This is a genomic window from Apilactobacillus quenuiae (assembly GCF_002994005.1).
Lineage (GTDB): Bacteria > Bacillota > Bacilli > Lactobacillales > Lactobacillaceae > Apilactobacillus > Apilactobacillus quenuiae.
Genome location: NZ_POSN01000004.1, coordinates 1 through 57671 on the forward strand (window position 1 = coordinate 1; position 57671 = coordinate 57671).

Here is a 57671-nt window from a genome sequence, read left to right on the forward strand (position 1 = left end):
ACTAGTACTAATTGGACTAGTACTAATTGGTCGAGGACTTAACCAAGTAAGGTGGTTCTCTAAAGGAATAATAATATCTAGTTTTGAAAGAACGAAGTTCTTTTAAAAGAATAGTGTGGTGGCGATAGCTAGAAGGATACACCTGTTCCCATGCCGAACACAGCAGTTAAGCTTCTAAACGCCGAGAGTAGTTAGAGGATCGCCTCTTGCAAGGGTAGGAAGTTGCCGCGCTTATTATTCCGAATTAGCTCAGTTGGTAGAGCACCTGACTGTTAATCAGGTTGTCGTCAGTTCGAGTCTGACATTCGGAGTTATATTAGAAAGTGCTAACTTTTGTTAGCACTTTTATAGTATCTAATTAGTTTGCCGGCTTAGCTCAGTTGGTAGAGCATCGGTATCGTAAACCGGCGGTCACAGGTTCAAGTCCTGCAGCCGGCATAAAAAGCCAAATTGTGTAAAAACTATTTGGCTTTTTTTATATTTTTAAAAGGAGTGATTATTACTTGAATAAAAGTAGTAATATTTCTAATAATCAACCACAAGGATTATTTTCTCTTATATCTACAGAAACTTTTGAAAGATTTACCTATTATGGTACAAGATCAACTTTATTGTTTTATATGTATTATTCCATAAGTAACGGAGGATTAAACTTAGCATCTTCTACAGCGGCTTCTATTTTTGCTATTTTTGGTTCGATGGTATATCTTGTTTCTGTATTTGGAGGATATATAAGCGATCGTTTTTTGGGTAATCAAAAAACAATATCATTAGGAGCTATCTTAATTATATTTGGACAAATACTTCTGTCTATTCCATTCTTTAATTTATTTTTATTGCTTTTTTCATTACTGTTTTTGACTTTTGGTACTGGACTATTGAAGCCTACGATATCTTCAATGATTGGTAATTTGTACGGTAAAAATGATAAAAGACAAGATTCTGGTTTTACATATCTAATGTCTGGAATTAATTTAGGAGCGTTATTTTCACCAATTGTTATCGGATTCATAGGGACACATATAAATTTTCATCTAGGCTTTCTTTTTGGGGCTTTTTCTATGATAATTGGTTTTCTAGTATATCGAAAAAGTAGCTTTAAATATATTAATGATGATAATATTTATCCATCCAATCCCATTGAGCCGTATGATATAAAAAATATATTTATTAAATTATCAATATTCTTATTTGGTATATTTTTAATTTCATTATTGATGTTTGAACTTGGCTCTTTTAATGTCAATAATTTAATTACTTTTATAAGTATTTTAGTAGTTATTATTCCATTTTTATACTTTGTGTTTATCTTTTTTAGTAGTAAAACCGATAAAAAAGAAAAACATAATTTATGGTTATATTTATTTTTATTTATATCTGCGACCATATTTTGGATTATTTCAGAACAAGGATCTACAGTTTTTGCCATAATTGCTAATATTAATACGAATAATAACTTTCATTTTAATTCTTATATATTTGAATTAATATTATTTGCATTTTTTTTATTCATTATTTTTATGTTTAGAAATGAATTGAAAATTAAAAATTTACTAATTATATTTTCCATCTTTATTTCTATTTCTCTTTGTATATTTACATTATTTAACAACATATACATACACATTCCTTCTACTTGGTTTCAAGCAATTAATCCTTTATTTATATTAATTTACACACCGTTATTTGCTATTCTTTGGAAAAAAATTCAATTTTCATCAATTATTAAGTTTTCTATGGGAACTTGTTTTGCAGGAATAGGATGCCTATTTATGTTAATTCCAATAATACTTTTTAATGGTGTTAGTAATCCTGTATGGATATTAATTACTATTGGAATTATAAGTATTGGAGAAATGTTTATATCACCAATAGGTTTATCGTTAACTAATGAATTAGCTCCTAAATATTTTAAATCACAAATGATGGGAATGTCATATTTATCGTATGCTAGTGCACAAGCAATTAATTCTCAAATAATTAAATATTACTATCTAAATCCTTCAATTTATTTTATGGTTTTAGGAATTTTGGGAATAATTATGAGTATATTGTTGCTGTCTATATATTTTTTTATAAAAAAATAAATTATTTTTTGAAAAGTATTGACTAATTAAGCTTAATTAGATATTATATTAATTGTTGGTTACGAAAGGCCAACTCAATAACTTAGTTAATTAATTTTAAAAAAGTTATTGACAACAATTAGTTATAGATGTTACAATTAATATTGTTGATTAATTTTATATCTTTCGGAGGGGTAGCGAAGTCTGGCTAAACGCGGCGGACTGTAAATCCGCTCCTTCGGGTTCGGTGGTTCGAATCCACTCCCCTCCATATTATTGGGCTATAGCCAAGCGGTAAGGCATCGGGTTTTGATCCCGTGATGCGCTGGTTCGAATCCAGCTAGCCCAATTATTTAATGACTAACCTTTGTTAAGGTTAGTCATTTTTTTGTGTTATAATTATAACATTATTAATTTCGGAGGTTATGTATTATGAAAATAGGATTTATTGGTGTTGGATCAATGGCAAGGGCAATGATTAAAGGATTTATAAATTCTAGAAATATTAATTCTAATGATATTTTGATTCATAGTAAACATTCGAATAATTACGTTAATTTTGCTAAAAAACATGAATTAACTGCTGTTAGTACTAATGAAGAATTAGTTAAAAATAGTGATTACATTATTTTGGCTGTAAATCCAAATCAAGTAGTTGATGTTTTAAAAGATACTAGGAAGTTATTATCAGTTGATAATAAAATATTAGTATCTATTGTATGGGATTATAGTTTGAATCGTCTTGAAGAACTAACCGATTATGATTTACCTATTTTTAGAACTGTTCCTAATGTAAATGTTGAGATTAATACTGGTAGTTTAGTATACACATATAATGAAAATTTTAGTGATGAAAGTTTAAATGACATTATATCTAAATTTAATTTACTAGGAGACATGATTAATTTACCTGAAAATAAATTAAACACAGCAGGAGCTCTTGTTGGTTGCACACCAGCATATGCTTATTTATTTGCTGATGCTTTTAGTAGGGTTGCTGTTAAGCATGGCTTAAGTAAAAATGAATCAAATAATATGATTGCGCAAGCTATTAAGGGTTCTATGAATATGATTATTAAAAGTAATGATAATCCTGCTGATTTAATGGACGAAGTATGTTCACCAGGAGGTAGTACTATTAAAGGATTACTTGCATTAAAAGAAAATGGCTTTGAAAATGCTATCGATAAATGTTTTGATGCAACTCAAGATAATTAGTTTTGTGGGAGGTTTAAATAAATGGTTTTACCAATTTATATCCAAATTCACAATGAAATTAGAAAGAATATTGAAAATGGTACCTGGAAATTAGGTATTAGAATTCCTTCGGAAAGAGAGTTATCTTCACAATTTAATGTTAGTAGGATGACTCTACGCCAGGCAATTCAAACCTTAGTTGATGAAGGCATTTTGGAGCAACGTGTGGGTTCTGGGACTTTTGTTGCTAATGAGAAAGTACAAGAAAAAATGTCTGGGGTTACTAGTTTTACAGATATTATGTTAGCTCAAGGGAAAACTCCTTCTAGTAAAACAATCTCTTACCATTCTTTAGAACCTTCTTTAAGTGAAATTGAGAAACTTAAAATAAATCAAAGTGATAAAGTTGTTCGAATGGAAAGAATTAGATATGGTGATGGTTTACCCATATGTTTTGAAATTGCAACTGTTCCAGAAAAAATAGTTCAAAATTTAAGTAAAAACGATGTAACTAATTCATTTTATGCTTCTTTAAAAAATAAACTTGGTTTGATTCCTAAAGTTTCTAAACAAACGGTTTCTTCCACTTTAGCTTCTGAAAAAATTGCTGATTATTTGGATATTAAAAAAGGCGATGCAATTTTATTACTACGTCAAACAACCTCTTTACAAAATGGCGAACCTTTTGAATATGTTAGGACGCAATATGTTGGAGAACGTTTTGAATTTTATTTAGATAGTAAAAAGAGTACTCTTGAATAATTTATTCATGAGTACTCTTTTTGTTTTGTTTTTTCACTAAATATATGAATTTTGGTAAAGATAACATTCTCTTGAATCTAGAAGGTTGTTTAATCAGTCTATATAACCATTCAATATTATGTTTTATCCAAAATTTTGGAGCTCTATCAGTATGTCCTGATAAAACATCAAAACTACCACCTAGTCCTATCCATAAGCTATTTAATTTGTTTTTATATTTAAATATAAAGTCTTCTTGTTTAGGAAATCCTAACGCTACAAATATCATATCTGGTTTTTGTTTAATAATGTCTTTGGCTACTTTTTCATCATCTTTAAAATATCCGTCTTGTAGTCCTTTTATTTTTAAATTTGGATATTTATCTATTAGTATATTTTTTAAGTCTTTAATGACTTCTGGTTTAGCTCCTAAAAAGTATGCTGATTTATTATTCTTATTGCCCCAAGATAGTAACTCCAAAAGAACATCATAACCAGTTATTCTTTCTGGCATATTTGCTCCTAAAATTTTAGCACCTTTTAATATTCCAACACCATCGGGAACTAAATAATCAGCTTGTTTTATCTTGTTACTATATTTAGGATGATCCAAAGCATAAGTTATTATTTCAGGATTGGCGGTTACTACAAATGTATTTTCTTTTTTATTAATTCTATATTTTATATTATTTAGGAAATCATTAAAATTAGTGTTTAAGAAATGAAAGCCTAGAATATTAATTTTGTTATTTTTCATTTTTTTCCTTTCAAAGTTAATTATATATGAATATTTCTTTAATTAATGATAAAATAAAAGACAATAAAAAGCGATAATATTAGGAGGATTTAGTGAAATATGGCAGTTAATTTTGATAATTTAACATTACACACTGATGCATATGAACTTAGCATGATGCAAACATATTTTCAACAAGGTTTACAAAATCGTCATAGTGTATTTGAAGTTTATTTTAGAAAAATGCCATTTGAAAATGGATTTGCAATTTTTGCAGGTCTAGAGCACGTTATTGATTATGTTAATAATATTAAATTTACAGACGATGACATTGAATTTTTAAGAAAAGATGGTAGTTACAGTGAAGACTTTTTATCATATTTGAAAAACTTTCATTTTACAGGAACTATTCGTTCAGCGGTTGAAGGAGACTTGGTTTTTAACAATGAGCCTATTATGCAAGTTGAAGGAAATGTTTGTGAATGCCAATTAGTTGAAACTGCAATTTTAAATATAGTGAATTATCAAACATTAATTGCTACTAAAGCAGCCAGAATTAGATTAGCTTGTGGTAATGATACACTTATGGAATTTGGTAGTCGTCGTGCCCAAGAAACATCTGCAGCACTTTGGGGAGCTCGTGCAACTTATATTGGTGGCTTTGATGCTACTTCAAATGTACTTGCCGGTAAAGAATTCAATATTCCAGTTAGTGGTACTCATGCTCACTCATTAGTAGAGTTTTTCCAAGATGATTATTTAGCATTTAAGGCATATGCTGAAAGTCATTATAACTGTGTCTTCTTGGTAGATACTTTTGATACAATTAAAAGTGGAGTGCCTAATGCTATTAAAGTGGCTAAAGAAATGGGTAACAAAATAAATTTTGCTGGAGTTAGAATTGATTCCGGTGATATGGCTTATTTATCAAAAAGAGTTCGTGAAATGCTAGATGAAGCTGGTTTCCCTAATGCTAAAATTGTTGCATCAAATGATTTAGATGAGAAAACTATTACTAGTTTGAAAATGCAAGATGCTAAAATTGATGTATGGGGAATCGGAACTAAATTAATAACTGCCTTTGATCAACCAGCATTAGGCGCTGTTTATAAAATGGTATCTGTGGAAAATGATAAAGGTAAAATGATTGATACCATTAAATTGTCTAATAATGCTGAGAAGGTTTCTACTCCTGGTAAAAAACAGGTTTGGCGAATTAATGAAAAGAAAGACGGTAAATCTGAAGGAGATTACATTACCTTTAGTGATGAAGACCCTAGAGAACAAGATAGTCTTTATATGTTCCATCCTCAATTTACTTATATTAATAAAACATTAAATGATTTTGATGCAAAACCATTATTAAAAACTATTTTTAAGGACGGAAAATTAATTTATAATCAACCTACTTTATCAGAAATAAAAGATTTTTCTGTTAAAGCATTGTCATCATTATGGCCTGAATATAAGCGTGAATTGAATCCACAAGAATATCCAGTTGATTTATCATTAAAATGTTGGAATAATAAAAGAAATATTATTCAAAATGTCCATGAAAAAATTAAGAAATAGAAAAGGTGAATTTTAATGCGTTCAATGCAAAAACAAATTATTGACGACTTAAAAGTAAAGCCATCAATTGATCCAAATCAAGAAATTAGAAACAGAATTAATTTTCTAAAAAGTTACATGAAAAAATTTTCATTTTTAAAGTCATTAGTTTTGGGAATTTCTGGTGGTCAAGACTCAACATTAACTGGTAAAATTGCTCAAATGGCTATTAGTGAATTGAGAAAAGAAACAGGCAACAGTGACTACAAGTTTATTGCTGTTAGATTGCCTTATGGTAAACAAGCTGATGAATCGGATGCTATGGATGCAATCAAATTTATGAATGCTGATAGTGTAGTTCGAGTTGATATTAAAGCAATGGCTGATGCTGCCGTTACAGCTGTTGAAGAAGATGGCCCTAAAATCTCAGATTTTAACAAGGGAAATATTAAAGCTCGTGAAAGAATGATTGCTCAATATGCAATTGCAGGTCAAGAATCTGGTGCTGTACTTGGAACAGATCATGCGGCTGAAGCAATTTCAGGATTTTATACTAAATTTGGGGATGGAGCTGCTGATATTACACCAATTTTTGGTTTAAATAAACGCCAGGGTAAAGAACTTTTAAAAGTATTAAATGCTCCTGAACATTTATATGAAAAAGTTCCAACTGCTGATTTGGAAGACAATCGTCCAGCATTACCTGATGAAGTTGCTTTAGGTGTTCGTTATGATGATATTGATGATTATTTAGAAGGTAAGACTGTTTCTGATAAAGTTGCTTCAATCATTGAAAATCGTTATAAGAATACTGCTCATAAGCGTCACTTACCTATCAGTATTTATGATGATTTTTGGAAATAGAGAGGATATATTTAATAATGAGAAAAAATAAAATGCCAATGTATGCTTCACTACTATCAGATTTAATTTCTGGTACTAATGAAACTGGAGAAAAAATGAGTAAAGATTATGAACCACTAGAAGCAGCAATTAATAAGAATGATTTAAGTAATATTGATTTAATAGCTACTAAGAATACTTTTCAAAATGGTACTGATACTTATAAGACTTATTTAGATCAATTGAATGATGCTGATGTACCTGCTAAAGCATTAGGAATGCATTCTAATCTTAAGTCTGCCTATGCTAATTATGTAGAGGGATGCCAAAACATGGTAGATAGTATCAAAGATGATTCAATCGATAATGAGGCTTTTAAAGCTGCTGGAGACTTACAACAATCAAGTATTGAAAAGGTCTTTAAGTATGCACAAAAAATAATGATGACTGCTTAATTTATAAATTCAAAGTAGTTGGTGATTTTTATTGCCGACTACTTTTTTTTACAAAAAAGTAAATGATATAATACTTATAGTGATTTTTACTAAAGGGGATTATTAATTTTGAATGCAGAAATTATAAAAACAGTTGCTAAAAATTTGAATAATTTTAACATGAAACAAATTAACGCAGTTTTGTCTATGTTAAGTTCTGGTAATACAGTTCCCTTTATTGCTAGATATCGTAAAGAACGAACTGGAAATTTAGATGAGGTACAAATTCGTTCAATTGAAGATGAACATAAAAGAATTACTAATTTGTTTAATCGTAAAGATGAAGTAATTAAAATAATTCATGAACAAAATAAATTAAATGATCAGCTATATAATGAAATAATTAATGCAGCAACTTTGCATCAGGTGGAAGATTTATATCTACCTTATAAAAAGAAACGTATGACCAAAGCTGATATTGCTAGAAATCAGGGCTTAGAACCCTTAGCTAAAAAAGTATTATCATATGATGATACTTTTGATCAACAAGCTAAGTCTTTTATTAATAGTGATAAAAAGTTAGTTAGCGTAGAAGATGTTCTATCAGGTGTACATGAAATATTAGCTGAACATTTTGGTAATGTTGCTAATTTTCGCGATTGGATTCGCAAGTATACCAATAGTACTGGTCTTTTAATTAGCAAAATAAAAAATAATGCTAAAGATAAAGATGCTGATCAAATATATAAAAATTATTATGAATTTGAAATCCCTATTAAAAAAGCTAAAAGTTATCAAATATTAGCAATTAATCGTGGTGAAAAACAAAAAATACTGACGGTTAAAATAGACGTTAACAAAGATAAAATTTTTAAATACCTATCTGGTCAAATTAATGGCAATATGCACGGCAAAGCAGCTAATTTTATCGAAAATAGTTATCAAGATGCCTATGATCGATTTATCAAAACGGCAATTGATCGAGAAATTAGGAATAAATTAACTGAAGTAGCTGATGAACATGCTATTAAAATTTTTGGTAAAAATTTATATAACTTATTAATGCAATCACCATTAAAGGGAAAGATAGTCATGGGTTTTGATCCAGCTTATAGAACCGGATGTAAATTAGCAGTTATTGATGGAAATGGTAAATTTTTGGATAAGTTGGTAATTTATCCACATGCACCAGCTAATAAAAATGAACGTGAACATGCTTTAAAACAGTTTATTGATTTTATTAAAAAGAATCATGTCGAAATGATTGCAATTGGTAATGGTACCGCTAGTCGTGAATCTGAACATTTTGTAATAAAAGCAATTAAGAAAATAAATTGGCCAGTTTATTACGTAATTGTAAATGAAGCTGGAGCTTCCGTATATTCTGCTAGTCAAAATGCTCGTGATGAATTTCCTAATTTTCATGTTGAAGAGCGCTCAGCAGTAAGTATTGGAAGAAGACTTCAAGATCCGTTAGCTGAATTAATTAAGATTGATCCTAAATCAGTAGGAATTGGTCAATATCAACATGATCTTCCAGAAAAACAACTGGATCGGGAGCTTGATCGAACTGTTGAAACTGCTGTAAATAAAGTAGGAATTAATGTCAATACTGCCAGCGTTGAACTTTTGACGCATATTTCTGGAATGAACAAAAATGTTGCAAATAAATTAGTGTCTTATCGTAATGAAAATGGTGAATTTAAGACAAGAAAATCTTTATCAAAAGTACCTAGATTAGGTAAAAAAACATATGAACAAGCGATTGGATTTTTAAGGATTATTGATGGTGAAAATCCTTTAGATAATACTGATATTCATCCAGAAAGTTATTTGATTGCTAAAAAAATAATTAATATGACGCATATGAATTTAAATATGATAGGGACAAATGAAATGATTAAAAAATTAAATTCCTTAGATATTTCTAAATTTATTAATGATAATCATTTGGGATATGAAACTGTTCATGATATTTATCAAGGTTTAATTAAACCCGGAAGAGATTTTCGGGATAGCATGCCTAAACCAATTTTAAAACAAGATATTTTAAAAATTGATGATTTATCTAATGGTTTAAAGTTAAAAGGAACCGTTCGAAATGTTGTTGATTTTGGTGCCTTTGTTGATATTGGTGTAAAACAAGATGGTTTGGTTCATATTTCTAATATGAGTGATAATTTTGTTTCAAATCCTAATGCAATTGTTTCAGTTGGTGATATTGTAACAGTTTGGATCAAGGAGATTGATGTTAATCTTAATCGAATTCAGTTAACGATGATTAATCCGACAAAAAATGGATAATTTATGACAAATAAAGAATTACAATTATTGGTAGAAAAAATTTCTTTAACTTATTTTGCTAAAAAATTTAATCATAAAGCTTATTTTAATAAAAGATTAAAAACTACTGGTGGTAGATATCATATTCAATCTCATAATATTGATATCAATCCTAAAATGTTAAATGAGCATTCATATAAAACTTTAGCAGGAATAGTTAAACATGAACTTTGCCACTATCATTTGCATTTAGCGGGTTATTCTGGTAAACATAACACAGTTGCATTTAAACAAATGTTAAATGCGGTAGGTGGATCTAAATATGCACCTTCGCCTAAGAATAAACACATGCTTAAATATATATGTAGTGATTGTGGCCAGCTATATTTAAGAAAAAGAAGAATTAACACTAATCGCTATGTATGCAGTAAATGCCATGGCAAATTAATTAAACGGGGATGATTTATTTGGATAAAAAATTAATCGTTAGAGTTCCGGCAACTTCATCTAATTTAGGTGCTGGTTTTAATTCTTTGGGAATTGCTTTTCATTTATACTATACAGTTATTGTTGAAGAAGAAATGGATGATTGGCAAGTTAATCATGCATTAGGTAAAGATATTCCACATGATGAAAATAATTTAATTGTTAAGACAATTTTGTCAATTGACCCTGATATTCATCCACATCAGTTGACAGTCATGTCAGATGTTCCAATGGAAAGAGGAATGGGTTCTAGTACAACTGCTTTGGTAGCTGGAATTAAAATTGCTAATGTTTTAGGTCACCTAAATTTATCATTAGATGAACAAATTAACATAGGGGCAAAATTAGAAGGACACCCTGAAAATGTTACTTCTGCAATCCTAGGTGATTTAACCATTTCTACTTTTGATGGTAAAAGATGTACTACTGTAAAAGCATCAATGCCTAAGAATATTTCTGTTTTAATGTTTATTAATAAACATTCAGTAGTATCTAAACAAGATTTGCCCAAAACAATTAAATTTAATGATGCTATCCAATCAAGTAGTTTTGCTAATGTTTTTGTTGCTTCAATCATGAGTGGCGAATGGAGTAAAGCAGCTGAAATGATTGAAAAAGATAAGTTTCACGAACATTATCGTGAAAAAGATGTTCCTGAGTTAGGTACCATTAGAAAATATGCACATGATATTGGAGTTCGTGGTACCTATATTAGTGGAGATGGTCCTACTATTGCTACATTTGGAACTGAAAATGAATTATATCAATTAAGGGACATTCTAAACAGTCACCATTTAGATGGTGATTTAAGAGTTCTAAAAATTGATTATGATGGTGCTACAGTTAGAGGAGAATAGGGAGTTATTAATTAACTACAAATAAATTTGTCAAACTAATAAAAATTGATTATAATGTTATTTATAGTTAATTAAGCGGCCATGGCGGAATTGGCAGACGCGCAAGATTAAGGATCTTGTCGGGAATAATCTCGGTGGAAGTTCGAATCTTCTTGGCCGCATAAATAAAAAAGGTAACCTCGAAAAATTTCGAGGTTACCTTTTTTATTTATTAATATGATGTAGCTGTCATGCTGTTATTGTTTGAACTGGTTGAATCTGCACTGTTATCACTAGTTGTATCTTGGGTATTATTTAGAACACTAGCAGTACTTAATCCTAATGTTTTTCTAATATCATTTGATACATTTAATAATTCTTGTTGTGTTGGAACTTCATAGTCAACTCCATTAACCATTGCAGATTCACCTTGGAGTGTTTGTGATTTAATATGATGAGTGGCATCACCATATCTTTCACGTAGTGCAACCATGTCATCAAATTTCATATCTGTTTTTAGTTTACCAGAGATTGAATTTAATATTTCTTTATATCTAGGGAATGAAGAAATGTTCATTCCTTTAATTACTAATTTTTGTAGAACTTGTCTTTGTCTAGTTTGTCTACCATAATCACCAGCTGGATCTTGGTGACGCATTCTTGAGTAATCAAGTGCTTGAGCACCATTAAGAGTTACAGTTTGTCCTTTAACAACGTTAGCGTTACCATATTTAAAAGTGAGAGGAGGGGTAACTGTAACACCACCAACAGCGTTAACCATTTGTTCTAATCCACCCATGTTAATAATTGCAAAGAAATCAATTGGAACGTTTAATAAGTTTTGTACGGTTTGAACTGCACTTGATGCACCACCAATTGAATAAGCAGCATTAATTTTTTCATAAGGTTGTGAATCACCTGGAACTGTTACTTTAGTATCACGAGGAATACTGGTTAAATGAATTGTTTCTGATTTCGGATTAATGGTTGCTAAGATCATGGTATCAGTTCTTCCAGTATCGTTACGCCCTAATGCACCAGTATCAGTTCCTAAAAGTAAAATTGATACTGGTTTATTTTGTGCAATAACATTAGAAACGTTTCTTGCTTTATGTGTAACACCTGGTTCATATGCTTTATTTGCTGCTGACTTCATATTTGTATAAACATTATAAACGCCAATTAATCCTAATATTAATAGGATTAAAAAGATAAAGAATGCTATCCAAGCACCGCTATGCTTTTTTTTCTTAAAATGAGGCTGATTGTTTTGTGTTCTAGAGTATGCCTTATTTTTATCGTTATTGTTTTGCATGTTTTAGTCATTACTCCTTTTATTTAAATGTAATCAAAATACTAATAGTTTATATTATAAACGCATTTTATCAAAAAAAAATAAATTTCTCGATATTTTTTAGATGTAAGTAGGTTATGATATAATTTTATCGTTTGATTGATAAACGATTTTGATAATAAATTCACTTAAGTACGTAGTTTATCAATTTTTATATAATTTGTAAATTTATAAGGAGCGATATTTGTTTTGAAAAAAACTTTTCTGTATGTTTTGATATCTACATTTATGTTTAGTTCAATGGAAATTGCACTAAAAAGTGTAGGTGGTGCTTTTAGTCCTATTCAATTAAATTTAATTCGTTTTTTTGTTGGAGGATTAGTTTTATTACCAATTGTTTTAAAAAATAAAAATAATGCTATTAACAGCAAATGGAAGAGCTTAGGAATATTTGCTTTGACTGGTTTTTTATGTGTTGTGTTTAGCATGACATTGTATCAGTTAGCAATTGTTTATGATCAAGCAGCAACAGTAGCAGTTTTATTTAGCTGTAATCCAGTTTTTGCAATCTTATTTGCTTTTATTATTTTAAGAGAGAAAATTAATCGATTAGGATTAATATCACTTGTAATATCTATTATCGGTTTATTAATTATTGTTAATCCAGCTAATTTAACAAATCCTTTAGGATTAACTTTAGCATTAGGATCAGCTTTAACTTTTGGCCTATACAGTATTGTATCTCGCTGGGGATCATTTGTGAGTGGCTATAAGGGATTAGCACTAACCTGTTATACCTTTCTAGCTGGCTCTATAGAATTATTTGTTTTAATTTTAATCACTCATATTCCATTCGTTGCTACTTTTATGAACTCAGTTTCATGGTTAAAGTCATTTGCTAATACACCTGTATTGCAAAATGTTAATTTTCATTACTTTTGGATTTTACTATTTATTTGCGTATGTGTTACTGGTGGTGGATTTGCTTTTTACTTTTTAGCAATGGACCGAGCAGGTGTTTCTATTGCCTCGTTAGTATTCTTTATTAAACCTGGTTTAGCCCCTATACTTGCAATGCTTTTAATTGGTGAAAAAATTAGTTTAAATACTTGGATAGGAATCATTGTAATTTTAATTGGTTCTGTAATAACATTTATTGGGAGTCAACTTGAACAAAAAGAATCTGACTTAAAAGAATAAATAATAAAGAGATGATGATATGTCATATTTAGTAATTATGCGACATGGTGAAAGTGAGGCCAATCGAGATAATATATTTACTGGTTGGAATGATGTTCCTTTAACTGAAAAGGGGATTGAACAAGCTCATTATGCTGGTAAACTAATTGATAAGTTAAATATTAACTTCGATGATGTTCACATGTCATTTTTAATGCGTGCAATTGATACTGCACATATCGTTTTAAAAGAGATTCATCAAGAATATATTAAAGAACATAAAACATGGCGCCTTAATGAACGCCATTATGGTGGTTTAAGAGGTAAGAAAAAAAGTTATATTAAAGAAAAATATGGAGAAAAGCAATTTAAATTATGGCGTCGTAGTTTTTCGGCAATTCCTCCATTATTGAAAAAATCAGATAAAGAATTACGCTATGAAAAAATTGGCGTGAAAGAACCGCGTGGAGAAAGTTTGAAAATGGCTTATGAAAGAATATTAAGTTATTGGATTGACAACATTGCATCTGAACTACTTGATGGACATAATCAATTGATTGTTGCTCATGGTTCTACTTTGAGGGCACTAATTAAATATTTAGATAAAATATCAGATAAAGATATTGATAAAGTTGAAGTTCCTAATGCTAAGCCTATTATTTACAAATTTGATAATCGATTAAATATAATTAGTAAAAATATGATGAAATAAAAAAGCAATGATTTAATCATTGCTTTTTTATTTCATTATTATTATTTTTCATAGAAGGCAAGAGTACCCATTGGATCCCATGGATCTAGTACAACTGGCTCTTTTGCTTGAGAATCTTTTAATTCATCTGATAAGTATTTTTTGTTAATAACAACTTGGTATGCAAATCTTCTGAACCATGATTCGCTCATTACAAAGTATCCTTTTGTACCTACCTTGTTACCCCATGAATTTTCAACTTTCCATTTTGTAGGTTGGCCATCAACAATATCAACACCAGTTAATACCATTGCATGATCCATAACACTTTCTTTGTAATCTAATTGTTCTGCTTTTGAAAGTGATAGGTCAGTATCGAATAATTCATCTTTTGAGTACAATCCATCATCCATAATTCCCATTTTTCTATCTGAGTTTTGAACAACATCACTACCAAACCAAACGCTTTCGCCATTTTGAATTTGTTTAATAGCTAATTTTTCAAAAGTATCGATATCAATATTTAAATGCTTAACTTGTCGACCACCAACTACATTACCTAACATATCAATAGTATATGTTTTGTTGTATGGTTTATCGTCAGTAGGGGAATTAATAAATGACACATAGTCTTCTAAATTCAAGTTTACATATTTATCAAAGAATTTATTTGGTGTTAGATTTTTATCAATATGATAGTTCTTATCATGATCGCGATATTCAAAATTGAATTCTTTAGTAGGTTCACCTAGTGTATAAACTAAAATACGGTAAATGTCATTTAACATTTCATCTTTAGCACTTTCGGCATCTGAACCATCTTGAACTAATTTACGTAATTGAATAGCATCTTTTCTTAATTTAAGGTTTAAAACAGAATTTAAGTCAGTAGTGTCATTACTGTTAAAGGTTTCAGGCATTGCTGATTGAGGAACAACTCCATACTTTTCAATAACAGCACATAACATATCCCATTGACCACCATCTTGTTGAGGAGTTTCAAGCAACCATGCAACTCTTCTTGAAGTTAATGGTTGATCTGCGGTTTTAATGATATTTTCTAAGAACCAATTTGATTTTTCAAATTTATCCCAGAAAGTAGTGTAAATTTGTGATAATTCAAAATCACCATTTAAATTAAAGTTTTTAGCTAAATTATGTCTCATTGTGTTTAATGCAGCAAAAATCCAGCAACGACCACTATGTTTTTGGTTTGAAACTTCACCAGTATCTAATTCTAATGAAAAGACAGGGTCCATTTTACTTACAGAACTATAATTAGAAGATGTTTTAGCAACACCGTCATGACTTATAGCACGTTGTAAGATTTTTGCCTCTTTACGGTTATCCAAATCTTGTTGGTACTTTTTAACATTGTCTAAACTAATACTTTTTCCCATTATAATTCCTCCTTATATATTCTAATATTATAGACCTTTTTTCTAATTTTATAAATAATAATTCCAATAAAAAGACTCGATTATATTTTGATAATCGAGTCTTTTTATTAAGATTAGATTAAAACTTATCTTGCATGATAAGTTTTCGAACCATTTTTGTCACCAACAATAACTGTATTTACCATATCTAAGAACAAGCCATGTTCTACGATCCCCGTTAAATTATTTAATATTTGTTCTAATTCATGTGGATGTTCTATTGAATGCATTTTTAAATCAATAATGTAATTGTCAGCATGTGTAAGAACATGTCCACCTTTAGCATTAGTCCTAAATTGTGGTTGGTATCCCATATCATTTAATCTCTTAAATAAATGAGTACTTCCATAGGGTGTAACTTCAAGTGGTAAAGGAAATGATCCCAAGTTTTTGGCCATTTTAGTTTTATCAACAATCCAAATATTCTTCTTAGAATTGATGGCAACAATTTTTTCTCTTAAGTGCGCAACACCGCCACCTTTAATTCCTTGAAAGTTTTCATCAATTTGATCAGCTCCGTCAACTGTCAAATCAATATGATCAACATCATCGATGCTTTTTACATCAATACCTAAGTCACGAGCTCTTTTGGCGGATCTATTAGAAGTAGGGACACCAATTATGCGAAGTCCTTCTTTAGCAACTCTTTTTCCTAATGCATCTAAAAGATATTTAACTGTAGAACCAGTTCCTAGTCCAACTGTCATACCATCTTTAATATACTTAACAGCTTCTTGACCGGCTACTTGTTTCATTAATTCTTTATCCATAATCTTTGCCCCTCTAAAATATTGGTAAATGAATGTGGGATAAGATAATACATTATCCAATTTAATTTTCGATTTAAGACTAATTTAACCTAATATGGTTAAACTATTAGTTACTATAATTTTCTATTTTAATGGCATGTTTGTCAAATAAAATATTATGTTTATTATACTTAATATTTGCTATAAAATAGGTACTATAATTATAATATAAATAATGGGATGTGTATTTATGAAACGTGGATTTCAAGTTGTATCAAAGTATAAAAATGACGATATTCATTTACCATATCGTGCAACTAAACAAGCTGCGGGTTATGATATTGAAAGTGCATGTGACTTTAAACTGCCCTCAATTTGGAAAATAGGTTTTCTAAAAGTCTTGTGGGCAATTAAAAATGAAAATTCTGTATCAGAAAAAGACATGCAAAAGGCTAAAGAAATTTTGAAACCATATTTAGTACCTACTGGTATTAAAATTTATATGCAGAGCAATGAAGTTTTTATTATTGCTAATCGTTCTAGCGGGCCATTAAAGCGCAATATGGTATTGCCTAATGGAATTGGCGTGATTGATGCTGATTACTATAATAATGATAATAATGAAGGTGAATTATTCGTTCAATTAACTAATTTTGGTCTTACTGATCGTAAAATTAAAAAAGGTGAGAGAATTGGACAAGGAATCTTTATGCCATTTTTAACTGTTGATAATGAAAAAAATAAAGGTGAAACTAGAACTGGTGGTTTTGGTTCATCTGATAAATAATTTTTTAATGAAAGGTAATTATATTGGCTAAACCAAAAACTCAATTTGTTTGCCAAGAATGTGGATATATTTCGCCTAAATATTTAGGTCATTGTCCTAATTGTGGCAAATGGAATACATTTGAAGAACGTACAGCTCAAAAAGAAAATAATAGTTTAAAGTCTACTCGTAGAATGGACTTTAATGGGAAACAAGCTAAGCCAGAGTTAATTGGAGAGGTTTCTTACAATAAAGAAAATCGCTTTGAAACTGATTCTGATGAATTTAATCGCGTACTAGGTGGTGGAGTAGTTCCAGGCTCATTGATATTAATTGGTGGGGATCCTGGGATTGGTAAATCTACATTACTTTTACAAATTTCTGGTCAATTAGGTAAAAAGAATCAGACCATTTTATATGTCTCTGGAGAAGAAAGTGCTAGTCAAATTAAAATTAGAGCTGAACGATTAGGTGTTGAAGGCAAAAATTTGTATTTATATCCAGAAACAGATATGGGTGCAATCAAAAGTGCAATTGATGATTTAAAGCCCGATGCAGTAGTAGTTGATTCAGTACAAACTATTTCTGAACCAGAAGTTGATTCAAGTATTGGATCGGTTTCACAAGTTCGTGCAATTACTTCTGACTTAATGTCGATTGCAAAGACCAATGGTATTACAATCTTCTTAGTTGGTCATGTTACTAAAGGTGGGGCAATTGCTGGCCCTAAAACTTTAGAACACATGGTTGATACAGTTCTTTATTTTGAGGGAGATATGCATCATTCATATCGCATCTTAAGAGCTGTTAAAAATCGTTTCGGTTCAACTGATGAGTTGGGCATATTTGATATGCAAGAATCTGGATTAGAAGAAGTTACTAACCCATCAGAAGTATTTCTGGAAGAAAGATTAAAAGATGCAACTGGATCTGCAATTGTAGTTTCAATTGAGGGAACTAGACCTATTTTAGTCGAAATTCAAGCATTAATTACACCTTCGGTTTTCGGTAATGCACAAAGAACAGCAACTGGTATTGATCGTAATCGAGTAGCGGTTTTAATGGCAGTTTTGGAAAAAAGAGCTGGTTTGATGTTACAGAATCAGGATGCATTTTTAAAAGCAGCTGGTGGTGTTAAGCTGAACGAACCTGCAATTGATTTGGCAATCGCAATTGGAATTGCTTCAAGCTATCGTGATGTCGGAACTAATGCTTCTGAATGTTATATTGGTGAAATTGGTTTAACTGGTGAGATTAGACGTGTCAATCGCATTGAACAACGAGTTGCAGAAGCTAAAAAATTAGGTTTTAGTCGTGTTTTAGTACCTAAAAACAATTTACAAGGTTGGAAAGTACCCAATGGAATTGATGTTGTGGGTGTTTCGACTTTATCTGAAGCAATTAAGATAGCTCTAAGATAATTTATTTGAAAAGGGGATGAATAAAAAATGAAAGCCTTTGATAGATACGCAGTGGTACAACTAATATTTATTATTGTTGGAGGTACGTTAGGTATAATTTATTTACCGATATTATGGTTAGCAATGTCTGTTGAAAATGTTGGCTTACTAAACAATGGATTTGTTAATTCAATTTTAGGCGCCATTATTTTCTTCGTATTATCTTTAATTTTTGGCAGAAGAATCGTTAGAACATTAAGTAAATTGGAAATATATTTATCTAGTAAAAACCCATTTTATATTTTAATGGGTACTATTGGTATGATTATTGGCTTAGTTTTAGCTATTTTAATATCAATTGTATTATTCAGAACGCCATATTTCATAACTAATACTTTAATTCCAGCTTTATTAATGATTGTTTTTGGATATTTGGGCTTTGTTTTAGGAACTACTAGATTAAATGATTGGAATAAAATATTTCACTTTAGTTTAAAAAAAGCCACTAATACTTTTAATAGCAATAATAAAAAAGAAAAAAGTTATAAGATCTTAGACACTAATATTTTAATTGATGGACGTATCTATGAATTAATTAAAACTGGATTCTTAGAAGGAACTTTATTAGTTCCTAAGTTTGTATTGTATGAGTTACAATATATTGCCGACTCTAGTGATAGTGCTAAAAGGGTTCGTGGACGTCGAGGATTAGACATTTTAAATAAACTACAAACTGAAAAAATAATGCCAATTGAAATTACAGATAAAGACTATAAAGAAATTTCAGAGGTAGATAGCAAGTTAATTCAACTAGCAAAAAGTGTTGATGGTGAAATTGTAACTAATGACTATAATTTAAATAAAGTAATTAAGTTTCAAAGGGTTAAAGTCCTAAATATTAATGAATTAGCAAGTGCTTTGAAGCCTAGTTACATTCCAGGTGAACATCTTGAGGTCATGATCCTTAAGAAAGGGACTGAAAGAAACCAAGGTGTTGCATATTTAGATGATGGCACAATGGTAGTTGTTGAAGAAGGTAAAAACTATCTTAATAAACGATTAATGGTTGAAGTTACAAGTTCAATTCAAACTGATGCTGGTAAAATGATTTTTGCTAAGATAATCAATAAGTAAACCGTTCATAAGAATTTGTTGAACTCTTTATTTTTATTAATAATAATTGTAAAATTAAAATGATGCTATTTTACAAGAAGAGGAGAAATATCATTGGCTAATAAAAATATTCGTGTTAGATATGCACCAAGTCCTACTGGTCATCTACACATTGGTAATGCAAGAACAGCAATTTTTAACTACCTATTTGCTAGACATAATAAAGGTAAGTTTATCATTCGTATCGAAGATACTGATACTAAACGTAACGTAGATGATGGTGAAAAAAGTCAGTTAGATAATTTAAAATGGTTAGGCTTAGATTGGGATGAAGGTCCTGATAAGCCTGGTAAATTTGGGCCATATCGTCAATCAGAACGTCGTTCAATTTATGATCCATTAATTCAACAATTATTGGATGAAGATAAGGCCTATTATTCATATAGAACAGAGGAAGAACTTACTGCTGATCGTGAAGAACAACGTGCTCGTGGTGTTATGCCCCATTATGAATATGAATATGAAGGTATGACAGAAGAAGAAATTAAACAATCAATGGCTGAATCTGAAGCAAAAGGATTAAAGCCGGTTATTCGTTTCAGAGTTCCTAAAAATCATACCTATGATTGGGATGATATCGTTAAGGGACATGTTGAATTTAATTCAGATACTATTGGTGGGGATTTCGTCATTGTAAAACGTGATGGTATGCCAACTTATAATCTCGCTGTTATTATTGATGATCATATGATGAAAATTTCACATGTATTTAGAGGTGATGATCATGTTGCTAATACACCAAAGCAATTAATGATGTATGAAGCATTTGGTTGGGATGCACCTAAGTTTGGTCATATGAGTCTAATTACTAGTGCAGGTACTGGTAAAAAATTAAGTAAACGTGATGAATCAATTATTCAATTTATTGAACAATATCGTGATCGCGGATACCTTCCAGATGCAATGTTTAACTTTATTACATTGTTAGGTTGGTCACCAAAAGGTGAAGATGAAATCTTTAATAAACAACAATTTATTAAAATGTATGATGAAAATCGTTTAAGTAAATCACCGGCTAACTTTGATAATAAGAAATTGGAATGGATTAATAACCAATATGTTAAATCTGCTGATGAAGATGTTGTTGTAGATCTTGCTTTGCGTCAATTAATTGATAAGGGCAATATCGAACAAAATCCTGATTCAAAGACTGTTGAATGGGCACGTAAGTTAATTGTTACTTATAAACAACAAATGAGTTTTATGGCTCAAATTAATTCAATGGCATCAGTATTCTTTAATGAACCAGAAGAAATTTCTGGAGATGCATTGGAAGAAATTAGTAATGATACTGCGCCAACTGTATTGAAAGAATTTTCATCAAGAATTAAGAATGTTGCTATTTTTGATAAAGTTGAAATTCTTAAGACTATTAAATCAATTCAAAAAGATACTAAAATCAAGGGACGTCAGTTATGGATGCCAATTAGAATTGCGGTTACCCATGAAATGCATGGACCTGAGCTTCCTGAATCTATTGAGTTAATTGGTCGTGAAAAAGCTTTAAAACATATTGACGAAACTTTAAAACAAATTAATCAATAATAATATTTTATTAAAATGTAAATTGGTCTTGTTAGTTAATGTTCTAACAAGACCTTTTTTTGTGGATAATGAAGCTGAAAAAATGACTAAAATTATGATAAAATAAATTAAAAGTATAAATAATGAACAGGGGTGCCCAAATTGTTAAGGATCTATAATACATTAAGTCAAAAAAAAGAAACATTTGAACCAATTAAGCCAAGAGTGGTTAATATGTATGTGTGTGGTCCTACAGTTTACAACTATATTCATATTGGAAATGCTAGAAGTGTAGTTGCTTTTGACACTATTCGTAGATATTTTGAATATTGTGGATACCACGTTAACTATATTTCTAATTTTACTGATGTTGATGATAAGTTGATAAAGGCAGCTAATGATCAAAATATGTCGGTTATGGATTTAGCTGATAAATATATTGAAGCTTATAAAGAAGATGTAAAAGCTTTAAATGTAGAACCTGCTACTAATAATCCTCGTGCAACTGATAATATTGATGGAATAATTGATTTTATAAAGCAACTAATTAATAAAGGATATGCTTATGAGTCTGACGGTGATGTTTACTATCGCGCACGTAAATTTAATGGGTATGGTCAATTAGCTCACCAAAGTGTTGATGACTTGGAATCCGGTGCTAGCCAGCATGTTAGCAATGAAGAATTGTCTAAAAAAGAAGATCCAATTGATTTTGCATTATGGAAGAAAACAAAAAATAATGAAATTGCTTGGAACTCACCATGGGGTAAAGGACGTCCAGGCTGGCATATTGAATGTTCAGTGATGTCTACTAAATATTTAGGTGATACTATTGATATTCATGGCGGTGGTGAAGATTTAGAATTTCCTCATCATGAAAATGAACGTGCTCAAAGTGAAGCCAAAACTGGTAAGAGATTTGTTAATTATTGGATGCATAATGGGTTTGTTACTGTTGGTGATGAAAATGAAAAAATGAGTAAGTCTTTGGGTAATTTTGTCACAGTTCACGATATTATTAAACATGTAGATCCACAGGTTGTTCGTTTCTTAATGTCGACGACCCAATATAGAAGACCTATTCAATATAATCAAGCTAATTTAGATGCTGCGGCCAATAACTTAAAAAAGATAAAAAATGCTTATAATAATTTAAATTACCGTTTAAAAGATGCTGATTCTTTTAATGATCCTAAAGTAGATCAAGAAGTTAGACAGATTCAAGCAGATTTTCAAGATGCAATGGATGATGATTTTAATGCACAAAACGGTATTGATTGTGTTTATGAACTAGCTAAATTAGGCAATGTTTATGCAGAAAGACCGATGGTTTTTGAACAGACAGTTAAATTAATCTTAAAGAAATTAACCAAAATGGCATCAATCTTTGGTGTTGAATTTGAAAATGATGAAGATATTAATGATGAAAAAATCAATAATTTGATTAAAGAAAGAAATCAAGCACGAGCTAATAAAAATTTTGCCAGAAGTGATGAAATTAGATCAATCTTGAAAGCTAAAGGGATTATTCTAGAAGATACTGCCCAAGGAACAAGATTTAGAAGGGAATAATTGAATTAATGGAAGAACAAGTACCTAACTACAAACAATTGAATGGAATTGCTTTAGCTTACTTAGGTGATTCTGTTTATGAGGTTTATATAAGGAAACATCTTTTAGCCTTAGGAATTACTAAGCCTAATCGTTTACAAAAAAATGCCAGAAAATATGTGTCTGCTAAAGCACAAGCTGCCTTAATTGATTTGATGAATCAAGATCATATTTTGAGCGCAGAAGAAGAATCTGTTTTTAAGCGCGGGCGTAATTGCAAAAGTTATACCCATGCTAAAAATACTAGTGTATTAACTTATCGTTATTCTACTGGTTTTGAGGCAATGATGGGGTATTTATCATTAAGCAATAATAATGAACGTTTGCAAGAATTATCTAAATGGTGCATTGAAAAAGTTGATGCAGGGAGGCTAGAACATGAAAAATAATAGTGGCGAACAAAGCCAAAGTGAATTTATTATTGGTCGTCATCCAGTAGTATCTGCATTAAGAGGAAAACAAGAGATTAATAAAGTTTTCTTACAAAATGGAATTCATAAAGATGAAAAAAGTGTGGAAGAAATCATTAAATTAGCAAAGAAAAAGCATTTAGTGATTTCAATGGTACCTAAACAAAAATTAGATTTATTATCCAATTATCAAAATCATCAAGGTGTTGTATTATCAATATCTCCGTATAAATATGCAAGTATTGATGATTTATTTGAACATTCAAAAAAGAATGATACTGAACCATTCTTTTTAATCTTAGATAATATTGAAGATCCACATAATTTAGGATCTATCATTAGAACTGCTGATGCTGCTGGAGTGACTGGAATTATTATTCCTAAGCACCGTGCTGTTGGCTTGACTGCAACGGTTGCTAAAACTTCTGCTGGGGCTATTGAACGAGTACCGGTTGCAAGAGTTACTAATTTAATTAATACTGTGAACGACTTAAAGAATCGTGGAGTTTGGGTCTTTGGAACTGATATTAAAGGAACTGATTATCGTCGCTGGGATGCTAATGGTTCATCGGCTGTAGTAATTGGTAATGAGGGAAAGGGGATTTCTCCATTATTAAAGAAAAATGTTGATGAAATGTTAACTATTCCCATGGTAGGCGATCTTCAAAGCTTGAATGCTAGTGTGGCTGCTGGTCTTTTAATGTATCAGGGTTATAGTTCTAGACACCCGCTATAGGATATTTTAAAAATGAAAAAACAATTATTATTGTTAGATGGATATAATATTATTGGAAACTGGCCAGAACTAAATCAGTTGAAGCTTGCTGATCGATTAGCAGATGCAAGAGATAAATTAATATCAATTATTGCAGAATACAAAAAGTATCGAGATTTAGATATTTCTATTATTTTCGATGCAATGTATGTTCCAGGATTATCTAAGAAAGATACTAAACATAATTTGAATATTATTTGGACTAATAAGGATGAAACTGCTGACAGTTATATTGAAGCTTATGCTCGTCGTAAACAATCAAGGTTTGTGCAAGTGGTAGTTGTTACTAGTGATCAGGCAGAACAATGGACTGTTTTTTCTGCTGGGGCATTAAGAATTTCTGCAAGAGAATTGCTTAGGGATGTTAAAAGATCTAAGCAAGAAATTAAAAATCAAGTTAGTAATTATGCTAATAAATCTTATGTTAGAAACTCCCCCTGGTCTGGTAATCAATTGCTGGAATTAGAAAAGCTAAGAGATAACCTTTCTAAATAATATTAAAATATTAATATTGATATTTTGGTATAGATATTAATTATTATTATGAGAACTTTAGTTCGCTTGTACTTTGATTTTTATATGTGTAAATTAATTTTATTAAATTTTCGTAAGGAGAAATTATGAATAATTGTTTAATTGATTTACAACTTATCAAAAGTTTTAAAAATGGAAATGATCAAGATTTTGAAGAACTATTTGTGAAATATAAACCGATTGTTAAAAAACTATGGCGACAATATTATTTTAATGACATTGATGAAGATGATTGGTTTCAAGAATCAAGAATTATGATGTTAAAAATAATTGATAAATTTGATACAAATCGTGGAACATCATTTGGCATGCTTTATAAAAGAAGCCTTAAAAATCGTTTGTTTGATATATTAAGAAAGAGTAAAGCTAAAAAACGAATGCCTATTGATAAGAAAATTTCATTTAACGTTAACGAAGCATATTATAGTAATTGTGCTAAAGACTATCGAAGACTAAATCCAGAATTTTTTTTAAAAATGGATACTGTTAGAAAAAAATTATTTACTCGATGTTCCAAGTTTGAAAAAGAGTTAGTATTTAAAATCCTTAGTTCTAAATTAGAAAATGATGATTATCAATTGGTTAAGTTTAAACAGATTAATAAAATTAATGATGAACAATTTAGAAATTGTTGTTCTAGAATAAAAAATAAACTCAAAATTATTTTGGTTGAAGAAGACATTGTAAATAAAAATCGTAAAATTGACGATTAAATTTTAAAATGATACTATCTATTTATCAGTTTAGGAGGATATGTCTTGCCACAAAAAAAGGTTTCATTAGCATGTATAGTTTGTGGTTCTAGGAACTATACAACTAATGTTAAGAAAGATCATACTAAGCGTTTAGAAATTAAAAAGTATTGTAAAAATTGTAATAAATCAACTGTTCATAAAGAAACATTTTAATACGGAGGAAATGACATAATGAAGTTAATTAACTTTTTTAAAAGTGTTGGTACAGAAATGAAATTAGTTGTATGGCCAAACAAACATCAAACAAGAATTGATACTTCAACTGTTGTTGGAATGTCAATTGTTTTTGCAATTTTCTTTGCAATTATTGACTGGGCTATTCAATCAGGATTAACATTTATCTAATTAAATATTTAATTAAAATAAAATAAATGATATTATATATTTAATGCGGAACTTCGTTTAGGCGAAGTTTTTTTGTTTGGAAAAAATTAAAAGGAGCTAATTTCAATGGAATCAACGCAAAAACAATGGTATGTAATTCATACTTATTCTGGATACGAAAACAAAGTAAAAACTAATTTGGATTCTCGTAAAGAATCAATGGGAATGGAAGATTATATTTTTCAAGTAGTTGTTCCTGAAACTGAAGAACATGAAGTAAAAGATGGTGTTGATAAAGTTAAAATGGATAAAACATTCCCTGGATATGTTTTAGTGGAAATGGTCATGACAGATAAGGCTTGGTATATTGTAAGAAATACACCAGGGGTTACTGGATTCATTGGTTCACATGGTCAAGGTAGTAAACCAACACCATTACTTCCTGATGAAGTTGATTATATTTTAAGTCAATTAGGTGTAGAAAAGAAACATCAAGATTTAGATGCAGAAGTAGGCGATACGATTACAATTGTTGATGGCGCTTTTGCTAATTTAACAGGTAAAATTGTTGAAAAAGATGAAGAAAAAGGTAAGCTAAAAGTTGATATCGATATGTTTGGTAGAGAAACAACTGCTGAACTTGACTTCAATCAAGTTAAACCAATTAGATAATTTGGGGTTGTACAAATTATTTAAACATGATATATTATATTCTGTATGTTTATGCATACTTGTTGTGGGAGGAGAAATCTAATCTCCAATTTTTACCACACACGGACTTAAGGAGGTATGTCTCGTGGCTAAAAAAGTAGCTAACGTAGTTAAATTACAAATTCCTGCGGGTAAAGCAACACCTGCTCCTCCAGTTGGACCTGCATTGGGTCAAGCTGGAATCAATATTATGGGATTCACTAAGGAATTCAATGCACGTACTGCTGATCAAGCAGGCATGTTAATTCCTGTTGTTATTTCTGTATATGAAGATCGTTCATTTGATTTTATTACTAAAACCCCACCTGCTTCAGTACTATTGAAGAAGGCTGCTGGTGTTGAACATGGTTCTGGTGAACCAAATACTAACAAAGTTGCTAGTGTAACTAGTGATCAAGTTAAGGAAATCGCCGAAACTAAGATGAAAGATCTAAACGCAGCTGATGTTGAAGCCGCAATGCGTATGATCGAAGGTACTGCTCGTAGTATGGGATTCACTGTTGAAGGTTAATTTCATATTCAACATGTAAGTACTATAGCACCTGAATAATTCAGATGTTATGTGGGAGGTTTATCCGTTACAACCACAATTGCAAGGAGGAAAACACAGATGGCTCAAAATAGAAGAGGTAAAAAGTATCAAGATGCTTTAAAACAAGTAGATCGTAATAAATCTTACTCAGTTGAAGAAGCTGTTGAACTTGTTAAAAAAATTGATTTTGCTAAATTTGACGCAACTGTTGAAGTTGTATTTAATTTAGACGTTGACACAAAACAAGCAGATCAACAATTACGTGGTGCTGTTGTCTTACCAAATGGTACAGGTAAAGACCAAAAAGTTGTTGTATTTGCCAAAGGTGACAAAGCTAAGGAAGCTGAAGAAGCCGGCGCAGATGTTGTTGGTGAAGCTGATTTAGCTGAAAAAATCCAAAATGGTTGGTTAGATTTTGATGTTGCTATTGCAACACCGGACATGATGGCACAAGTTGGTCGTTTAGGCCGTGTTCTTGGACCAAAAGGTTTAATGCCTAACCCTAAGACTGGTACAGTTACTATGGACGTTAAGAAAGCTGTTTCTGATTCAAAATCAGGTAAGGTTACTTACCGTACTGACCGTGATGGTAACGTTGCAGTTATTATTGGTAAGTCATCATTTGATGCTGACAAATTAGTTGGTAACTTCAAGACAATTGAAGATTTAATTGTTAAGAATCGTCCAGCTTCTGTAAAAGGTTCATATATTACTAACTTATCAATTTCAACTACATTTGGCCCTGGTGTCAAAGTTGATCTTGAATCATTCTAAAGTTAAGTAATTAATTTGGAATTTAAAAATCTCTATTGACCATACTATAATTATGTGGTAAATTGTTATTGCTAATTAAATATGATTTCTACCTAAGACTTGGGTGGTATTTTATACCTTAATATCCTGACGAGGACTTTAAAATGGTTTCTCTATGTCTAGGTAGGCATGGGGATTTTTTATTAAATCCCAAAAAAATTTGGGAGGTGAAATAATGCCAAAGAAAGCAGTTATTGATGCTAAAGCTAAACAAGTAGAAGCCGTTACTGAAAAATTTAACAATGCTACTTCTGCTATCATTATTAACTATCGTGGTTTAAACGTTGAAGAAGTTACTGATTTACGTAAACAATTACGTGACTCAAACGTTGCTTTCAATGTTATTAAGAACAACATCGCTGTTCGTGCTTCTAAAGAAGCCGGATACGAAGAATTAGGTGATTTATTTAAGGGACCTACAGCCGTAGCATTCTCTGATGAAGATCCTATTGCTCCAGCTAAAATTTTAAAGAATTTTGCTGATAATACTGATGCTGTTGAACTTAAAGGTGGAGTACTTGAAAATAAGGTTGCTAGTCTTGATGAAATTGAAGAATTTGCTTCATTACCAAGTCGAGAAGAATCTATTTCTACTCTTGCCAACATCTTACAAGCACCTGTTCGTAAATTTGCTATTGCAGTTAAAGCAGTTGCCGAAAAAGATGATGGAGACGCAGCTTAGTTTCTAAATAAAATTATAACTATCCAAATTGGAGGAAAATAAAATGGCTTTTGATAAAGACAATATTATTGAACAAATTAAAGAAGCTTCAATCACAGACCTAAACGACTTAGTTAAGGCAATTGAAGAAGAATTCGACGTTACAGCTGCTGCTGCTGCACCAGCTGCAGGTGCTTCTGATGGTGGCGCTGCTAAAGATTCATTTGACGTTGAACTAACTGAAGCAGGTAACCAAAAAGTTAAGGCTATTAAGGTAGTTCGTGAAATTACTGGTAAGGGTCTAAAAGACTCAAAAGACTTAGTTGATGGTGCTCCTTCAGTAATTAAAGAAGGCGCTAAAGAAGATGAAGCTAACGATATCAAGTCAAAACTTGAAGAAGTTGGCGCAAGTGTTACTCTTAAGTAATAACTTTCTTCTAAAAAGACGTACAACATTTGTTGTGCGTCTTTTTTGTTAAAACTTGTTAACTTAATTATAAATTGAGATAATAATATTATTAATATTATTATGGGGGAAATATATTTGAAAACTTTTTTTCGAAAATGTGCTGATTGGATAAATCGACACATGACACTCGTCAAAGTACTATTCGTTATATTTGTTTTATTTGTAGTTATTCATGTTGGAATTTCTGAAGGATCAGAAATTAGTGGACATAAAATGGCACAAAGTTTTGCTACACAAACACCAATGTCATTATTTATAATGATGATATTAGGTTTTATTGCTGTGTTACCGATGCTAATGTATGATTTTACGATTGTTGATTTTTTACCAGGCAAGTTTAAAAAAACATATATTGCTAAAACTGGTTGGATTACTAATACACTTACTAATATTGCTGGTTTTGGTGGGGTATTAGGTGCCAGTTTAAGAGCAAATTTTTATAGTGAAAATGCAACCAAAAAACAAATTTTATATGCAATTTCTAAAATAGTTATATTTTTATTAGCTGGTCTTTCAACATATTGTTGGATAGCATTAATAATGATGTTTTATTTTGGATTTGGTACAAATTCTTTTGACTGGTGGTGGTGGATAGTATTAACTTTAGGTGGTTTATACTTTCCTTTATTGCTTTTAATTACTAGAAAAACAAATCTTGATTATTTTAAAGACTTAACTTTAAAGTTAGAATTGAGATTGGTTATTGGTTCATTATTAGAATGGCTTGGTTGTGCAGCCTTCTTTATGATTATTGGATTATTTATGCATCAATCAATTAATATTATGGCGGTTTTCCCTGTATTCATTGTTGCTAATGTAATCGGAGTTGCATCATTAATCCCTGGAGGATTGGGTAGCTTTGATAGTACCATGATGGCTGGATTATTATTTCTAGGTATTTCGCCTAGTAGTTCTGCTGTTTGGTTACTCTTGTATAGAGCATTCTATTATATTTTACCAGTTGCATTAGGAATTATTTTATTTATCATAGATTTGTTGCAAAAATTAAATGGCTTTTTAGATGATATTCCTAAAGTTATTTTACAAAGAATTGCACATATATTTATAACAATTTTTATGTATTTCTCTGGAATAATGATGCTGTTAATAGCAGTTATTCCTAATTTAGTTTTAGTGAATAAATTATATTTGTCTCTAGAGCCTTATACATTCTATTTTTTAGATCAATTAACTACTATTATTGTTTCTTTCCTGTTAATTGGTTTTGCTAGAGGCTTTGGATCTAAAGTTAAAAAGGCTTTTTGGCCTACTACTATTTTATTAGCTATCTCGATTGGAAACACTCTTTGGAAAGAAGATTTTCCTACTAATATGGTGATTTTATCATTATTATTAGTATTTGCACTATGGCTAAGCTATGGTGTCTTATATCGTGATAAATTTACTTATTCATGGGGACATATTATAATAGATTTTATAATTTTTGGTCTTGCTTTTATTTTCTATGGATTAATTGGCCTATTTACTAATTTTCAATTTACTAAGTTTCCTTTCCATTTAACTAATTCTTATTTATTTCCATCACCTCAAGTATGGTTTGCAGGATTTTTGGGATTAATTTTAGCATGCTTGATTTTACTTCTAACTTATCGTTATTTATCTTATACTAAAGCTCAATGGATAAATCAGCCTTTTGATTCTAATCGAGTATTTAATGTAATCAAGGAATATGGTGGAAACGAAGTTAGTCATTTAGCATATGTTAGAGATAAAGATATATATTTTTATCAAGAAAATGGTAAAGATCAATTATTCTTTATGTATAAACGTCGTGCAAATAAAATTATTATTATGGGTGAACCTATTGGTAATATGGATAAATTAGATAATGCCGTTGATAATTTTATAGATGATAGTAATAATTTAGGGTACTCATTAGTATTTTATGAGATTGGTGAAGATTTAACGATGCTATTACATGAAAAAGGCTTTAGTTTCACTAAAGCTGGTGAGGAAGGCCATGTTGTATTAAAAGACTTTTCAATTTCTGGCAAAAAACATCGTGGTGAAAGAGCATTAATGAATAAATTTGATCGTGACGAATATAAATTTGAAATTATTCAACCGCCATTTTCAAATGAATTTATTAGTGAATTAAAAACAGTTTCTGATCAATGGTTAAAGGGTAATCCTGAGAAGGGCTTTTCTTTAGGATACTTTGATAAATATTATTTAAGTCAAGCACCAATTGCTATTATGAAAGACAAAAATAATAAAATTGTTGCTTTTGCTAATATTATGCCAACTGGTGATCATGAAATGACATCAATTGATTTAATGAGATCTAGTAATGATGCTCCTTCAGGCATTATGGATGGAATATTTATTAACCTATTTAATCATGTTAAAGATCAAGGATATAAGTCATTTAATTTAGGAATGGCACCATTATCTAATGTAGGTGAATCTAGATATAGCTTCATTGATGAAAAAATTGCTAATTTAATTTATAAGTATGGAACAGCATTTTATAGTTTCCAAGGTCTTCGTTCTTATAAAGAAAAGTATGTACAAGAATGGTCACCTAAATATATTTCTTATCGTCGTGGTAATTCATTAGTATTTACAATGCTACAATTACTTATGTTAGTAAATGAGCATATTGATATTAATAAAAAGCCAAACTTTTTTAAGAAATATTTTAAATAAATATTTATATAAAAAGCTCTAAATGTTTTTATAAATCATTTAGAGCTTTTTTTGTATTAAAAAAAGATGTATACAGTTTAATCTGAACACATCTTTTTATTAATTTTAATGTTTAGGATACCAAATCTTATAATCATCTTTCTTCATTGCTTCAACTTTACCTAAACGATAACCGTTACCAACTTGTGAAAAGAAATCATGATTAGCAGTTGAAGTAGAAATACCATTCATAACAATTGGATCTACATCTTCACTAGTATCAGGGAAGAGTGGGTCTTGACCTAAGTTCATTAATGCTTTATTAGCATTGTAACGAATGAACGCTAGGACATCATCAGTCCATCCCACTTGATCATATAATAGATGGGTGTATTTTTCTTCGTTTTCATATAAATCATATAAGAAGTTGTACATCCAATCCTTAATATCTTGTTGCTCATTCTTGCCTAATTTATTGAAACCAATTTGGAACTTGTACCCAATATAAGTTCCATGAACAGATTCATCACGAAGAATTAATTTAATAATTTCAGCAACATTAGGTAATTTATTGTGGCCTAAATACCATAGAGGGGTATAAAATCCAGAATAAAATAAGAAAGTTTCTAAAAATACACTAGATATTTTTTTCTTTAGTGGATTGCCATCATCATGATATAAGTTATAGATTTTCTTAGCTTTATTTTGTAAGAATTCTTCAGAATCACTCCAGTCGAAAATTTCGTTAATTTCTTCCGGGGTATTTAAAGTTGAAAAAATTGAAGAATAACTTTTAGCATGAACAGATTCCATAAATTGAATATTGTTTAGTACAGCAGTTTCATGAGGAGTTACAATATCTTTTCTAAGAGCTGCCATTCCATCTTGTGATTGAAGGGTATCCAATAAAGTTAGACCACCAAACACATGTCCAACTAACCATTTATGATCGTCATCTAAAGTACGCCAATCAGCTAAATCATTTGATAAAGGAATACGGGTATCTAACCAAAATTGTTCAGTTAATTTTTCCCAAGTTGCTTTGTCAATTTGATCACTAACAGCATTCCAATTGATTGCTTTATAATTATCCATCTTACTTAGCTCCTTAATTAATTAGATTGAGCAACTTTCACACTCATTGACACCAACTTCTTGATTGTCATCTGTGAATGTTCTTACATAATACAATGATTTAATTCCCATTGCGTGTGCATAATTTCGTAAAATATTTAAATCACGGGTTGTCATCTTATTAGTGCGATCATCTTTCCATTCATAAAGTCCTTCAGGAATAGTTGAACGCATAAATAAGGTAAGGCTTAGACTTTGGTCAACATGTTCTTGTGCAGCAGCATAAATATTGATAACTTTGCGCATATCAATATCATATGCTGATTTGTAATATTTTAATGTTTCATTAGATAAGTATGGAGCAGGATAATAAATTTTACCAGTTTTTGATTCATATCTTTCTTCGACCTTACTAATAATAGGGTGAAGACTAGCTGTTGAATCATTGATATATGAAATAGAACCATTAGGAGCGACTGCTAATCTATTTTGATGATAGATACCATCTTTCATAACAGCCTTCTTTAATGTATTCCAATCATCTTCATTTGGCACAAAAATATTTTTAAAGATAGCTTTAATTTTATTCGATTTTGGCCCCCAATATTTATTAGTATATTTATCGAAGTATGATCCATCAGCATATTTACTGTTTTCAAAATTATAGAAGGTTTCTTTTCTTTCTTTAGCAATCTTATTAGAAGTAACTAAAGTCCAGTAGTTAAGTAACATAAAGTAAACATTAGTAAATTCAACAGATTCATCTGAACCATATTCAATTTGATTCTTAGCCAAAAAACTGTGTAGACCCATGCCACCTAGACCAATACTATGTGACAATTCATTCCCACGTTGAATAGAAGGAACTACATCAATGTCTGAATGATCAGTTACGAAAGTTAATGCTCTAACCATAGAATCAATTGATTTACCGAAATCAGGACTAGCCATTAAGTTAACAATATTTGTTGAGCCTAAATTACATGAAACATCAGTACCTTTTTCGATGTAATCTTGTTTATTATCAACAGTTGATGGTTGTTGAACTTGCATAATTTCTGAACATAAATTACTCATCACAATTTTTCCATCAATTGGATTAGCTCGATTAGCGGTATCAATATTCATGATATAAGGGTAACCTGATTCTTGTTGTAATTTACTAATTTCAGTTTCAATATCACGAGCTTCTACTTTTGTTTTTTTAATTTCATCGTTTGCAACCATATTGTCATATTCTTTTGTAATATTAACATATGAGAAAGGCTCACCATATATTCTTTCCACATCATATGGACTGAATAAATACATATCTTCGTCATTTTTAGCTAATTCATAGAATTTGTCAGGAACTGTAATTCCTAGTGATAAAGTTTTAACACGAATCTTTTCATCTGCATTTTCTTTTTTAGCAGATAAAAAAGAAATAATATCAGGATGAAATACACTTAGATAAACAGCACCAGCACCTTGTCTTTGTCCTAATTGATTAGAATATGAAAAACTATCTTCTAATAGTTTCATAACAGGTACTACACCAGAAGCAGCACCTTCGATGTGTTTAATAGGATCACCAGCAGCACGTAGATTTGAAAGATTAATTCCAACACCACCACCGATTCTAGATAATTGTAGGGCAGAGTTAATGGTTCTTCCGATTGTGTTCATATTATCAGTAGGTTGAATTAAGAAACATGATACAAATTCACCACGGCGTTTTCTACCAGCATTTAAAAATGAAGGAGTGGCCGGCTGATATCTTTGATGAACAATTTCGTTAGCTAAGTCTAAAGCTAATTCTTCATTTCCGTCAGCAAATAAAAGAGCATTCATTGCTACACGATCAATAAATCGTTCAAGATAATATTCACCATCATTAGTTTTTAAAGCGTATTGAGCATAAAACTTATATGCTGCCATAAAAGTTTTGAAGTGGAAGTTTTGTTCTTTTAAGTATTTATATATCTTTTCAATAAATTTGAAATTGTATTTGTTTACAAATTCTTTTTCAATATATTGATTTTCAATTAAATAATCAAAACGTTCTTTTAATGAAGAAAAACTTTTTAAGTTGGGCTCTACATTTTCTTTAATAAAAGCATCTAAAGCTTCTTTATCTTTATTCAATTGGATCTTACCATCTTTAGGGATGTTAATTTCATTATTTAAATCATAATAAGTAACATCTTTTAGGTCCTTTAATGACATTTACAACCACTCTTTCATAATTTTTTGATTATTAGATAAAATATGGCGAGACCATTAGCGGTTTCGCCAAAAATTAAATTTTATAATATAATGTAATTATTAACAATTATGCTAATTGGCTTAATTGGTCTGGTCTAAACCCTGAAATAGCATTCATACCTTTAGCTTCAACTACAGGTAATGACATAAATCCTTTTTCTTTTAGGTAATCAACATATTCTGGTTGTTCATTTATATTTCTTTCAATAAATTCAATATTATGTTCTCCTAAAAAACGTTTAGTCATTTTGCATTGCATACAGTTATTTTTTGAATATACGGTAACTTTTTCCATGATATAATAATCCTTTCTGGTTGTTAATTGGCTTTTTATTTCCGTCCATCGGAATTAATTTATATATAAATTCTACACCAGAAAAATAAAAAATCAAACATAAAAACACCATATTTAGTGTTGAAAAAATTCTAAACATACTAAGTATAGTGCTTTGTTGATTTTAAAAAATTTTATAAATATTTTTTTAGAAGTGAGTGATATAAAAATGAACGAATACTATTATACACCTAACCCAGATGTTGTCCATGAGCTACATACATGGAACTATAAATTACTAGGTAACGATCTAACGTTTACTACTGATAATGGAGTTTTTTCAAAAAGAACAGTTGATTATGGATCGTCAACTTTAGTTAAAAATATAAATCTAGATAAAATACCAGTTGGTAATATATTAGATTTAGGGTGTGGATATGGTCCTATGGGAATTGCTTTGGCCAAAAAATATCCAAATCGAATTTTTGAAATGGTAGATGTTAATAATTTAGCTTTATCTTTAGCTAAAAAAAATGCTGAACAAAACTTTGTCCAAAATATTAAAATTCACAATTCAAATATTTATGAAAATGTTAAAGATAAATTTGCTGCTATTTTGACTAATCCTCCTGTTCGAGCAGGAAAAGGTGTTGTAAATGGAATGATCTCAGGTGCTTTAGATCATTTGCAAACTAATGGAACACTAACGGTTGTTCTTCAAAAAAAGCAAGGAGCACCTTCTGCTAAAAAATTAATGAATTCCTTGTTTGGCAATTGTAAAATTATTCGTAAAGATAAAGGATATTATATTTTAGAAAGTACTTTTAAAGGATAGTTAATTATGAATAAATGTTTTATGAAAGAGGCTTTATATGAAGCTAAAAAAGCCAGTTTGATTAATGAAGTCCCAATAGGTGCAGTTATTGTTAAGGATGATAAGATTATTGGACGAGGACATAATTTAAGAGAACATAGCAATAATGCTCTTGATCATGCTGAAGTTATTGCAATTGATGAAGCTTGTCGCTATTTAAAAAGTTGGCGATTGGAAAGTTGTGATTTGTATGTAACGATTGAGCCATGTTTAATGTGTGCAGGAGCAATAATAAATTCTAGAATAAGGAATCTATATTATGGCGCACCAGATTATAAAGCTGGAGTATCTGAAAGCTTGTATCACATATTTGATGATCAAAGATTTAATCATCATGTTATCGTAGAAAATGGTATTCTAGCTGATCAAGCTAGTTATGAAATGAAAGCTTTTTTTAAGAAAGCTAGAAAACGTAAAAAGTTATTAAAAAGATTAAACAATAGTCTTGATAAATAATATTAAATCAGTTATTATTATTTATGTCGAAAGACCTTGAAGCAAAGTTGTGTTTACGAACCGTGTCAGATCCGAGAGGAAGCAGCACTAAGTATTCTACGCTTGTGCTTCTTGTTTTTTATGTAGTTAAACTCTTAGCCAATTGATGGCTAGGAGCTTTTTTTATTTAAAATAATTTTTAAGTTTATGTATGCAATAGCATAATTACTAAATAGCATATATAATATAAGTAATAATTAACATTTGAAAGGAATTTTTTGATGAGCTATCAAGCTTTGTACCGTGTTTGGCGTCCTCAACGTTTTGATGACGTAATTGGGCAGGATGTTATTACTACTACTTTAAAAAATGCAATCATTACTAATCAATTAAGTCATGCTTATTTGTTTGCTGGGCCTCGTGGAACAGGAAAAACTTCTGCTGCTAAAATTTTGGCTAAGGCAATTAACTGTCCTAATAAAAAAGATGGTGAACCATGCAATGAATGTACCCTTTGTAAAAGTATTACTAATGGTACTTTAAACGATGTAATTGAAATTGATGCGGCCTCAAATAATGGGGTTGAGGAGATTAGAGAAGTACGTGATAAGGCTAAGTATGCCCCAACGGAAGCCGAATATAAAGTTTATATTATTGATGAAGTTCATATGTTATCAACAGGTGCTTTTAATGCCTTACTTAAAACACTAGAAGAGCCACCTGCACATGTTATTTTTATTTTAGCAACAACAGAACCGCAAAAAATTCCTGCTACTATCATTTCAAGAGTTCAAAGATTTGATTTTAAAAGGATTACGTCTAAAGATATTCTGAAGAGAATGGAATTTATTTTAAATCAAAAGAATATGGATTATGATGATAGGGCCTTAAAGGTCATTGCCAAGTCAGCTGAGGGTGGTATGCGTGATGCTTTGAGTATTTTAGACCAAGTTTTATCTTTTGGATCTGATCATTTAACCTATGAAAATGCATTACAAGTTACTGGAAGTGTTACTAAACAAGCGATGACTAAATATTTGTATTGTGTTATTCAACATGATGTTAAATCAGCACTAATGAATGTTCAAGACATTTTACAAGAAGGTAAAGATGCCAGTAGATTTATTGAGGACTTAATAAATTATTGTCAAGATATTCTACTATATCAACAATCTCCTGAGATGGTTGAATCAGCTGAATTAGGGATTATTGATGATGACTTTAAGAGCTTATCTAAACAAATTGATGCTCAAATAGTCTATAAAATGATAAATCAGCTAAATGATATTCAATCACAAATGCGTTATACAATGCATCCGGATGTATATTTGGATGTCTTGACAGTTAAATTATCAAATAACTATGATGCTAATAGTGAATCTAATGATGATAATTCTGAACTAAATAGTAAAATTCAATATTTAAATGAGAAAGTTTCTGTTTTAACTGATCAAATTGATAAATTAACTCATGAAAAAAATAATCAATCAAGAAATGATAGCCAAACAGTTTCTATGGAGATTCCTGAAACTAAAAATAAAACTAGAGTAAGTCCTTCTAGCAGGGAAGAAAAAGTTAACTTGAGTAAAATTTATCCAGTATTAGATGATGCTACTCGTGAAAACTTAAATAATTTACAAAATATTTGGGATGAGTTATTACAATCTTTAGATGTTACGCAACGTGCAATGATGCATGTTTCTAAACCAGTTGCTGCAAGCGAAAATGGTGTAATTGTTTCTTTTGAGTATCCATTTTTATTTCAAAAAGCTAATTCAGATACTGACCTTAGTGATGCTTTGGAAAATGGATTGGACCGCATTTTAGGCTATGTTCCTAAAATTGTGTTTGTTCCAAGTGATCAATGGCCAGAAATCAGAAAAAATTATTTGATTAATAGAAAAAATGAGCATATAACACCGGAAAATAATGTTAATTTAGAACATTCTTCTATTGAAAAAAATGAAAAAAAACATGATAATAATGATGAGAACAATCCAGATGATTCAGAGATTGTAAAAAAAGCCACAGATATGTTTGGCAATGATATTATTAATTTAAAAAATGATTAAGGAGATATAATAATTATGATGAATGGTATGAACATGGGAAAGATGATGAAGCAAGTTAAACAAATGCAAAAACAAATGGGTGCTGAACAAGAACAAATTAATAGTAAAGAATTTACCGGTAAAGCCCCTGAAGATATGGTTAAAGTAGTGTTCTCTGGTGATCGTAAAATGAAAGATATGCAAATTAAGCCAGAAGCTATTGATCCAGATGATCCAGATATGATGTCAGATTTAGTAATTAGTGCAGTTAATGATGCATTATCACAAATTGATAAAGAAACCCAAGACTCATTAGGCAAATACACTAAAGGAATTCCTGGAATGTAATTTTATTAAAGAAGGTATATTATGCAATATCCTGAACCAGTTGCTAAACTAATTGATAGTTTTATGCGTTTACCTGGAATTGGTCATAAAACAGCAATTAGATTAGCTTATTTTGTAGTAGATATGAATACTGATGATGTTTCAAAGTTTTCTTCTGCTTTAAAAGAAACTAAAGATAAATTAAGATATTGTTCTGTGTGTGGAAATTTAACTGAAGAAGATCCATGTATTATTTGTAAGGATAAAAGTCGCGATCAAAATATCTTATTAGTTGTAGAACAACCTAAAGATATTATGGTTATGGAAAAAATGAAAAGTTATCATGGCTTATACCACGTGCTTGGAGGCGTTCTTTCACCAATTGAAGGTACTGGCCCAGAAGATTTGAATATTAAGCCGTTAATCAAACGATTACAGACTAACTCAAATATTAAAGAAGTAATTATTGCAACTAATGCTACTCCTGAAGGAGAAGCTACAGCTATGTATCTTTCTAGATTGGTTAAGCCTGCCGGCATTAAAGTTACTAGATTAGCTCATGGATTATCAGTTGGTAGTGATATTGAATATGCTGATGAAATGACTTTATCTAGAGCGGTTTCTGGTAGAACTGAAATATAGAGGTGTTAAAATGTTAGGTTTTAGAAAAGGTTTTAAAAATGTGGGTGCACAATATGATGAATTTCTATTAGATTCCATTGATCGAGCAAAAGATCAATGGGATAAGGCACAAGAAACTGAACAAGCAGTTTCAGAAATTGATGAAGAAATTATCGCTCAGACTCAGTTATCTAAAGCCAAGTATTTATTTTTATACCGCGAAGCAAGAGAACGTAATGTTCATAATAATAAAATTCAATCTTCAGTAATAGATTATTAAATAAAAAAGTGTTAAAGTCTTTTTAAGATTTTGACACTTTTTTATTTTAATTTGTTGAAAAGTAAAAATTAAAGTACAATTATTACATAAATTAAAAAAGTGAGTGAATTAATATGTCAGGTAAATTTGTTACTTTTGAAGGTCCCGATGGAGCGGGTAAAACTACTGTATTAAATAAACTGTTAAATAATTTACAACTTAAATTAGGATCTAGATTGGTTACCAGTCGTGAACCTGGCGGTAACCATATTGCTGAAAGTATCCGAAATATGATTTTAGATCGTGAAAATATTAAAATGGATTCTAGGACTGAAGCGTTACTATATGCAGCAGCTAGAAGACAAAATATTATTCAAACAATAAAACCTGCTTTGAATGAAAATAAATTAGTAATCTGTGATCGCTTTTTAGATAGTTCAATTGCTTATCAAGGTGGCGGTCGTAAAATTGGTGAAAAATTAGTTTATGATATGAACCAATTTGCTACTGAAGGGTTCTTACCTGATTTGACAATTTATTTTGATATTCCAGTTGAAATTGGATTAAAAAGGATTGCTAAAAATCGCGATGCTAATGATATTGACCGTTTAGATGTTGAAACGGTTGACTTTCATAAGCGTGTTCATAAAGCTTACCAAGATATTGTTCACGATAATCCAAGTCGGGTTAAAGTAGTTGATGCTACTAAACCAATAGCAGATGTTTATTATGATGTTTTAAATATTATGAAAAAATATGTTAATGAATTTATGTAATAATGATTTTAGGGAGTGACTGATAATGAAATTATTAATTGTAATTATTCAAAATAAAGATGCTAATAAACTTCAATCCCAATTTGTAAAAAATAATATTCAACAAACCAAGTTATCAACTACTGGTGGTTTTCTAAAGTCAGGGAATACTACCTTTATGATTGGAATTAAAGATGAAAGAGTTCAAGAAGTTTTGGACCTTATTAAGAAAGTTTCCAGAAAACGTGAACAATACATGACACCGCCAGTTAACTTAGACGGCGGAGTATCTGATGCTTCTTATCCAGTTAAAATTGAAGTTGGCGGTTCCATTGTTATGGAAATGCCGATGGATAATCTTTATCATTTCTAATTGAGGTAAATTAATGAGTGAAAACAACGTAATTAATGAAGTGAATAATAAACAACCTCATCTATCTGAAAACTTTGTTAAAATCATTGCAAGAGATGAATTGTCTCATTCATATCTATTTAATGGAGAATCTGGAGTTGGTAAATTAGCACTTGCTTTATTTATTACAATGGGAATCTTCTGTCCTAATCGTAACAATGGATATCCATGTGGAAAATGCAATGAATGTCGTCGTATTACTGAACAACAACATCCTGATGTTGTTATTATAAAACCTGATGGTCAAAGTATAAAAGTTGATCAAGTTAGGTATTTAAAAGATGAATTTTCTAAGAGTGGTCTTGAAGGTAATAAAAAAGTATTTATTATTCAAAGTGCTGAAAAAATGACTAGTGGAGCTGCTAACAGTCTTCTAAAGTTTATTGAAGAACCTGGCAATAATATTTTTTCATTTTTACTAACGACTAATATGAATTTGATTTTACCTACGATTATTTCTAGAACTCAAGTTATTAAATTTCCAAATTTAGATAGTGGGTCTTTTGAAGAAGAATTAAGCAAGTTGGGAATTCGCAATAGCCAATTGTATTTAGTCAATAAGTTAACTAATAGCACTGAAGTTGTAAAAAAATGGCAAGATGATGATTGGTTAAGCAAAATGCAAAATTCCATTGGAGTTTGGTTCGATTTAATTGTAAAAAATGATGCTGAAGCGTTTGTTACAATTCAATCTAATATTATTCCATTAGTAATTGATAAAAATCATAGAGAACCCATTATTAACATGATGATTGCTGCTTTTGAGGATGTATTAAATTACAAATATTTAAAAGCTGATCAATTTAGTTTTCCAAATAATGAAAAAAATATAAAAACGCTGGCTAGTAATATTTCATCTATAACTTTAGTTAGGGTTTTGGAACTTATTTTAGGATGTAATAAACAATTATCAATTAATGTTAGTTTTCAAAATATATTAGAATCGATAACATTGCAGATTATGAATCTTTTAGACCAATAGTTAATTTAAAAAATGGAGTGGATTTTAATTGGATAAACGTGAATTATATGATGGATTCAAGAATATGGAAGCTCAAACTCAATTAATGCTAACTAAATTTTATGAATTAAGAGAGGGTTTGGCTGAAGTATTAGAGGAAAACGCAGAATTAAAAATTGAAAATCAACATCTCCATGAATTTATAGAAGCACAAAAAATTGATGATAAAAACGTTGAAAGTATTAAAGAACCTCGACTATCTAAGTCACGTAAGAATCTAGAGAAGCTTTATAATGAGGGCTTTCATGTATGTAATCAATTTTATGGAACTCATCGTGAAGATAATGAAAGTTGTATCTTTTGCAATGAAATTTTAAATAGATAATTTTATGGGGGATTAAATTGAATATTCAACACAGTTTTACTGGGATGAATAATAAAGGTAAACTTTATTTGGTCCCAACACCAATCGGCAATTTAGATGATATGACGTTTAGGGCCATTAAAACATTAAAATCAGTTGATATTATTGCAGCAGAAAATCCTAGTCATACACAGCAATTGTTAAACCATTTTGAAATTGACAGCAAAAAAATTAGTTTTAGAGAAGATAATAAAGAACGTCGCATTCCTGAACTAGTTGAAAAATTGAATGCTGGGATTTCAATAGCTCAAGTTAGTGATGCTGGGATGCCTTCAATTAGTGATCCAGGACATGAATTAGTTTCTGCTTGTATTAATAATGACATTAATGTTGTGCCGTTACCTGGTGCTAATGCTGGGATTACAGCATTAATAGCATCTGGATTAAATCCACAGCCATTTTATTTTTATGGATTTTTGAAACGAAAAAATAGTGAACAAATTAGCGAATTAGAAAGCTTAAATAACCACGAAGAGTCATTAATAATTTATGAAGCTCCTCATCGCCTACTTAAGACTTTGAAAAATATTAAAAAAGTTATGGGCTATAATAGAAAAACGGTTCTTTGCCGTGAATTGACCAAAAAGTTTGAGGAATTCACTCGTGGAAGCGTTGATGAGTTAATTGAATGGGCAAGTAATAATCAAGTACGTGGAGAGTTTGTTATTATTATTGATGGCAATAATGATGTTGACAATCATAAAGAAGATAAATTATCTGGATTGTCTATTTCTGAACAAGTTGACTATTTTATTAACCAGAATATGAAACCCAATGCTGCCATTAAAAAAGTTTCTAAAATCCATTCAGTTAGAAAACAAGAAATTTATAATATATACCATGAAATTAAGAATTGAGGTTTAGTTATGGAACCCACAGAATATAGTGAAAAACATCGAGTTACTTATTATGAAGCTGATTTTACTAAAAGAATGACTTTAGCTATGATGCTGGATGTTATTATATTGGCTTCTGAAGATCATAGTGATTATCTTGGGGTTGGTGCTGATTTTGTAAGAAAATTTGGAGTGACATGGATTGTAATCCAATATAATGTTGATATTAGTCGAATGCCAACAGTTGATGAGGAAATAACTGTAACTACTAAATCTAAATCTTATAATAAATATTTTGCCTACCGTGAATTTAAAATTAGGGATACTAATGGCAAAATTTTGGTTCATATGACCGGACTTTGGGCAATTATGAATTATGAAGCTAGGAGAATTGCTTCTATTCCTAGTGAGGTAGTTACACCGTTTGGTGCTGAAAAGGTTAATAAAGTTCCTAATTTAATGAAACCACGTAAAGTTGATTTAGAGAATTCTAAACATCGGCGCTTTAGTGTTAGATACACTGATATTGATTCTAATAAGCATGTTAATAATGCTCATTATATGGATTGGATGATTAATGTATTGCCATCAGAATTTTTAACTACTCATGCACCTATTCATTTTGATTTAAGATATGAAAATGAAGTTAAATATGGCACTGATATTGAAAGTCATTATAGTATGGAAAACTTAGAAGATGGTAATATCTTAACTAAACATGAGATTATGAGTGGAGAAAAGCACTGTACAGTCGCTAACATTATTTGGAAAAATAATTGATTAAATTAATAGGCGTTTTCATTTTTTTATGGAGATGTCTATTTTTTTTGTTATAATTTAGTTTGTAATTTTAAAATAATTAAAAATCAAGGGGATCGAAGATTAAATGAAAGTATTGGCTTTGGATACATCTAATCGACCATTAACAGTTGCTATTTTAGATGACAATTGTGTTTTAGCAACAGAATCCACTACAGTTCATCAAAAGCATGCAGAATATTTATTACCAATTATTGATGAATTGTTTCAAAAGGTTGGGATGAAACCTAAAGATTTACAAAGAGTAGTAGTTGCTAATGGTCCTGGTTCTTATACTGGAATTCGTATTGCAACTGCAACTGCTAAAACTTTAGCATATACTTTAGGTATTGATTTAGTAGGCGTTTCCAGTTTGTTAACACTAGCTCTTAACGTACAAACAGAAGACAGCTTAGTTATGCCAATCTTCGATGCCAGAAATAATAATGTTTTTACAGGTTTATATAAAATTGAAAATGGAGTGCCAAAATCAATCATTAAGGATCAACATACTGATTTTGATAAATGGTTATCATTGGTTGGAAAGGTAAACTCTGATATTTATGTAATAGGTGATACTGAAAACTTTTTAGATAAATTGAGCCAAAACTATGGTAGTAATCTAAAATTATTAAATCAATTTGATAATTTACCTCAAGCGGCTAGATTAGGAATATATGGAGAAAAACAATCTCCAATTAAAAACATTCATAGCTTTGTTCCTAACTACTTACGCTTAACTAAAGCAGAGGCAGATTGGAAGAAAAATAATCCTGAGGAAGAAGAAACATCATATGTTGAAAAATTTGATTAATTGGTATCGAAAAACTTTTCTTAACACCAACAAATCTTTTAAAAGAGAATGTTTAAAAGTTAAAAATCATAATGTTGAGATTAATGATCATAAATACTACGTTGCTAAAGCAATGGTTACAGATATTCCCGATATTATTAAGGTTGAAAAATCAGTTTATAATGGTGCTACTCCATGGACATCGGATGTATTTGATACAGAATTACGTCCACGTGATGACCGATTTTATTTGTTGGTAAGGTATCGTGATCAATTGGTTGCCTTTATCGGTAGTTCTTTGAACGATAAAGCAAAAGATTGTCATATATCTAATGTTGCTGTATTGCCTGAATTTCAGGATCGTGGATTAGGATACTTTTTAATTGCTAAGGTTATCCAAAAAGCACGTCAATTAGAATATGAGTCGGTGTCTTTAGAGGTACGTTTAAGTAACATTAGAGCGCAAAGGTTATATTCTGATCTAGGATTTAAGAATAACGGTGTAAAGAAAAACTATTATGACGATGATAATGAAGATGCATTAGATATGGTTTTAGACTTAAATTTATATGAAACCATCCCTAATAACTTTGGAATTTAATATAGAAATGAAGGTATTTTTTTGGAACCACATATAGTAATGTCTTTTGAATCTAGTTGTGATGAAACTAGTGTGGCTATTATTGAAGATGGTCATAAAATTTTATCGAATATTGTTGCTACACAAATAAAAAGTCACCAACGTTTTGGCGGAGTGGTACCAGAAGTTGCTAGTCGTCATCATATTGAAGAAGTTACCATTTGTGTGGAAGATGCAATGAGAGAGGCAAATGTAACATATGATGATATTGATGCAATTGCAGTTACCTATGGCCCGGGATTAGTAGGTGCTTTATTAATTGGTGTAACTGCTGCTAAAACAATTGCTTGGGCTCATAATATCCCATTAATTCCAGTAAACCATATTGCTGGTCATATTTTAGCTGGACGCTATGTGGAAAAAATCGAATATCCTGCATTATCATTAGTTGTTTCTGGTGGACATACTGAATTAGTTTTAATGCCTGAAGAAGGTGAATTTAAAATTATTGGTGAAACTAGGGATGATGCTGCTGGTGAAGCTTATGATAAAGTGGGTCGAGTTTTAGGGATTAATTATCCTGCTGGTCCTAAGGTAGATCAGATGGCATCAAACGGGAAAGATACTTTTGATTTTCCACGTGCTATGGAGAAAGATGATACTTTTGATTTTAGTTTTAGTGGCCTGAAAAGTGCATTTTTAAATACCACTCATCATGCTGATCAAGTAAATGAAAAACTAAATAAGGATGATTTAGCAACTAGTTTCCAAAATGCGGTTGTTGACGTCTTAGTATATAAAACTAAACGAGCATTAGAAAAATATCCAGTTCGCCAATTAATATTAGCAGGAGGGGTTGCTGCCAATCATGGATTAAGATCTGCTTTAGATAAGGCTATCAATGACATTCCAAATACTGATTTGATAAAAGTTCCATTAAAATTATGTGGAGATAATGCTGCTATGATTGGTGCAGCCGGTTATGTTTTAGCTAAAAAGAACATTTTCGCTGGTGTTAATTTAAATGCAGATCCTAGTTTGGATTTTGATTTATTATAAGATAAATAAAAAATACCTTTTATCGAAATTACGATAAAAGGTATTTTTTTTTATTCAATTTTAAGACTGTATTCTTCCCATTTATTTTCTTTTTCTGTAATTTCTTTATTGATATCATCCAATTCTTTTTGCAAATCATTTAGTTTATCAATATTTTGCAAATTATCAGGATTAATCATTGATTTTTCAATATCAATTTTATTTTGATTTAAATCTTCTAAATCATTTTCTATTGTCTTAATAGTCCTCTTAATTTTACGTTCTTCTTTTTTTTGATTTTTGTTAATTATGAATTGTTTTTGGTTATCAGATTTATCATCATTTACTTTATTAGTGTCTTCATTTTTTTCTTGATGATTTTTAATTGCTAATTGCTCTTCTTTTTTTTCTATATAATAATCATAGTTACCTAAATATTCATTAGAACCTTCATTTGTTAATTCAATAATTGAAGTTGCGATTTTATTGATAAAGTAACGATCATGAGAAACAAATAGAATGGTACCATCAAATAAATTTAAAGCATTTTCTAAAACTTCTCGGCTATCAATATCGAGATGATTGGTAGGTTCATCTAAAATAAGAAAATTATCATGATGCATTGCTAGTTTAGTTAATAATAAGCGGGCTTTTTCTCCACCAGAAAGAGTACCTACGATCTTGTCAACATCATTACCAGAAAATAGGAAACTTCCCAGAATTGATCTAATATGTTGTTCAGTTTGAGTAGGATAATCATCCCATATTTCATCTAAAACAGTTTTTTTATAATTTAAGTTTTCTTGATGTTGATCGTAATACCCAATTTGTACACCAGTACCAATATTAATTTTGCCAGCCATTTTTGGTAATTGTTTAATTATAGTTTTTAATAGAGTTGATTTTCCAACACCATTTGGTCCAATTAATGCAACGGCCTGATGTTTTTTTATATCTAAATTTATATTGGTACTTATTTCTTTATTATTATATCCGATTGCAAGATCACTAACTTTTAAAACTACATTTCCACTTTGTTTATAGGGTGAAAATGAAAATTTAGCAGCTTTTTCTTCATTTTCAGGGGCATCGATACGATCCATTTTTTCTAATTGTTTACGGCGCGCTTGTGCTCTTTTAGTTGTAGAGGCCCTCACAATATTCTTATTCACAAAGTCTTCCATTTTGTGAATTTTCTTTTGTTGTTTTTCAAAGTTTTTAAGCTGTATTTGATAATTTTCATGTTTTTGTTTAACAAATGAAGAATAATCGCCTTTATATTGGTCCAAATGTCCATGATTTAAGTCATAAACCTCATTTACAATTTTGTCCATAAAGTAACGATCATGTGAAATAATCAATAATGCACCTGGATAGCCTTTTATATAATTTTCTAACCAAGAAATTGTTTTGACATCAATATGATTGGTTGGTTCATCAAGTATTAATAGATCCCTTTTTTCCAACAATAATTTAGCCATAGCTAATTGAGTTTGTTGGCCACCTGACAATTCATCAATTCTTTTATTATATGAATCTTTTTTAAATCCAAAACCTGCAAGAACTGATCTAATTTCTGCTTCATATCCAAAACCATTTTTTGCTAGAAAATTTGCCTGTAATTGATCATAAACTTTACTAATTTCTGCTAATTCTTTAGGATTATCAATTACTTTAGGGTTAGCCATTTTTTGTTCGTATATATGAATCCTTTTTTCTAGTTCACGAAGTTCTTTAAAAACAGACTCCATTTCTTCTATAATGGTTTTTTTGGATCTTAGTCCAGTATTTTGTGCTAAATACCCAATTGTCAATCCATTCTTGGTAGTAACGCTTCCTTCATCAATTGATTCTTTGCCTAGAATCATTTTTACTAACGTTGATTTACCAGCACCATTACGTCCAACTAAGCCAACTTTACCGTTTTCTGGAATACTCATATTTACATTTGTGAAGAGATTTTCTCCACCAAAACGTTTGGTTAATTTATTAGTTTGTAAAATAATCAAATTATTCACCTCCTGTAAATAATTGCTAATATAACAATACTAGTCATTTTAGCATATAAAGTCCCCATTATTAAAATTATATAATTATAAAAGTTTGAAAAGTATTTCACAATCCATGCTTTTGTGTTAAAATTATAATTCGTTATGTGTAAAACTCAAGAGGAGGAAATGGACATGAAAATTCCTAGGGCAACAGCAAAAAGATTGCCTATGTATTATCGATATCTTAGTGGATTACATAATGCAAAAGTAAAACGTATTTCTTCAAGTACTTTTGCTGATGCAGTTCAAGTGGATTCAGCAACAATTAGAAGAGACCTTTCTTATTTTGGTGCCCTTGGTAAACGTGGCTATGGATATGATGTTGATGACTTGTTAGACTTCTTTAAAAAGATCTTAAACCAAGATCACTTAACAAATGCAGCTTTAGTAGGATTAGGTAATTTAGGCCAAGCATTATTGCATTTTAATTTTCATAAAGATAGTAATGTAAGAATTTCCGCAGCTTTTGATATTCACGATAATATGATTAATACTGTTCAAAGTGGTGTACCGGTTTATGATGTTAATGATCTTGAAAAGCAGTTAAGTGAACAACAAATTGAAGTTGTTATTTTAACAGTTCCTACTGGAGTAGCTCAAAAAATTTGTGATCAAGCTATTGCTGGTGGTGCTAAAGGAATTATGAATTTTACTTCTAAAAGATTATCAGCACCTAAAAATGTAAGGGTACAAAATGTAGATTTAACTAATGAATTACAAACACTTATCTACTTTATTGAACATTATGATAATTAAAATAAAAAAATTAATATAAAAAGTGCTCTCATATATTTATGAGAGCACTTTTTATATTAAGCACCTTTCTTGCATTTAGTTAAAAAACATAATATATTAATAGTTGTAATTAGCACTCTTTGATATAAGTGCTAATAATTATTAAATGTTAATTGGAGGGATAGTAACAATGTTAAAACCATTAGGTGATCGTGTTGTTATTGAAACACAAAATGAAGAAGAAAAGACAGTTGGTGGCATCGTTTTAGCAAATAATGCTAAAGAAAAACCACAAACTGGAAAAGTTATTTCTGTTGGATCTGGACGTATTCTAGATAATGGTAAAAAATTAGAACCATCTGTTAAAGCCGGAGATAAAGTTTTATTTGATAAATATGCCGGAACTTCAGTTGACTACAATGGCGAATCTTACTTGATTTTGCATGATAAGGACATTGTTGCAATTATTGAATAATAAAAAATATAATCTAAATTATTAAAAATTTAATGAGGTGAAGTATTTATGGCTAAGGAAGTAAAGTTTTCTGAAGATGCTAGAAATTCAATGCTAAGAGGTGTTGATAAATTAGCTAATACTGTAAAAACAACTTTAGGACCAAAGGGTCGCAATGTTGTTTTGGAAGAATCAGCTGGTAATCCTAATATTACTAACGATGGTGTAACTATTGCTAAATCAATTGATTTAAAGAATCATTTTGAAAATATGGGAGCTAAGTTAGTTTCCGAAGTTGCTTCTAAAACTGATGATATTGCTGGTGATGGGACTACTACTGCTACGGTTCTAACCCAAGCAATTGTTAACGAAGGTATGAAGAATGTTACTGCTGGTGCTAACCCAGTTGGAATTCGTCGTGGAATTGAGAAAGCTACTAAAGTAGCTGTAGATAAGTTACATAGCATGTCACATGAAGTTAAGAATAAAAATGACATTGCTCAAATAGCTTCAATTTCTGCAGATAATCCAGAAGTCGGTAACTTAATTGCTGATGCTATGGAAAAAGTAGGTAATGATGGAGTTATTACCGTCGAAGATTCTCGTGGGGTTAACACTACCATGGACGTTGTTGAAGGGATGCAATTTGATCGTGGATACATGTCTCAATATATGGTTACTGATAATGAAAAAATGGAAGCAGATTTAGATAATCCATATATTTTGGTAACTGATAAAAAGATTAATAATATTCAAGAAATTTTGCCAGTATTACAATCAGTTGTTGAACAAGGTCGTTCATTACTAATTATTGCTGATGATATTGGCGGAGAAGCTTTACCAACTCTTGTATTAAACAAGATGCGTGGAACTTTTAACGTTGTTGCTGTTAAAGCTCCTGGATTTGGTGATCGCAGAAAAGATCAATTACAAGACATTGCTACTTTAACTGGTGCAACACTTCTAACTGACGATTTAGGTATTAACTTAAAAGACGTTAAAATTGATCAATTAGGTCAATCAAATAAAGTAAATGTTACTAAGGACAATACAACTATTGTTCAAGGTTCTGGTGATAAAGACCAAATTAATAAACGTGTTACTGAAATTAAGAATCAAATGGACGTTACTACATCTGATTTTGATCGCGACAAGTTAAGAGAACGTTTAGCTAAATTAGCTGGTGGAGTTGCCGTAATTCGTGTAGGTGCTGCTACCGAAACTGAGTTAAAAGAACGTAAATACAGAATCGAAGATGCTTTAAATTCTACTAGAGCTGCTGTTGAAGAAGGCTTTGTTCCTGGTGGTGGAACTGCATTTATTAATGTCCTAAAGGATATTAGTTCTATTGAAGCTAATGGTGATGAACAAACTGGTGTTAATATTGTTTTAAGCGCACTAGAAGCTCCAGTAAGACAAATTGCTCACAATGCTGGTGTTGATGGTTCCGTTGTTGTTGAACACTTAAAAGACAAGGATGCAGGTGTAGGATACAATGCCGCAACTGGTAAATATGAAGATATGATTAAAGCTGGAGTTGTTGATCCAACTAAAGTATCTAGATCAGCATTACAGAATGCCGCATCTGTTTCTGCTTTGTTATTAACTACAGAAGCAGTGGTTGCTGATATGCCTAGTGAAAATGATGGTGGCAGTAATAATGCACCACAACCAGGTATGGGCGGCATGATGTAATTTTTAAATTTAAGATAAAACAAAAAAGGGTTCCATTGGAATCCTTTTTTGTTTGTCTAACTTGTTTTTGATTGTGCATATTTGTATAATTTAGTTAATATAATCTTAATTGAAAGGAAAACGATTAATGTTAAAACTTGAAATAATCGTTTGCTTATTTGCGACTTTAATAATTTCAGCTGTCTTAACACCATTTATTAGAAAATTAGCTTTTAGATGGGGAGCTATTGATGATCCAAATAAACGAAGAATGAATAAAATTCCTATGCCTACTCTGGGAGGATTAGCAATTTTTGCGTCATATACCTTTTCTACAACTATTTTGTTAAGAAAACAGATGCCCACACATCAACTATATGGGATGCTTGCTGGTGAAGTCATAATAATATTAACTGGTATTATTGATGATATATGGGTTCTTAAACCTCGTCAAAAGGTATTAGGTATAAGTTTGGCATCTATAGTTGTTTTCTTCTTAGGTAGTGTCCAGATGAACACAATAACTTTACCATTTATTGGAACTTTTGGTTTAGGATGGTTTAGTTTACCAATTACTTGGATCTGGATTTTAGCAATCACTAATGCGGTTAATTTAATTGACGGTCTTGATGGCTTAGCTACTGGAGTATCAGCAATTGCACTAACTACAATGGGAATTACAGGGATGTTTTTCTTAAACGTAGGTAATACATATGTATCTATTATGATATTTGCACTGGTTGCGTCATGTTTAGGATTTTTACCATATAACTTTTTTCCTGCAAGAATTTATTTAGGTGATACTGGATCATTATTTATTGGCTTTATGATTTCCATATTTTCTTTAAATGGGTTGAAAAATGCTACTTTTATAACTGTAATTATTCCAGTTATTATTTTGGGAGTTCCAATTACTGATACTATTTATGCAATTTTAAGGCGATTGTTAAATAAACAAGCTATTTCACATGCTGATAAGAAACATTTACATCATCGTTTAATGCAAATTGGTTTAACCCATCGCCAAACAGTTTTAGTTATTTATGGAATTGCTTTAATTTTTTCATTTATTTCATTATTATATCCAATTTCAACAATGTGGGGATCAATTTTACTTACAATCGCTACATTGTTAGGCCTTGAATTATTTGTTGAATCTATTGATTTAGCTGGTAAGGGAAGGCAGCCATTGTTAAATGCAATTAAAAAAATTGTAAAAGAAAATACTAGTAAAAGTAATCATTAAAAAAGATTGATTCTTAAACAGAATCAATCTTTTTTGTTATCTTTATAGGGATCAAAATCAACTTCAAAGTATTTTTCATCACCATCAATCATATCTACACGATTATTTAATAGGTTGACTATTTTTTTCTTAAAAGCTTCAATTGAATGGTTATCGATAGCCACAATTACTGAAACTTTATCAGTATATTGAGTATCAATAATATTAATATCATTTTCATTTAAGTAATACTGTAATTGATCAAATAATTTGTAATCAACATTAATTTTAATTTCAGTTTGTAGAACATTTTCAATTACTCCAATGCTCTCTATGGCTTTGGTAGTTGCATTACTATAAGCACGAATTAATCCGCCTGCACCTAATTTAATACCACCAAAATATCTTGTAACTACAGCTACCGTATTATGAATACCAATCATTTTGATTGCATCTAAAATGGGAACTCCAGCAGTGCCAGATGGTTCTCCATTATCACTAGCACGTTGAATGTGATCATCTTGTCCAATTACGTATGCGTAACAATTATGAGTTGCCTTTTTGTTGTCTAATTTGATATTTTCAATAAAATTATTTGCTTCTTCTTCATTTTGCACCCTTGCGATATTACAAATGAATCTTGACTTTTTTATATCAATTTCATTTGTTCCCTTTGTTTTAATTGTTAAGTAATTCTTTTGCATTTAAAAACCTCTTATATTAAATTTTTATTTTTTCGTATTTATTAAGTATGATTAAAAATATAGCTGAATTATACGGAAGACAAATTGATGAAATGATGATTGATCCAAATCTATTGAAATCTAATTTAATAAAAAAATATTTTCCAATTGAAATTAATAATAACCATATTCATTGTAAACGATGTGGACAAGATAGCAATAGAATTGATATTACATTACCTAATGATAACTATTATTGTCCAATATGTATAAATTTGGGTAGAGTTACTTTTAAGAATCGATTATGTTACCTAGATGAACCTAATGATTTTAAAAAGCCAAATAAAATATTAACGTGGGAGGGGAAATTAACTAAGTTACAGAATACATGTTCTAAAAATATTATTAATGTTTTTAACCAAAATAAAAAGCACTTATTATGGGCGGTAACTGGTGCTGGAAAAACTGAAATGTTATTTAAAGGAATTGAAGATGCAATTAAACAAAATAAGCGAATTTGTATTGCATCGCCTAGGGTGGATGTCTGTAACGAACTATTTCCAAGAATTAAAGTTGCTTTTAAAAATACTGATATTATTTTATTACACGGGCGTCAAGATGAAGATTATCGATATACGCAAATTACAGTATGCACAACTCATCAGTTATTGAGATTTTATCATGCTTTTGATGTTCTGATTATTGATGAAGTAGATTCATTTCCATACGTATCAGATCCAGGTTTACATTTTGCAGCCCAAAATGCATGTAAACGAATTGCTAGCTTATTGTATTTAACCGCTACACCATCTGATGATTTAATTAAATTGGTTAACCAAAATAAACTAAGCATTAGTTATTTGCCATTACGTTTTCATCAACATTTATTACCCGAGATTAATAACAAATTAATAGGAAATTGGAGATTAAAACTTAATAAAGAAAAACTGCCATTTCAACTTGTTGCTTTGATTAATAAAAAAATAAATAATAATCAAAGATTTTTATTATTTGTTCCGCGTGTTAAAGATTTAAAGCCTTTATCTGATTTATTGAAAATAAAATTCAATGCTCAACTATGGGAAACAGTTCATTCAACTGATGATGATCGCATAAAAAAAGTACAAAAGATGCGTGATGAAAAGATACTGTTTTTAATAACAACAACTATTCTAGAGAGAGGAGTGACATTTCCTGGAATAGATGTAATTGTTTTAGGTGCTGAAGATGATATCTTTTCAACATCGGCTTTAGTTCAAATTGCAGGTAGAGTGGGGAGAAAGAATGACCGTCCATTTGGTGAAGTGATTTTTTTGATAAATCACTATACAAGAACCATAAAAAAGGCAGTTAAACAAATTAAATATATGAACAAATTAGGACGAAAATTATTATGACAAATAGATGCTTATGGTGTAATAAAACTATAAACAATGAACTAACCTTATCGTTTATTCTGAGTCTTAAAAAGTATCAAGATGAAATTTTATGTAGTGAATGTTTATGTTTATTTAAAAAGATTGATAATAATTTATGTTGTTATATGTGTGGTAGAAATGGTAAATTTGAATTAAATAAATGCTTAGATTGTTCAAGATGGGAACTAATGGGTGATACTTTAATCAATCATTCCTTTTTTCAATATAATAAGCCAATGAAAGATTATATGCAGAAATATAAGTTTAATGGTGATTATCGATTAAGAAAAATTTTTTGTAAATATTTTGAACAATATTTAAATCCTGATAGGATAATTATCCCAATTCCGGTTAGTAATAAAACTTTTAAACAGAGAGGTTTTAATCAGGTAGAAGGATTTTTAGAAAATATTGACTATTTAAGGGCTTTATTAGTTAATGAAGATAAGAAAACACAATCGCATTTGAATCGTAAGGGTCGAATTAGTATGAAGCAACCTTTCAAATTAAATGATTCATTTAAAAATGATATTATTGATAAAAGTATTATTATAGTTGATGATATTTATACTACAGGAACTACAATACGTCATGCGGGTAAATTATTGATGGAAAATGGTGCTAAAACTGTTCAAGGACTGACTTTAGCAAGATGACTCTTTTATTATGTTACTTTTAGGTTATAAAACATAAAACTATTTTTAAAAGTAGCAATAAAATGTTAAGATAATATAGTATATATGTTAATTAAAATCGGATTAAATTAAACAAAATCAAAAACGAAAGGGAATTTATTAATGCCTAATATTTTAAAAAAATGGGTTGAAAGCGATAAGCACGATATTAAACGCTTAAGTAAATTAGCTGATAAAGTTGATAACTATGCTGATGAATATCGTAAATTAAGCGATGAAGATTTAAAAGCTAAGACTCCAGAATTTAAAAAACGTTATCAAAATGGTGAAACATTAGATGACCTTCTTCCTGAAGCATTTGCTGTTGCAAGAGAAGGAGCTACTCGTGTTTTAGGATTAACGCCATTCCATGTTCAAATTATGGGTGGAATTGTACTTCATGAAGGTAGTATTTCTGAAATGAAGACTGGTGAAGGTAAAACATTAACTGCTACTATGCCTGTATATTTGAATGCATTGGCCGGTAAGGGTGTTCATGTTATTACTGTTAATGAATACTTATCTAAACGTGATGCTGAACAAATGGGTGAACTATATAATTGGTTGGGATTAACTGTTGGTGTTAACTTAACTGAAATGAGTGCCGAAGAAAAACGTGAAGCATACAATGACGATATTACTTATTCCACTAACAGTGAGATTGGATTTGATTATTTACGTGATAACATGGTTGTTTACAAAGAAGATATGGTGCAACGTCCATTGAACTTTGCTATCGTTGATGAAGTTGATTCTATTTTAATTGATGAAGCTAGAACACCATTAATTATTTCTGGTCAAGCTAAGGGATCTCAAGAATTATATATTCAAGCTGATCGTTTTGCTAAGACTTTAAAGAATAAAGATGATTTTAAAATTGATTTGGAATCTAAAACTGTTGCTTTAAAGGATCAAGGAATTGAAAAAGCTGAAAAATACTTTAACTTAAAGAATTTGTATGATACTGATAATACTGCTTTAACCCACCATTTGGACGAAGCATTGCGTGCTAACTACATTATGCTTAAAGATAAGGATTATGTTGTTTCCAATGGTGAAGTATTAATTGTTGATTCATTTACTGGTCGTATTATGGAAGGTCGTCGTTTTTCTGATGGATTGCATCAAGCAATTGAAGCTAAGGAAGGCGTTGACATTCAAGAAGAAAGTAAAACTATGGCTAACATCACATACCAAAACTTATTCAGAATGTATCATAAGTTAGCTGGTATGACTGGTACTGCAAAAACAGAAGCTGATGAATTTAGAGAAATTTATAATATGGACGTTATCTCAATTCCTACTAATAAACCAGTTGCTAGAGTTGATGAACCTGATTTATTATATCCAACTCTTCAATCTAAATTCGATGCAGTTATTAGTAAAATTAAAGAATTACACACCAAGGGACAACCAATGTTAATTGGTACTGTTGCTGTTGAGACTTCAGAATATCTTGATAATAGATTAACTGAAGAAGGAATTCCACATAACGTTTTAAATGCCAAGAATCATGCTAAAGAAGCTGACATTATTTCCAATGCTGGACAAAAGAATGCAGTTACGATTGCTACTAATATGGCTGGTCGTGGTACTGATATTAAACTTGGACCTGGTGTTGTTGAATTAGGTGGACTAGCAGTTATTGGTACTGAACGTCATGAATCAAGACGTATTGATAATCAATTACGTGGTCGTTCAGGTCGTCAAGGAGATCCAGGACTTTCACAATTCTATCTTTCATTAGAAGATGACTTAATGCGTCGTTTTGGTTCTGATCGTATTAAGAGTTTCCTAGAAAATATGAAAGTTGATGGAGAATCAGCTGTTATTAAGAGTAGATTAATTACTAAGCAAGTGGAATCTGCTCAAAAACGTGTCGAAGGTAATAATTACGATTCTAGAAAACAAGTTCTTCAATATGATGATGTTATGAGACAACAACGTAATGTTATTTATGGTGAAAGGTATCAAATTATTGAAGAAAATAAAACTCTTAAATGGGTACTAATGCCAATGATTCAAAGAACTATTAATAGAATTGTTAATCTGCATACCCAAGGAGATAAAAAAGATTGGGATTTAGATACTATTTTAGATTTTGCTATTAGTGCTTTAGTTAGTCCTGATCGCATTAGTTTAGATGATCTAGAAAATAAATCTGTTGATGAAATTAAAGATACTTTAATGAATCTTGCTAAACAAGTGTATAAAGAAAAGCAAGATCAATTATATGATCCTAATCAAATGCTTGAATTTGAAAAGGTAGTTATTTTAAGAGTTGTAGATTCGCATTGGACTGATCATATTGATGAAATGGATCAATTGAGACAATCAGTTGGGTTAAGAGGTTATGGTCAATTAAA

The 57671-nt window shown here is 30.3% G+C and carries 59 protein-coding genes, 5 tRNA genes, 1 rRNA gene, 1 other RNA gene and 1 other annotated feature (1 of these 67 running past the window's edge); of the genes, 57 read left to right on the forward strand and 9 right to left on the reverse strand.

The features are described 5' to 3' along the window. Nucleotides 1–114: 114 nt before the first annotated feature. The 8 genes from rrf (at nt 115) to C7N44_RS05990 (ending at nt 4025) form a co-directional block, all read left to right on the forward strand. A 5S ribosomal RNA gene (gene rrf / locus C7N44_RS05955) occupies nt 115–231 on the forward strand. 7 nt (nt 232–238) lie between these two features. Then, a tRNA-Asn gene (locus tag C7N44_RS05960) sits at nt 239–311 on the forward strand. Nucleotides 312–365: 54 nt separating this feature from the next. Next, nucleotides 366–438 (forward strand) — tRNA-Thr (locus C7N44_RS05965). 65 nt (nt 439–503) lie between these two features. Next, nucleotides 504–2087 (forward strand): peptide MFS transporter, encoded by a 1584-nt coding sequence (locus tag C7N44_RS05970; protein WP_105957009.1) that lies wholly within the window; start codon nt 504–506, stop codon nt 2085–2087. A gap of 167 nt (nt 2088–2254) precedes the next feature. Continuing rightward, a tRNA-Tyr gene (locus C7N44_RS05975) sits at nt 2255–2337 on the forward strand. A 6-nt stretch (nt 2338–2343) separates the two neighbouring features. After that, a tRNA-Gln gene (locus C7N44_RS05980) sits at nt 2344–2415 on the forward strand. Between the two features lie 83 nt (nt 2416–2498). Beyond that, complete coding sequence (proC, locus tag C7N44_RS05985) at nt 2499–3284, forward strand: pyrroline-5-carboxylate reductase (RefSeq protein WP_105957010.1); 786 nt, start codon at nt 2499–2501, stop codon at nt 3282–3284. Nucleotides 3285–3305: 21 nt separating this feature from the next. Further along, entirely contained in the window at nt 3306–4025 is a 720-nt protein-coding gene (locus tag C7N44_RS05990) for a GntR family transcriptional regulator (protein WP_105957011.1), read from the forward strand. Between the two features lies 1 nt (nt 4026). Here the strand turns inward: C7N44_RS05990 and C7N44_RS05995 are convergent, their stop codons facing one another. After that, nucleotides 4027–4761, reverse strand: coding sequence for a WecB/TagA/CpsF family glycosyltransferase (locus tag C7N44_RS05995; protein ID WP_105957012.1), 735 nt, complete (start codon nt 4759–4761; stop codon nt 4027–4029). A 99-nt stretch (nt 4762–4860) separates the two neighbouring features. On the opposite strand from C7N44_RS05995, the gene C7N44_RS06000 reads away from it, so the two are divergent. The 7 genes from C7N44_RS06000 (at nt 4861) to C7N44_RS06030 (ending at nt 11355) form a co-directional block, all read left to right on the forward strand. Then, nucleotides 4861–6312 carry a nicotinate phosphoribosyltransferase gene (locus C7N44_RS06000; protein ID WP_105957013.1) on the forward strand — a complete coding sequence of 484 codons (1452 nt, stop codon included), beginning with the start codon at nt 4861–4863 and terminating at the stop codon, nt 6310–6312. A 15-nt stretch (nt 6313–6327) separates the two neighbouring features. After that, the gene (nadE, locus tag C7N44_RS06005) at nt 6328–7155 is read left to right on the forward strand and encodes an ammonia-dependent NAD(+) synthetase (protein ID WP_105957014.1); all 828 of its coding nucleotides are present in this window, start codon (nt 6328–6330) and stop codon (nt 7153–7155) included. Between the two features lie 17 nt (nt 7156–7172). Continuing rightward, complete coding sequence (locus C7N44_RS06010; RefSeq protein ID WP_105957015.1) at nt 7173–7589, forward strand: hypothetical protein; 417 nt, start codon at nt 7173–7175, stop codon at nt 7587–7589. A gap of 105 nt (nt 7590–7694) precedes the next feature. Further along, a complete protein-coding gene (locus C7N44_RS06015) occupies nt 7695–9872 on the forward strand; it encodes a Tex family protein (protein WP_404799042.1) in 2178 nt (725 codons plus the stop codon). A 3-nt stretch (nt 9873–9875) separates the two neighbouring features. Beyond that, complete coding sequence (locus C7N44_RS06020; RefSeq protein ID WP_105957017.1) at nt 9876–10313, forward strand: SprT family protein; 438 nt, start codon at nt 9876–9878, stop codon at nt 10311–10313. Between the two features lie 5 nt (nt 10314–10318). Then, the gene (thrB, locus tag C7N44_RS06025) at nt 10319–11194 is read left to right on the forward strand and encodes a homoserine kinase (protein WP_225362960.1); all 876 of its coding nucleotides are present in this window, start codon (nt 10319–10321) and stop codon (nt 11192–11194) included. 75 nt (nt 11195–11269) lie between these two features. Beyond that, a tRNA-Leu gene (locus C7N44_RS06030) sits at nt 11270–11355 on the forward strand. 50 nt (nt 11356–11405) lie between these two features. Here C7N44_RS06030 and C7N44_RS06035 read toward each other — a convergent pair. Next, complete coding sequence (locus tag C7N44_RS06035) at nt 11406–12488, reverse strand: LCP family protein (RefSeq protein WP_105957019.1); 1083 nt, start codon at nt 12486–12488, stop codon at nt 11406–11408. A gap of 228 nt (nt 12489–12716) precedes the next feature. Between C7N44_RS06035 and C7N44_RS06040 the strand changes: the two genes are divergently transcribed. Together C7N44_RS06040 and C7N44_RS06045 are read left to right on the forward strand one after the other, a co-directional pair. Then, on the forward strand, nt 12717–13667 hold the full coding sequence (locus tag C7N44_RS06040; RefSeq protein WP_105957020.1) for a DMT family transporter: 951 nt from the start codon (nt 12717–12719) through the stop codon (nt 13665–13667). 19 nt (nt 13668–13686) lie between these two features. After that, nucleotides 13687–14358: a 2,3-bisphosphoglycerate-dependent phosphoglycerate mutase gene (locus C7N44_RS06045; protein WP_105957021.1), complete on the forward strand. Its 672-nt coding sequence runs from the start codon at nt 13687–13689 to the stop codon at nt 14356–14358. Nucleotides 14359–14399: 41 nt separating this feature from the next. Here C7N44_RS06045 and C7N44_RS06050 read toward each other — a convergent pair whose 3' ends face one another. Then, entirely contained in the window at nt 14400–15737 is a 1338-nt protein-coding gene (locus tag C7N44_RS06050; RefSeq protein ID WP_105957022.1) for a C1 family peptidase, read from the reverse strand. Between the two features lie 125 nt (nt 15738–15862). Further along, nucleotides 15863–16546: a ribose-5-phosphate isomerase RpiA gene (gene rpiA, locus C7N44_RS06055; protein ID WP_105957023.1), complete on the reverse strand. Its 684-nt coding sequence runs from the start codon at nt 16544–16546 to the stop codon at nt 15863–15865. A 229-nt stretch (nt 16547–16775) separates the two neighbouring features. On the opposite strand from rpiA, the gene C7N44_RS06060 reads away from it, so the two are divergent. The 17 genes from C7N44_RS06060 (at nt 16776) to mprF (ending at nt 31653) form a co-directional block, all read left to right on the forward strand. Further along, complete coding sequence (locus C7N44_RS06060; RefSeq protein ID WP_105957024.1) at nt 16776–17312, forward strand: dCTP deaminase/dUTPase family protein; 537 nt, start codon at nt 16776–16778, stop codon at nt 17310–17312. Between the two features lie 23 nt (nt 17313–17335). Next, nucleotides 17336–18712 carry a DNA repair protein RadA gene (radA, locus tag C7N44_RS06065; RefSeq protein ID WP_105957025.1) on the forward strand — a complete coding sequence of 459 codons (1377 nt, stop codon included), beginning with the start codon at nt 17336–17338 and terminating at the stop codon, nt 18710–18712. A 27-nt stretch (nt 18713–18739) separates the two neighbouring features. Further along, entirely contained in the window at nt 18740–19825 is a 1086-nt protein-coding gene (locus C7N44_RS06070; protein WP_105957026.1) for a PIN/TRAM domain-containing protein, read from the forward strand. Nucleotides 19826–19918: 93 nt separating this feature from the next. Then, a complete protein-coding gene (gene gltX, locus C7N44_RS06075; protein ID WP_105957027.1) occupies nt 19919–21409 on the forward strand; it encodes a glutamate--tRNA ligase in 1491 nt (496 codons plus the stop codon). 141 nt (nt 21410–21550) lie between these two features. Beyond that, nucleotides 21551–22960, forward strand: a complete 1410-nt coding sequence (cysS, locus tag C7N44_RS06080) for a cysteine--tRNA ligase (RefSeq protein ID WP_105957028.1) — start codon at nt 21551–21553, stop codon at nt 22958–22960. Nucleotides 22961–22968: 8 nt separating this feature from the next. Further along, the gene (locus tag C7N44_RS06085) at nt 22969–23388 is read left to right on the forward strand and encodes a Mini-ribonuclease 3 (RefSeq protein ID WP_105957029.1); all 420 of its coding nucleotides are present in this window, start codon (nt 22969–22971) and stop codon (nt 23386–23388) included. Continuing rightward, on the forward strand, nt 23378–24145 hold the full coding sequence (gene rlmB / locus C7N44_RS06090) for a 23S rRNA (guanosine(2251)-2'-O)-methyltransferase RlmB (protein WP_105957030.1): 768 nt from the start codon (nt 23378–23380) through the stop codon (nt 24143–24145). Before C7N44_RS06085 ends, rlmB begins: the two co-directional genes overlap by 11 nt. Nucleotides 24146–24157: 12 nt before the next feature. Further along, the gene (locus tag C7N44_RS06095; protein ID WP_105957031.1) at nt 24158–24679 is read left to right on the forward strand and encodes a YacP-like NYN domain-containing protein; all 522 of its coding nucleotides are present in this window, start codon (nt 24158–24160) and stop codon (nt 24677–24679) included. 125 nt (nt 24680–24804) lie between these two features. After that, nucleotides 24805–25431, forward strand: a complete 627-nt coding sequence (locus tag C7N44_RS06100; protein ID WP_105957032.1) for a sigma factor — start codon at nt 24805–24807, stop codon at nt 25429–25431. A 45-nt stretch (nt 25432–25476) separates the two neighbouring features. After that, complete coding sequence (rpmG, locus tag C7N44_RS06105) at nt 25477–25626, forward strand: 50S ribosomal protein L33 (RefSeq protein WP_105957033.1); 150 nt, start codon at nt 25477–25479, stop codon at nt 25624–25626. Between the two features lie 18 nt (nt 25627–25644). Further along, the gene (gene secE, locus C7N44_RS06110) at nt 25645–25818 is read left to right on the forward strand and encodes a preprotein translocase subunit SecE (protein ID WP_105957034.1); all 174 of its coding nucleotides are present in this window, start codon (nt 25645–25647) and stop codon (nt 25816–25818) included. Nucleotides 25819–25923: 105 nt separating this feature from the next. Further along, complete coding sequence (gene nusG / locus C7N44_RS06115; RefSeq protein WP_105957035.1) at nt 25924–26469, forward strand: transcription termination/antitermination protein NusG; 546 nt, start codon at nt 25924–25926, stop codon at nt 26467–26469. 124 nt (nt 26470–26593) lie between these two features. Next, nucleotides 26594–27019, forward strand: coding sequence for a 50S ribosomal protein L11 (gene rplK / locus C7N44_RS06120; RefSeq protein WP_105957036.1), 426 nt, complete (start codon nt 26594–26596; stop codon nt 27017–27019). Nucleotides 27020–27118: 99 nt separating this feature from the next. After that, nucleotides 27119–27814: a 50S ribosomal protein L1 gene (gene rplA, locus C7N44_RS06125; protein WP_105957037.1), complete on the forward strand. Its 696-nt coding sequence runs from the start codon at nt 27119–27121 to the stop codon at nt 27812–27814. Between the two features lie 73 nt (nt 27815–27887). Beyond that, nucleotides 27888–28004 (forward strand) — a sequence feature (ribosomal protein L10 leader region). A 24-nt stretch (nt 28005–28028) separates the two neighbouring features. Then, nucleotides 28029–28535: a 50S ribosomal protein L10 gene (gene rplJ, locus C7N44_RS06130; protein ID WP_105957038.1), complete on the forward strand. Its 507-nt coding sequence runs from the start codon at nt 28029–28031 to the stop codon at nt 28533–28535. Between the two features lie 43 nt (nt 28536–28578). Further along, nucleotides 28579–28941 (forward strand): 50S ribosomal protein L7/L12, encoded by a 363-nt coding sequence (gene rplL, locus C7N44_RS06135; protein ID WP_105957039.1) that lies wholly within the window; start codon nt 28579–28581, stop codon nt 28939–28941. Nucleotides 28942–29058: 117 nt separating this feature from the next. Continuing rightward, entirely contained in the window at nt 29059–31653 is a 2595-nt protein-coding gene (gene mprF / locus C7N44_RS06140; protein ID WP_318530506.1) for a bifunctional lysylphosphatidylglycerol flippase/synthetase MprF, read from the forward strand. 105 nt (nt 31654–31758) lie between these two features. Here the strand turns inward: mprF and nrdF are convergent, their stop codons facing one another. The 3 genes from nrdF to C7N44_RS06155 all read right to left on the reverse strand — a co-directional run bounded on the left by nrdF (nt 31759) and on the right by C7N44_RS06155 (nt 35248). Continuing rightward, nucleotides 31759–32727 carry a class 1b ribonucleoside-diphosphate reductase subunit beta gene (nrdF, locus tag C7N44_RS06145; RefSeq protein WP_105957041.1) on the reverse strand — a complete coding sequence of 323 codons (969 nt, stop codon included), beginning with the start codon at nt 32725–32727 and terminating at the stop codon, nt 31759–31761. A gap of 21 nt (nt 32728–32748) precedes the next feature. Continuing rightward, nucleotides 32749–34914: a class 1b ribonucleoside-diphosphate reductase subunit alpha gene (nrdE, locus tag C7N44_RS06150; RefSeq protein WP_105957042.1), complete on the reverse strand. Its 2166-nt coding sequence runs from the start codon at nt 34912–34914 to the stop codon at nt 32749–32751. A 106-nt stretch (nt 34915–35020) separates the two neighbouring features. Further along, nucleotides 35021–35248, reverse strand: coding sequence for a redoxin NrdH (locus C7N44_RS06155; protein ID WP_105957043.1), 228 nt, complete (start codon nt 35246–35248; stop codon nt 35021–35023). Nucleotides 35249–35456: 208 nt separating this feature from the next. On the opposite strand from C7N44_RS06155, the gene C7N44_RS06160 reads away from it, so the two are divergent. The 16 genes from C7N44_RS06160 to tsaD all read left to right on the forward strand — a co-directional run bounded on the left by C7N44_RS06160 (nt 35457) and on the right by tsaD (nt 46412). Continuing rightward, complete coding sequence (locus C7N44_RS06160; RefSeq protein WP_105957044.1) at nt 35457–36062, forward strand: class I SAM-dependent methyltransferase; 606 nt, start codon at nt 35457–35459, stop codon at nt 36060–36062. A gap of 6 nt (nt 36063–36068) precedes the next feature. Then, on the forward strand, nt 36069–36557 hold the full coding sequence (locus C7N44_RS06165) for a nucleoside deaminase (RefSeq protein ID WP_105957045.1): 489 nt from the start codon (nt 36069–36071) through the stop codon (nt 36555–36557). 28 nt (nt 36558–36585) lie between these two features. Then, nucleotides 36586–36681, forward strand: an RNA gene (ffs, locus tag C7N44_RS06170) — signal recognition particle sRNA small type. 136 nt (nt 36682–36817) lie between these two features. Next, nucleotides 36818–38608, forward strand: a complete 1791-nt coding sequence (gene dnaX, locus C7N44_RS06175; RefSeq protein WP_105957046.1) for a DNA polymerase III subunit gamma/tau — start codon at nt 36818–36820, stop codon at nt 38606–38608. 15 nt (nt 38609–38623) lie between these two features. Next, the gene (locus C7N44_RS06180; protein ID WP_105957047.1) at nt 38624–38935 is read left to right on the forward strand and encodes a YbaB/EbfC family nucleoid-associated protein; all 312 of its coding nucleotides are present in this window, start codon (nt 38624–38626) and stop codon (nt 38933–38935) included. A 21-nt stretch (nt 38936–38956) separates the two neighbouring features. Then, complete coding sequence (gene recR, locus C7N44_RS06185; RefSeq protein ID WP_105957048.1) at nt 38957–39556, forward strand: recombination mediator RecR; 600 nt, start codon at nt 38957–38959, stop codon at nt 39554–39556. A gap of 10 nt (nt 39557–39566) precedes the next feature. Next, nucleotides 39567–39815: a YaaL family protein gene (locus C7N44_RS06190; RefSeq protein WP_105957049.1), complete on the forward strand. Its 249-nt coding sequence runs from the start codon at nt 39567–39569 to the stop codon at nt 39813–39815. Nucleotides 39816–39928: 113 nt separating this feature from the next. Next, nucleotides 39929–40570, forward strand: coding sequence for a dTMP kinase (gene tmk, locus C7N44_RS06195; protein ID WP_105957050.1), 642 nt, complete (start codon nt 39929–39931; stop codon nt 40568–40570). 25 nt (nt 40571–40595) lie between these two features. Further along, nucleotides 40596–40922, forward strand: coding sequence for a cyclic-di-AMP receptor (locus C7N44_RS06200; RefSeq protein ID WP_105957051.1), 327 nt, complete (start codon nt 40596–40598; stop codon nt 40920–40922). Nucleotides 40923–40935: 13 nt separating this feature from the next. After that, a complete protein-coding gene (gene holB / locus C7N44_RS06205) occupies nt 40936–41943 on the forward strand; it encodes a DNA polymerase III subunit delta' (protein ID WP_105957052.1) in 1008 nt (335 codons plus the stop codon). A 28-nt stretch (nt 41944–41971) separates the two neighbouring features. Next, the gene (locus tag C7N44_RS06210) at nt 41972–42307 is read left to right on the forward strand and encodes a DNA replication initiation control protein YabA (RefSeq protein ID WP_105957053.1); all 336 of its coding nucleotides are present in this window, start codon (nt 41972–41974) and stop codon (nt 42305–42307) included. An 11-nt stretch (nt 42308–42318) separates the two neighbouring features. Further along, complete coding sequence (gene rsmI / locus C7N44_RS06215) at nt 42319–43203, forward strand: 16S rRNA (cytidine(1402)-2'-O)-methyltransferase (RefSeq protein ID WP_404799043.1); 885 nt, start codon at nt 42319–42321, stop codon at nt 43201–43203. A gap of 9 nt (nt 43204–43212) precedes the next feature. After that, nucleotides 43213–43962, forward strand: a complete 750-nt coding sequence (locus C7N44_RS06220; protein ID WP_105957054.1) for an acyl-[acyl-carrier-protein] thioesterase — start codon at nt 43213–43215, stop codon at nt 43960–43962. Nucleotides 43963–44068: 106 nt separating this feature from the next. After that, the gene (tsaB, locus tag C7N44_RS06225; protein ID WP_105957055.1) at nt 44069–44794 is read left to right on the forward strand and encodes a tRNA (adenosine(37)-N6)-threonylcarbamoyltransferase complex dimerization subunit type 1 TsaB; all 726 of its coding nucleotides are present in this window, start codon (nt 44069–44071) and stop codon (nt 44792–44794) included. Then, complete coding sequence (gene rimI / locus C7N44_RS06230) at nt 44775–45374, forward strand: ribosomal protein S18-alanine N-acetyltransferase (RefSeq protein WP_105957056.1); 600 nt, start codon at nt 44775–44777, stop codon at nt 45372–45374. The genes tsaB and rimI overlap by 20 nt, the downstream gene beginning before the upstream one ends. Nucleotides 45375–45389: 15 nt before the next feature. Continuing rightward, complete coding sequence (tsaD, locus tag C7N44_RS06235) at nt 45390–46412, forward strand: tRNA (adenosine(37)-N6)-threonylcarbamoyltransferase complex transferase subunit TsaD (protein WP_191983103.1); 1023 nt, start codon at nt 45390–45392, stop codon at nt 46410–46412. A 50-nt stretch (nt 46413–46462) separates the two neighbouring features. On the opposite strand, the gene C7N44_RS06240 is transcribed toward tsaD, so the two are convergent. Next, a complete protein-coding gene (locus tag C7N44_RS06240) occupies nt 46463–48400 on the reverse strand; it encodes an ABC-F family ATP-binding cassette domain-containing protein (protein ID WP_105957057.1) in 1938 nt (645 codons plus the stop codon). 168 nt (nt 48401–48568) lie between these two features. Here C7N44_RS06240 and C7N44_RS06245 point away from each other — a divergent pair, with 168 nt between their 5' ends. The 4 genes from C7N44_RS06245 (at nt 48569) to C7N44_RS06260 (ending at nt 52551) form a co-directional block, all read left to right on the forward strand. Then, nucleotides 48569–49198 (forward strand): redox-sensing transcriptional repressor Rex, encoded by a 630-nt coding sequence (locus tag C7N44_RS06245; protein ID WP_105957058.1) that lies wholly within the window; start codon nt 48569–48571, stop codon nt 49196–49198. Nucleotides 49199–49367: 169 nt separating this feature from the next. Then, nucleotides 49368–49652: a co-chaperone GroES gene (gene groES / locus C7N44_RS06250; protein WP_105957059.1), complete on the forward strand. Its 285-nt coding sequence runs from the start codon at nt 49368–49370 to the stop codon at nt 49650–49652. A gap of 48 nt (nt 49653–49700) precedes the next feature. Continuing rightward, the gene (groL, locus tag C7N44_RS06255) at nt 49701–51326 is read left to right on the forward strand and encodes a chaperonin GroEL (protein WP_105957060.1); all 1626 of its coding nucleotides are present in this window, start codon (nt 49701–49703) and stop codon (nt 51324–51326) included. Nucleotides 51327–51453: 127 nt separating this feature from the next. Next, nucleotides 51454–52551, forward strand: coding sequence for a glycosyltransferase family 4 protein (locus tag C7N44_RS06260; protein WP_105957061.1), 1098 nt, complete (start codon nt 51454–51456; stop codon nt 52549–52551). Between the two features lie 23 nt (nt 52552–52574). Here the strand turns inward: C7N44_RS06260 and C7N44_RS06265 are convergent, their stop codons facing one another. Continuing rightward, nucleotides 52575–53234, reverse strand: coding sequence for a YigZ family protein (locus C7N44_RS06265; RefSeq protein WP_105957062.1), 660 nt, complete (start codon nt 53232–53234; stop codon nt 52575–52577). 47 nt (nt 53235–53281) lie between these two features. Between C7N44_RS06265 and C7N44_RS06270 the strand changes: the two genes are divergently transcribed. The 3 genes from C7N44_RS06270 to secA form a co-directional block, all read left to right on the forward strand. Next, entirely contained in the window at nt 53282–54610 is a 1329-nt protein-coding gene (locus tag C7N44_RS06270; protein WP_105957063.1) for a DEAD/DEAH box helicase, read from the forward strand. After that, nucleotides 54607–55287: a ComF family protein gene (locus tag C7N44_RS06275; protein WP_105957064.1), complete on the forward strand. Its 681-nt coding sequence runs from the start codon at nt 54607–54609 to the stop codon at nt 55285–55287. The genes C7N44_RS06270 and C7N44_RS06275 overlap by 4 nt, the downstream gene beginning before the upstream one ends. A 141-nt stretch (nt 55288–55428) precedes the next feature. Beyond that, nucleotides 55429–57671, forward strand: partial view of a preprotein translocase subunit SecA gene (gene secA / locus C7N44_RS06280; protein ID WP_105957065.1) — the 5' portion only. 121 nt of this gene lie beyond the right edge of the window; 2243 of the gene's 2364 nt are visible here — the first part of the coding sequence; it begins with the start codon at nt 55429–55431; its stop codon lies off the right edge, out of view.

Bases quoted from the DNA above. Each gene is read 5' to 3' on its own strand.
- rplJ (WP_105957038.1), top strand. From the start codon at position 28,029: ATGCCAAAGAAAGCAGTTATTGATGCTAAAGCTAAACAAGTAGAAGCC.
- nusG (WP_105957035.1), top strand. From the start codon at position 25,924: ATGGAATCAACGCAAAAACAATGGTATGTAATTCATACTTATTCTGGA.
- C7N44_RS06165 (WP_105957045.1), top strand. From the start codon at position 36,069: ATGAATAAATGTTTTATGAAAGAGGCTTTATATGAAGCTAAAAAAGCC.
- dnaX (WP_105957046.1), top strand. From the start codon at position 36,818: ATGAGCTATCAAGCTTTGTACCGTGTTTGGCGTCCTCAACGTTTTGAT.
- secE (WP_105957034.1), top strand. From the start codon at position 25,645: ATGAAGTTAATTAACTTTTTTAAAAGTGTTGGTACAGAAATGAAATTA.
- C7N44_RS06270 (WP_105957063.1), top strand. From the start codon at position 53,282: ATGATTAAAAATATAGCTGAATTATACGGAAGACAAATTGATGAAATG.
- C7N44_RS06220 (WP_105957054.1), top strand. From the start codon at position 43,213: ATGGAACCCACAGAATATAGTGAAAAACATCGAGTTACTTATTATGAA.
- C7N44_RS06245 (WP_105957058.1), top strand. From the start codon at position 48,569: ATGGACATGAAAATTCCTAGGGCAACAGCAAAAAGATTGCCTATGTAT.
- rpiA (WP_105957023.1), bottom strand. From the start codon at position 16,546: ATGGATAAAGAATTAATGAAACAAGTAGCCGGTCAAGAAGCTGTTAAG.
- nrdE (WP_105957042.1), bottom strand. From the start codon at position 34,914: ATGTCATTAAAGGACCTAAAAGATGTTACTTATTATGATTTAAATAAT.
- rimI (WP_105957056.1), top strand. From the start codon at position 44,775: ATGTTGAAAAATTTGATTAATTGGTATCGAAAAACTTTTCTTAACACC.
- tmk (WP_105957050.1), top strand. From the start codon at position 39,929: ATGTCAGGTAAATTTGTTACTTTTGAAGGTCCCGATGGAGCGGGTAAA.
- groL (WP_105957060.1), top strand. From the start codon at position 49,701: ATGGCTAAGGAAGTAAAGTTTTCTGAAGATGCTAGAAATTCAATGCTA.
- C7N44_RS06100 (WP_105957032.1), top strand. From the start codon at position 24,805: ATGAATAATTGTTTAATTGATTTACAACTTATCAAAAGTTTTAAAAAT.
- C7N44_RS06045 (WP_105957021.1), top strand. From the start codon at position 13,687: ATGTCATATTTAGTAATTATGCGACATGGTGAAAGTGAGGCCAATCGA.
- C7N44_RS06180 (WP_105957047.1), top strand. From the start codon at position 38,624: ATGATGAATGGTATGAACATGGGAAAGATGATGAAGCAAGTTAAACAA.
- C7N44_RS06070 (WP_105957026.1), top strand. From the start codon at position 18,740: ATGAAAGCCTTTGATAGATACGCAGTGGTACAACTAATATTTATTATT.
- nrdF (WP_105957041.1), bottom strand. From the start codon at position 32,727: ATGGATAATTATAAAGCAATCAATTGGAATGCTGTTAGTGATCAAATT.
- tsaB (WP_105957055.1), top strand. From the start codon at position 44,069: ATGAAAGTATTGGCTTTGGATACATCTAATCGACCATTAACAGTTGCT.
- C7N44_RS06190 (WP_105957049.1), top strand. From the start codon at position 39,567: ATGTTAGGTTTTAGAAAAGGTTTTAAAAATGTGGGTGCACAATATGAT.
- C7N44_RS06260 (WP_105957061.1), top strand. From the start codon at position 51,454: ATGTTAAAACTTGAAATAATCGTTTGCTTATTTGCGACTTTAATAATT.
- C7N44_RS06000 (WP_105957013.1), top strand. From the start codon at position 4,861: ATGGCAGTTAATTTTGATAATTTAACATTACACACTGATGCATATGAA.
- C7N44_RS06010 (WP_105957015.1), top strand. From the start codon at position 7,173: ATGAGAAAAAATAAAATGCCAATGTATGCTTCACTACTATCAGATTTA.
- C7N44_RS06095 (WP_105957031.1), top strand. From the start codon at position 24,158: ATGAAAAAACAATTATTATTGTTAGATGGATATAATATTATTGGAAAC.
- C7N44_RS06275 (WP_105957064.1), top strand. From the start codon at position 54,607: ATGACAAATAGATGCTTATGGTGTAATAAAACTATAAACAATGAACTA.
- nadE (WP_105957014.1), top strand. From the start codon at position 6,328: ATGCGTTCAATGCAAAAACAAATTATTGACGACTTAAAAGTAAAGCCA.
- rplA (WP_105957037.1), top strand. From the start codon at position 27,119: ATGGCTCAAAATAGAAGAGGTAAAAAGTATCAAGATGCTTTAAAACAA.
- C7N44_RS06020 (WP_105957017.1), top strand. From the start codon at position 9,876: ATGACAAATAAAGAATTACAATTATTGGTAGAAAAAATTTCTTTAACT.
- rplL (WP_105957039.1), top strand. From the start codon at position 28,579: ATGGCTTTTGATAAAGACAATATTATTGAACAAATTAAAGAAGCTTCA.
- C7N44_RS06060 (WP_105957024.1), top strand. From the start codon at position 16,776: ATGAAACGTGGATTTCAAGTTGTATCAAAGTATAAAAATGACGATATT.
- recR (WP_105957048.1), top strand. From the start codon at position 38,957: ATGCAATATCCTGAACCAGTTGCTAAACTAATTGATAGTTTTATGCGT.
- C7N44_RS06265 (WP_105957062.1), bottom strand. From the start codon at position 53,234: ATGCAAAAGAATTACTTAACAATTAAAACAAAGGGAACAAATGAAATT.
- C7N44_RS06085 (WP_105957029.1), top strand. From the start codon at position 22,969: ATGGAAGAACAAGTACCTAACTACAAACAATTGAATGGAATTGCTTTA.
- C7N44_RS06050 (WP_105957022.1), bottom strand. From the start codon at position 15,737: ATGGGAAAAAGTATTAGTTTAGACAATGTTAAAAAGTACCAACAAGAT.
- groES (WP_105957059.1), top strand. From the start codon at position 49,368: ATGTTAAAACCATTAGGTGATCGTGTTGTTATTGAAACACAAAATGAA.
- rlmB (WP_105957030.1), top strand. From the start codon at position 23,378: ATGAAAAATAATAGTGGCGAACAAAGCCAAAGTGAATTTATTATTGGT.
- C7N44_RS05995 (WP_105957012.1), bottom strand. From the start codon at position 4,761: ATGAAAAATAACAAAATTAATATTCTAGGCTTTCATTTCTTAAACACT.
- C7N44_RS06155 (WP_105957043.1), bottom strand. From the start codon at position 35,248: ATGGAAAAAGTTACCGTATATTCAAAAAATAACTGTATGCAATGCAAA.
- C7N44_RS06160 (WP_105957044.1), top strand. From the start codon at position 35,457: ATGAACGAATACTATTATACACCTAACCCAGATGTTGTCCATGAGCTA.
- proC (WP_105957010.1), top strand. From the start codon at position 2,499: ATGAAAATAGGATTTATTGGTGTTGGATCAATGGCAAGGGCAATGATT.
- C7N44_RS05990 (WP_105957011.1), top strand. From the start codon at position 3,306: ATGGTTTTACCAATTTATATCCAAATTCACAATGAAATTAGAAAGAAT.
- holB (WP_105957052.1), top strand. From the start codon at position 40,936: ATGAGTGAAAACAACGTAATTAATGAAGTGAATAATAAACAACCTCAT.
- C7N44_RS06200 (WP_105957051.1), top strand. From the start codon at position 40,596: ATGAAATTATTAATTGTAATTATTCAAAATAAAGATGCTAATAAACTT.
- C7N44_RS06035 (WP_105957019.1), bottom strand. From the start codon at position 12,488: ATGCAAAACAATAACGATAAAAATAAGGCATACTCTAGAACACAAAAC.